Origin of the sequence: Roseateles agri (assembly GCF_034043675.1) — a bacterium.
Taxonomy (GTDB): Bacteria; Pseudomonadota; Gammaproteobacteria; order Burkholderiales; family Burkholderiaceae_C; genus KK5.
Genome location: NZ_JAXCLA010000002.1, coordinates 788,742 through 845,708 on the forward strand (window position 1 = coordinate 788,742; position 56,967 = coordinate 845,708).

The 56,967-nt window shown below is 69.4% G+C and carries 47 protein-coding genes and 1 riboswitch (2 of these 48 running past the window's edge); of the genes, 26 read left to right on the top strand and 21 right to left on the bottom strand.

Annotation, left to right across the window (positions count from 1 at the left end):
- A protein-coding gene (locus SNE35_RS07735) for an efflux RND transporter periplasmic adaptor subunit (RefSeq protein ID WP_320422281.1) crosses the window boundary here: on the top strand, positions 1-762 show its 3' portion. 432 nt of this gene lie to the left of the window's left edge; 762 of the gene's 1,194 nt are visible here — the last part of the coding sequence; its start codon lies beyond the left edge, outside the window; it ends in the stop codon at positions 760-762.
- Positions 763-770: 8 nt separating this feature from the next.
- Complete coding sequence (locus SNE35_RS07740) at positions 771-2,729, top strand: MacB family efflux pump subunit (RefSeq protein WP_320422282.1); 1,959 nt, start codon at positions 771-773, stop codon at positions 2,727-2,729.
- Between the two features lie 4 nt (positions 2,730-2,733).
- Here SNE35_RS07740 and SNE35_RS07745 read toward each other — a convergent pair whose 3' ends face one another.
- Positions 2,734-3,843, bottom strand: coding sequence for a GGDEF domain-containing protein (locus tag SNE35_RS07745; RefSeq protein WP_320422283.1), 1,110 nt, complete (start codon positions 3,841-3,843; stop codon positions 2,734-2,736).
- A gap of 184 nt (positions 3,844-4,027) precedes the next feature.
- Between SNE35_RS07745 and SNE35_RS07750 the strand changes: the two genes are divergently transcribed.
- The 3 genes from SNE35_RS07750 to SNE35_RS07760 are packed head-to-tail and all read left to right on the top strand — an operon-like array spanning position 4,028 to position 8,452.
- The gene (locus SNE35_RS07750; protein WP_320422284.1) at positions 4,028-5,851 is read left to right on the top strand and encodes a hypothetical protein; all 1,824 of its coding nucleotides are present in this window, start codon (positions 4,028-4,030) and stop codon (positions 5,849-5,851) included.
- Between the two features lie 24 nt (positions 5,852-5,875).
- Positions 5,876-6,856, top strand: a complete 981-nt coding sequence (locus SNE35_RS07755) for a hypothetical protein (protein ID WP_320422285.1) — start codon at positions 5,876-5,878, stop codon at positions 6,854-6,856.
- 6 nt (positions 6,857-6,862) lie between these two features.
- A complete protein-coding gene (locus SNE35_RS07760; protein ID WP_320422286.1) occupies positions 6,863-8,452 on the top strand; it encodes a caspase family protein in 1,590 nt (529 codons plus the stop codon).
- 16 nt (positions 8,453-8,468) lie between these two features.
- Here SNE35_RS07760 and SNE35_RS07765 read toward each other — a convergent pair whose 3' ends face one another.
- From SNE35_RS07765 to SNE35_RS07795, 7 genes are all read right to left on the bottom strand, one after another.
- Positions 8,469-9,599, bottom strand: a complete 1,131-nt coding sequence (locus SNE35_RS07765; RefSeq protein ID WP_320422287.1) for an acyl-CoA dehydrogenase family protein — start codon at positions 9,597-9,599, stop codon at positions 8,469-8,471.
- 28 nt (positions 9,600-9,627) lie between these two features.
- On the bottom strand, positions 9,628-10,296 hold the full coding sequence (locus SNE35_RS07770) for an SDR family oxidoreductase (protein WP_320422288.1): 669 nt from the start codon (positions 10,294-10,296) through the stop codon (positions 9,628-9,630).
- A 15-nt stretch (positions 10,297-10,311) separates the two neighbouring features.
- The gene (locus SNE35_RS07775; protein ID WP_320422289.1) at positions 10,312-10,680 is read right to left on the bottom strand and encodes a type II toxin-antitoxin system VapC family toxin; all 369 of its coding nucleotides are present in this window, start codon (positions 10,678-10,680) and stop codon (positions 10,312-10,314) included.
- The gene (locus tag SNE35_RS07780) at positions 10,677-10,886 is read right to left on the bottom strand and encodes a type II toxin-antitoxin system VapB family antitoxin (RefSeq protein WP_320422290.1); all 210 of its coding nucleotides are present in this window, start codon (positions 10,884-10,886) and stop codon (positions 10,677-10,679) included. Before SNE35_RS07780 ends, SNE35_RS07775 begins: the two co-directional genes overlap by 4 nt.
- 78 nt (positions 10,887-10,964) lie before the next feature.
- Positions 10,965-12,146, bottom strand: a complete 1,182-nt coding sequence (locus tag SNE35_RS07785) for an acetyl-CoA C-acyltransferase (protein WP_320422291.1) — start codon at positions 12,144-12,146, stop codon at positions 10,965-10,967.
- 37 nt (positions 12,147-12,183) lie between these two features.
- Positions 12,184-12,840 carry a carbonate dehydratase gene (can, locus tag SNE35_RS07790; RefSeq protein ID WP_320422292.1) on the bottom strand — a complete coding sequence of 219 codons (657 nt, stop codon included), beginning with the start codon at positions 12,838-12,840 and terminating at the stop codon, positions 12,184-12,186.
- Between the two features lie 35 nt (positions 12,841-12,875).
- Positions 12,876-14,060 carry an isovaleryl-CoA dehydrogenase gene (locus SNE35_RS07795; RefSeq protein ID WP_320422293.1) on the bottom strand — a complete coding sequence of 395 codons (1,185 nt, stop codon included), beginning with the start codon at positions 14,058-14,060 and terminating at the stop codon, positions 12,876-12,878.
- Positions 14,061-14,161: 101 nt separating this feature from the next.
- Here SNE35_RS07795 and SNE35_RS07800 point away from each other — a divergent pair, with 101 nt between their 5' ends.
- The 5 genes from SNE35_RS07800 (at position 14,162) to SNE35_RS07820 (ending at position 21,019) form a co-directional block, all read left to right on the top strand.
- A complete protein-coding gene (locus tag SNE35_RS07800) occupies positions 14,162-15,532 on the top strand; it encodes a DUF2868 domain-containing protein (protein ID WP_320422294.1) in 1,371 nt (456 codons plus the stop codon).
- Positions 15,529-16,893, top strand: coding sequence for a GTPase/DUF3482 domain-containing protein (locus tag SNE35_RS07805; RefSeq protein WP_320422295.1), 1,365 nt, complete (start codon positions 15,529-15,531; stop codon positions 16,891-16,893). The genes SNE35_RS07800 and SNE35_RS07805 overlap by 4 nt, the downstream gene beginning before the upstream one ends.
- 115 nt (positions 16,894-17,008) lie before the next feature.
- Positions 17,009-18,313, top strand: a complete 1,305-nt coding sequence (locus tag SNE35_RS07810) for a hypothetical protein (RefSeq protein WP_320422296.1) — start codon at positions 17,009-17,011, stop codon at positions 18,311-18,313.
- A gap of 67 nt (positions 18,314-18,380) precedes the next feature.
- The gene (locus SNE35_RS07815) at positions 18,381-20,597 is read left to right on the top strand and encodes a hypothetical protein (RefSeq protein WP_320422297.1); all 2,217 of its coding nucleotides are present in this window, start codon (positions 18,381-18,383) and stop codon (positions 20,595-20,597) included.
- A gap of 107 nt (positions 20,598-20,704) precedes the next feature.
- The gene (locus SNE35_RS07820) at positions 20,705-21,019 is read left to right on the top strand and encodes a hypothetical protein (RefSeq protein WP_320422298.1); all 315 of its coding nucleotides are present in this window, start codon (positions 20,705-20,707) and stop codon (positions 21,017-21,019) included.
- A 12-nt stretch (positions 21,020-21,031) separates the two neighbouring features.
- Here the strand turns inward: SNE35_RS07820 and SNE35_RS07825 are convergent, their stop codons facing one another.
- On the bottom strand, positions 21,032-21,502 hold the full coding sequence (locus tag SNE35_RS07825; RefSeq protein ID WP_320422299.1) for a cyanophycin metabolism-associated DUF1854 family protein: 471 nt from the start codon (positions 21,500-21,502) through the stop codon (positions 21,032-21,034).
- 3 nt (positions 21,503-21,505) lie between these two features.
- Positions 21,506-23,803, bottom strand: a complete 2,298-nt coding sequence (locus SNE35_RS07830) for a cyanophycin metabolism-associated ABC transporter (RefSeq protein WP_320422300.1) — start codon at positions 23,801-23,803, stop codon at positions 21,506-21,508.
- A gap of 144 nt (positions 23,804-23,947) precedes the next feature.
- On the opposite strand from SNE35_RS07830, the gene SNE35_RS07835 reads away from it, so the two are divergent.
- Both SNE35_RS07835 and cphA read left to right on the top strand, forming a co-directional pair.
- Entirely contained in the window at positions 23,948-26,164 is a 2,217-nt protein-coding gene (locus SNE35_RS07835) for a cyanophycin synthetase (protein WP_320422301.1), read from the top strand.
- 31 nt (positions 26,165-26,195) lie between these two features.
- Positions 26,196-28,763 carry a cyanophycin synthetase gene (cphA, locus tag SNE35_RS07840; RefSeq protein WP_320422302.1) on the top strand — a complete coding sequence of 856 codons (2,568 nt, stop codon included), beginning with the start codon at positions 26,196-26,198 and terminating at the stop codon, positions 28,761-28,763.
- Positions 28,764-28,826: 63 nt separating this feature from the next.
- Here the strand turns inward: cphA and SNE35_RS07845 are convergent, their stop codons facing one another.
- Positions 28,827-29,660, bottom strand: a complete 834-nt coding sequence (locus SNE35_RS07845) for an HDOD domain-containing protein (protein WP_320422303.1) — start codon at positions 29,658-29,660, stop codon at positions 28,827-28,829.
- Between the two features lie 160 nt (positions 29,661-29,820).
- Positions 29,821-29,988: riboswitch (FMN riboswitch) on the top strand.
- A gap of 71 nt (positions 29,989-30,059) precedes the next feature.
- On the opposite strand from SNE35_RS07845, the gene SNE35_RS07850 reads away from it, so the two are divergent.
- The 6 genes from SNE35_RS07850 to SNE35_RS07875 all read left to right on the top strand — a co-directional run bounded on the left by SNE35_RS07850 (position 30,060) and on the right by SNE35_RS07875 (position 35,189).
- Positions 30,060-30,563 carry a 6,7-dimethyl-8-ribityllumazine synthase gene (locus tag SNE35_RS07850; RefSeq protein ID WP_431312718.1) on the top strand — a complete coding sequence of 168 codons (504 nt, stop codon included), beginning with the start codon at positions 30,060-30,062 and terminating at the stop codon, positions 30,561-30,563.
- A gap of 27 nt (positions 30,564-30,590) precedes the next feature.
- Positions 30,591-32,249: an FAD-dependent oxidoreductase gene (locus tag SNE35_RS07855; RefSeq protein ID WP_320422305.1), complete on the top strand. Its 1,659-nt coding sequence runs from the start codon at positions 30,591-30,593 to the stop codon at positions 32,247-32,249.
- Positions 32,250-32,353: 104 nt separating this feature from the next.
- Positions 32,354-33,424 (top strand): bifunctional DNA-binding transcriptional regulator/O6-methylguanine-DNA methyltransferase Ada, encoded by a 1,071-nt coding sequence (gene ada / locus SNE35_RS07860; RefSeq protein WP_320422306.1) that lies wholly within the window; start codon positions 32,354-32,356, stop codon positions 33,422-33,424.
- Positions 33,421-34,104, top strand: coding sequence for a 2OG-Fe(II) oxygenase (locus tag SNE35_RS07865; RefSeq protein ID WP_320422307.1), 684 nt, complete (start codon positions 33,421-33,423; stop codon positions 34,102-34,104). Before ada ends, SNE35_RS07865 begins: the two co-directional genes overlap by 4 nt.
- Positions 34,105-34,114: 10 nt before the next feature.
- Positions 34,115-34,756 carry a DNA oxidative demethylase AlkB gene (gene alkB / locus SNE35_RS07870; protein ID WP_431312724.1) on the top strand — a complete coding sequence of 214 codons (642 nt, stop codon included), beginning with the start codon at positions 34,115-34,117 and terminating at the stop codon, positions 34,754-34,756.
- A gap of 10 nt (positions 34,757-34,766) precedes the next feature.
- Positions 34,767-35,189 carry a GFA family protein gene (locus SNE35_RS07875; protein ID WP_320422309.1) on the top strand — a complete coding sequence of 141 codons (423 nt, stop codon included), beginning with the start codon at positions 34,767-34,769 and terminating at the stop codon, positions 35,187-35,189.
- Here SNE35_RS07875 and SNE35_RS07880 read toward each other — a convergent pair.
- Positions 35,176-38,097: an FAD-binding and (Fe-S)-binding domain-containing protein gene (locus tag SNE35_RS07880; protein WP_320422310.1), complete on the bottom strand. Its 2,922-nt coding sequence runs from the start codon at positions 38,095-38,097 to the stop codon at positions 35,176-35,178. The two genes, SNE35_RS07875 and SNE35_RS07880, sit on opposite strands and share 14 nt — an antisense overlap.
- Positions 38,098-38,183: 86 nt before the next feature.
- On the opposite strand from SNE35_RS07880, the gene SNE35_RS07885 reads away from it, so the two are divergent.
- Positions 38,184-39,410 carry an MFS transporter gene (locus SNE35_RS07885; RefSeq protein WP_320422311.1) on the top strand — a complete coding sequence of 409 codons (1,227 nt, stop codon included), beginning with the start codon at positions 38,184-38,186 and terminating at the stop codon, positions 39,408-39,410.
- A gap of 1 nt (position 39,411) precedes the next feature.
- Here SNE35_RS07885 and SNE35_RS07890 read toward each other — a convergent pair whose 3' ends face one another.
- Positions 39,412-41,469: a hypothetical protein gene (locus SNE35_RS07890; RefSeq protein ID WP_320422312.1), complete on the bottom strand. Its 2,058-nt coding sequence runs from the start codon at positions 41,467-41,469 to the stop codon at positions 39,412-39,414.
- A gap of 96 nt (positions 41,470-41,565) precedes the next feature.
- Between SNE35_RS07890 and SNE35_RS07895 the strand changes: the two genes are divergently transcribed.
- Both SNE35_RS07895 and SNE35_RS07900 read left to right on the top strand, forming a co-directional pair.
- On the top strand, positions 41,566-42,597 hold the full coding sequence (locus SNE35_RS07895; RefSeq protein ID WP_320422313.1) for an MBL fold metallo-hydrolase: 1,032 nt from the start codon (positions 41,566-41,568) through the stop codon (positions 42,595-42,597).
- Positions 42,594-43,403, top strand: a complete 810-nt coding sequence (locus SNE35_RS07900; RefSeq protein ID WP_320422314.1) for an alpha/beta hydrolase — start codon at positions 42,594-42,596, stop codon at positions 43,401-43,403. The genes SNE35_RS07895 and SNE35_RS07900 overlap by 4 nt, the downstream gene beginning before the upstream one ends.
- On the opposite strand, the gene SNE35_RS07905 is transcribed toward SNE35_RS07900, so the two are convergent.
- The gene (locus SNE35_RS07905; RefSeq protein ID WP_320422315.1) at positions 43,400-44,287 is read right to left on the bottom strand and encodes a DMT family transporter; all 888 of its coding nucleotides are present in this window, start codon (positions 44,285-44,287) and stop codon (positions 43,400-43,402) included. The two genes, SNE35_RS07900 and SNE35_RS07905, sit on opposite strands and share 4 nt — an antisense overlap.
- A 227-nt stretch (positions 44,288-44,514) precedes the next feature.
- On the opposite strand from SNE35_RS07905, the gene pepA reads away from it, so the two are divergent.
- On the top strand, positions 44,515-45,306 hold the full coding sequence (pepA, locus tag SNE35_RS07910; RefSeq protein ID WP_320422316.1) for a flocculation-associated PEP-CTERM protein PepA: 792 nt from the start codon (positions 44,515-44,517) through the stop codon (positions 45,304-45,306).
- A 52-nt stretch (positions 45,307-45,358) separates the two neighbouring features.
- Here the strand turns inward: pepA and SNE35_RS07915 are convergent, their stop codons facing one another.
- Positions 45,359-46,972 carry a sensor histidine kinase gene (locus SNE35_RS07915; protein WP_320422317.1) on the bottom strand — a complete coding sequence of 538 codons (1,614 nt, stop codon included), beginning with the start codon at positions 46,970-46,972 and terminating at the stop codon, positions 45,359-45,361.
- Between the two features lie 135 nt (positions 46,973-47,107).
- Between SNE35_RS07915 and SNE35_RS07920 the strand changes: the two genes are divergently transcribed.
- The 3 genes from SNE35_RS07920 to SNE35_RS07930 are packed head-to-tail and all read left to right on the top strand — an operon-like array spanning position 47,108 to position 50,273.
- Complete coding sequence (locus SNE35_RS07920; RefSeq protein WP_320422318.1) at positions 47,108-48,970, top strand: sensor domain-containing diguanylate cyclase; 1,863 nt, start codon at positions 47,108-47,110, stop codon at positions 48,968-48,970.
- 26 nt (positions 48,971-48,996) lie between these two features.
- Positions 48,997-49,431 carry a response regulator gene (locus SNE35_RS07925; RefSeq protein ID WP_320422319.1) on the top strand — a complete coding sequence of 145 codons (435 nt, stop codon included), beginning with the start codon at positions 48,997-48,999 and terminating at the stop codon, positions 49,429-49,431.
- A gap of 17 nt (positions 49,432-49,448) precedes the next feature.
- Positions 49,449-50,273: an enoyl-CoA hydratase/isomerase family protein gene (locus SNE35_RS07930; protein WP_320422320.1), complete on the top strand. Its 825-nt coding sequence runs from the start codon at positions 49,449-49,451 to the stop codon at positions 50,271-50,273.
- Here SNE35_RS07930 and SNE35_RS07935 read toward each other — a convergent pair whose 3' ends face one another.
- Genes SNE35_RS07935 through phnC form a run of 4 tightly spaced genes read right to left on the bottom strand, consistent with a single transcriptional unit; the run spans position 50,274 to position 54,030 of the window.
- Positions 50,274-51,386: a TIGR03364 family FAD-dependent oxidoreductase gene (locus SNE35_RS07935; RefSeq protein ID WP_320422321.1), complete on the bottom strand. Its 1,113-nt coding sequence runs from the start codon at positions 51,384-51,386 to the stop codon at positions 50,274-50,276.
- A 1-nt stretch (position 51,387) separates the two neighbouring features.
- A complete protein-coding gene (gene phnE, locus SNE35_RS07940; RefSeq protein WP_320422385.1) occupies positions 51,388-52,173 on the bottom strand; it encodes a phosphonate ABC transporter, permease protein PhnE in 786 nt (261 codons plus the stop codon).
- Between the two features lie 38 nt (positions 52,174-52,211).
- Positions 52,212-53,156 (bottom strand): phosphonate ABC transporter substrate-binding protein, encoded by a 945-nt coding sequence (gene phnD / locus SNE35_RS07945; protein ID WP_320422322.1) that lies wholly within the window; start codon positions 53,154-53,156, stop codon positions 52,212-52,214.
- A 19-nt stretch (positions 53,157-53,175) separates the two neighbouring features.
- Entirely contained in the window at positions 53,176-54,030 is an 855-nt protein-coding gene (gene phnC, locus SNE35_RS07950; protein ID WP_320422323.1) for a phosphonate ABC transporter ATP-binding protein, read from the bottom strand.
- An 85-nt stretch (positions 54,031-54,115) separates the two neighbouring features.
- On the opposite strand from phnC, the gene SNE35_RS07955 reads away from it, so the two are divergent.
- Positions 54,116-54,679 (top strand): HD domain-containing protein, encoded by a 564-nt coding sequence (locus tag SNE35_RS07955; protein ID WP_320422324.1) that lies wholly within the window; start codon positions 54,116-54,118, stop codon positions 54,677-54,679.
- Positions 54,680-54,696: 17 nt separating this feature from the next.
- Here SNE35_RS07955 and phnY read toward each other — a convergent pair whose 3' ends face one another.
- Both phnY and psrA read right to left on the bottom strand, forming a co-directional pair.
- Positions 54,697-56,136 carry a phosphonoacetaldehyde dehydrogenase gene (phnY, locus tag SNE35_RS07960; RefSeq protein ID WP_320422325.1) on the bottom strand — a complete coding sequence of 480 codons (1,440 nt, stop codon included), beginning with the start codon at positions 56,134-56,136 and terminating at the stop codon, positions 54,697-54,699.
- A protein-coding gene (gene psrA, locus SNE35_RS07965) for an iron-containing alcohol dehydrogenase PsrA (protein ID WP_320422326.1) crosses the window boundary here: on the bottom strand, positions 56,133-56,967 show its 3' portion. It continues 251 nt past the right edge of the window; only the last 835 of its 1,086 coding nucleotides appear in the window; its start codon lies beyond the right edge, outside the window; it ends in the stop codon at positions 56,133-56,135. The genes phnY and psrA overlap by 4 nt, the downstream gene beginning before the upstream one ends.

The following is a 56,967-nucleotide window of genomic DNA, read 5'->3' on the forward strand; positions in this document are numbered from 1 at the left end:
CGCGCCGATCTCGAAGCTGCCGAGGCCACCTTGACGACCAGCCGCGCCGACATCGCCGCGCAGAAGGCGCTGATCGTCCAGCAGCAGATGGCCGCCGACACGGCCAAGGTCAACCTCGGCTACACGCGGGTGACGGCGCCGATGGACGGTACCGTCGTCGCCGTCGTCACCGAGCAGGGCCAGACGGTCAATGCCAACCAGTCGGCGCCGACGATCATCAAGCTGGCCAAGCTCGACGTGATGACGGTCAAGGCGCAGATCTCCGAGGCCGACGTGCCCCGCGTCAAGCCCGGTATGCCGGTGTGGTTCAACCTGCTCGGCGAGCCGGACAAGCGCTACGAGGTAAAGCTGCGCGCCGTGGAGCCCGGCCCGACGACGATCGCCACCGACACGACGACCACGACCACCACGACGACCACAAGCGCCATCTACTACAACGGCATCTTCGACGTGCCCAACCCCGACGGCAAGCTGCGCATCAACATGACCGCGCAGGCCAGCATCGTGCTGGCGCGCGCCGCGAAGGCGCTGACGCTGCCGAGCGCCGCGCTGAGCGCCCGCGAGCCCGATGGCCGCTACCGCGTGCGGGTGCTGGAGAACGGCCGACCGGCCGACCGGCTGATCCGCGTCGGCCTGAACAACCGGGTGCGCGCCCAGGTGCTGGAGGGCCTGAACGCCGGCGAGCAGGTCGTCACCAGCGAAGCCGCGCCGGCCGGCGCCGGCAACGCCAACGGCCAGCGCCGCGGCCCGCCGCCGTTCTGATCCGCGCGATGGCATTGCTCGAAATCCGCGGCCTGGTCCGCGAGTTCCCCGCCGGCGAGGGCGTGGTCGCCGTGCTGCGCGACGTCGACCTGGCGATCGAGGCCGGCGAGATGGTCGCGATCATGGGGCCGTCCGGCTCCGGCAAGTCCACGCTGATGAACATCCTCGGCTGCCTGGACCGGCCGACCCGCGGCAGCTACCGCGTCGCCGGCCAGGAGACCGGGGCGATGGAGCCCGACGCGCTGGCGCGCCTGCGCCGCGAGCACTTCGGCTTCATCTTCCAGCGCTACCAGCTGCTCGGCGACCTGGACGCCGTCGGCAACGTCGAGATCCCCGCCATCTACGCCGGCGCCGCCGCCGATGCGCGGCACGAACGCGCGCACCGGCTGCTCGACCGGCTGGGCCTGGCCGAGCGCACGCACCACCGGCCCGGCCAGCTCTCAGGCGGCCAGCAGCAGCGCGTCTCGATCGCGCGGGCGCTGATGAACGGCGGCGACGTCATCCTGGCCGACGAGCCGACCGGCGCGCTCGACCAGGCCAGCGGCCGCGAGGTGATGAAGATCCTCGAGGAGCTGCATGCGGATGGCCACACGATCATCCTCGTCACGCACGACGCGCAGGTGGCCGCGCACGCGCAGCGCGTGATCGAGATCAGCGACGGCTGCATCGTGGCCGACCGCCGCAAGCCCGACGCGCCCGTGCCGGCACGGCTGCAGAAGCCCTCGCCGCCGCGCGCGGGCCGCGCCATCGCCGCGCTGGCCGCGCGCATCGGCGAAGCGACGCGGATGGCCTGGCGCGCGATGGTCAGCCACCGGCTGCGCACGCTGCTGACGATGCTGGGCATCATCATCGGCATCGCCTCGGTGGTCTCGGTCGTCGCGCTGGGCCAGGGCTCGCGCCAGAAGATCCTGTCGGACATCAGCGCGATGGGCACCAACACGATCAACGTGATGCCCGGCAGCGGCTTCGGCGACCGCCGCGCCGCCGCCGTGCGCACCCTGCGCGCCGGCGATGCCGATGCGCTGGCCCAGCTCGACTACGTGGACAGCGTGACGCCGACGGTCTCCGTCAGCGCCGGCCTGCGCTGGCGCAGCCTCGACGTGACGGCCGGCGTCAGCGGCGTGGGCGAGCAGTTCTTCCGCGTGCGCGGCTACAGCTTCGCCGCCGGCCAGGGCTTCGACACCGAGGGCGTGCGCCTGCGCGCGCAGGAAGCGGTGATCGACGACAACGCGCTGAAGACGCTGTTCCCCAACGGCGAGCCGGCCGAGCATGCGCTGGGCGAGGTGATCCTGCTGGGCACGCTGCCGGTGCGCATCATCGGCGTGACGGCGAAGAAGAGCAGCGCCTTCGGCAACGACGACTCGATCAACATCTGGATCCCGTACACGACGGCGATGAACCGCGTCAACGGCCAGGACTACCTGCAGAGCGTCACCGTGCGGGTCAGCGATGCGGTGGAGAGCGCGGTGGCCGAGGCCGGCGTGCGCAAGCTGCTGACGCAGCGCCACGGCAAGGAAGACTTCTTCCTGATGAACACCGACAGCATCCGCCAGACGATCGAGCAGACGACGGCGACGATCACCTTGCTGATCTCCTCGATCGCGCTGATCTCGCTGCTGGTGGGTGGCATCGGCGTGATGAACATCATGCTGGTCTCGGTGACCGAGCGCACCGGCGAGATCGGCGTGCGCATGGCCGTCGGCGCTCGGCAGAGCGACATCCTGCGGCAGTTCCTGATCGAGGCAGTGCTGGTCTGCCTGATCGGCGGCGGGCTCGGCGTGAGCCTCGCGCTGGGCGGCTGCCTGGTCTTCAACCAGCTGGCGGGCGACAAGTTCCAGATGAGCCTGTCGCTGTTCAGCATCGTCGGCGCCTTCGCGGTGTCGACCTTGATCGGCGTCATCTTCGGCTACCTGCCGGCGCGCAACGCCGCGCGACTCGATCCGGTGGAAGCGCTGGCGCGGCCGTGAACGTTCAGGCCGCGACCTCGACCCGGTTGCGGCCGCCGTTCTTGGCCTGGTAGAGCGCCTTGTCCGCCGTAGCGACCAGCGCTTCGGCGAGGCGCGCCAGGTCCTTGCCGGCGAGGTCGTGCGGCAGCATCGCCAGGCCGATCGAGATGGTCACCCGGAGCGTCTGGCCGCCGCCGCTGGGCAGCGGTGCCGCGGCGATGGCAGCGCGGATGCGCTCGGCGATCTCGCCGGCGTGTTGCAGCGAGGTCTGCGGCAGCAGCGCGACGAACTCCTCGCCGCCGTAGCGGGCGATCGTGTCGCCGGCGCGCAGCTGGCCGTGGATCAGCTGGCCGACGCCGCGCAGCACCTCGTCGCCGCTCTGGTGGCCGTGCGTGTCGTTGATGCGCTTGAAGCCGTCGATGTCCAGGAACATGCAGGCCAGCGCGTGGCCATAGCGCCGCGCCTGCGCGATCTCGACCTGGCAGCGGTGCTCGAAGTAGCGGCGGTTGTGCACGCCGGTGAGGCCGTCGGTCAGGCCGGCGAGCTTGAGCCGCTCCTGGTTCAGCGCGCTCTCCAGGCAGACGGCCGCGATCGCGCAGAGCCGCTCCAGGAAATGCGTGCCCGAATCAGCGTCGTAGCGCTCGGCGCTGGCGCTGCCGAAGTGCAGGCTGCCGATCAGCACGCCGTGGCGCACCAGCGGCAGCAAGGCCACCGAGCCGATGGCGCTGCTGCCGCCGAACAGCGCGGCATGTGCCGGTGCGTCGTAGGCGCCCAGCCAGGGATGCAGGCGCGTGCCGTACAGCGCCTGCAGCGCGGCCGGCGATTGCGCCAGGGTCAGGCCCTGCAGGGTGGCGTCGACTCGCAGGTCGGCGTCCAGCATCCGCGTCACCTCCAGCTCGCGATCGACCAGGGTCAGGCTGACCTGCTCGATGCCGAAGGCGAGGCGGTACTCGATCAGCAGCAGGCGCAGCAGCTCGACGATCGAGCGCGCGCCGACCAGCCGGTGCTCCAGCTGGTCGAAGCGGCGCATCTTGTCTTCGTTGCTGCGGGCTTCGCGCAGCAAGGCGTCGAGCTGCTGGCGCAGGGCCTGGTTCTGGGCCTCGAGGGGCGGAAGGGAGGGGCTGCCGGGATGCATGGGTGCGCTAGCTTAGCCGAGCCTTCGTGACGGCTGCGCGCCGTGCGAACTGCGAACTGCGAACTGCGAGTGGTGTTATCCCGATCCACAAGGCGATTGAAAGACTCGCCATCCCCGGGTCCACCCGCAACCCGCGCGCGAGGTGCCTGTTCTACATTGCTTCACAACGTAGAAAGAAGTGGACATGCATTACAAGACTCGAGTGGCCGCGGGCATCGTGGCCCTGCTGGCCGGCGGCTGCGCACAAGGCCCCAGCAGCAGCAGCACCAACACCGGCACGGCCGCCGCGCCGGCACAGCAGTCGCCCGGCGTCGTCAGTGCCGGCGCCGACATGCTGCAAAGCGGCGTCAAGGCCGTCAGCGGCGCCTTCGACAAGATCACCGCCAAGACGCCGCTGCAGGCCACCGAAGTCCCCATCGTCGGCACCGGCGATGTGCGCATCGCGCAGCTGTTCCAGAAGCACGTGGTCAGCGGCAAGGACCTGCTGCCGGATCTGGTGCAGATCCGCACCGGCGCGAGCGCCCGCGGCGGCTACAAGCGAGAGCTGCTGGGTCCGCCGGGCAGCTACCCGGCGCCGCGCCAGGACACGGCTGTGGCCGCGCTGAAGCAGGCCGCCGCCGATGCCGGCCTGGACCTGCTGGAGCAGTTGCTGAACCGCACGCTGAGCAGCGGCGGCACCGAGGGGCTAACGAGTTACCTGAGCGGAATCGAATCCTCGACGCTGCTGCGCACGGAAGCGGTGGAGCTGCCGCAGCCAGGCGGGCTGACGATCCAGCAGAAGCGCCGCATCGTCTCGATGGCGGCGATGCTGGTGGCGATCCGGGTCAGCAACCAGCAGCTGGCCAAGGCGCGCGAGGACTTCGCCGGCGTCGAGGCCGACTACGCCAGGATGATCGAGCGCCGCGAGACCGCCGCGCAGTTGCTCTACGAGTTCCTGCAGCAGGGCGGCAGCGGCCGCGCCGGCGACATCGGCGCCGAGGACATGGCCTGGCTGCGCGCGCGCCGCAATGCGCTGACGATCCAGCAGTTCGCCACCGACATGGAGGCGCAGAATCTGGCGCTGCGCTACCTGCGCCAGAAGGATCCGGCCGCCTGGCAGGACTACCGCAACACCGCCGAGCGGGCCAGCAAGCGCACCACCGCCTACGTGCGCACGATGCTGGGCGGCGTCGCCTTCAGCGTGCTGGCGCGCAACTTCGGCCGCGACGTGCTGAAGATCTACAAGGGCCGCCAGCCGGAGGAGCTGCTGGTCACCGCGCCGCTGGTGCTGGACTTCGGCGTGCAGCTGAAGACGACGATGCAGACCGCCTGGGACCTCAGCACCAACGGCCTGTTCGCCGATCTCGGCAAGGCCTTCAATCCCTCGCTGTACCGCTGGGACGAGGAAGGCAAGGTGCGCGAGCTGGGCACGGCCAAGCAGGTCTTCGAATCGCTGGACACGGTGCCGACGGCCAGCCGCGAGTTCCGCAACGCGCTGGTCCGCGACGGTTCGGTGGGCCTGATCTACCGCGTCTACCTGTGCGACAAGGGCATGGCCGGCCGGCTCGTCGATGCCGCCGTGCCGGCGGCGCGGCGCGACGAGCTGATGCGCAACTACCTGCAGCAGCCGGAGCTGAACGGCTACAGCTTCGCCGCCGCCTTCGAGGCGCCGGCCGAGCGCGAGAAGGATCTCGCCGCGGCGCTGCTGAGCGGCGACCAGCGCCGCCTTACCTCCGACCGGACCGGCGCGCTGGCGGAGCTGCAGCGCAGCCTCGGCGACGGCTATGCGCAGTGGAACAACGACCACCTGCTGCGCCTGATCTTCGCCAACCGCGAGGGTGCTGCCTCGCACGCCGCGCTGCAGGTGGACAGGGTCTGGATCCGCGCCGTGCCCTCGATGCAGTCGATCTATGCCTATGAGGCGCAGGTGGAGGGCTGCAAGGCACCGGTGGCAACCAGCCCGGCGAAGTCGCCCACACAGTCGACCCCCAAGCCGCCCGCCGCTCCCGCCTCGGCCCCGCGCCGCTGACCGCCCATCCGCAAGAAGGCCGCCATGACCCATAACGACACACTTCGACTGACCGCGACGCTCTGCCTGGCCGCGCTGCTCGCCTCCTGCGCCACCGACAAACCGGTGCTGAACCCGCATGCGCCGGAGAAGGTCCAGCAGACCCAGGGCGCGATCCGCATGCCCTCGGGCGTCTACCTGGGCGGCCTGCGCACGATCGACAGCGCGCAGCGCACCAAGCTCTACGTGCAGATGGAATACATCGGCGATCCGGGCAAAGACAAGCTGATGTTCTCGCCCGCGGTGGCGCGCAGCCTCGACCTGACGCCGCGCCAGATGAACCGCGTGCTGATGGACACGATCCTCGCCTCGCGGCGCTTCGACGTGCTGTCGATGGACAACACGGTGACGGCCGAGCAGTCGAGCTTCCAGATCACCGCGCTGGTCACCGATGCCTACCAGAAGCTGGAGCCGACCGAGGGCGGCCGCCGCGTCGCGGTGAGCCGCGTGAAGCTGTCGCTGCAGATCAAGGATCTCTACACCGGCGAGCTGCTGCAGGACCGCGCGATCGCGGTCGAAGGCCAGAGCGGCCTCTCCAGCGGTGACCGCACGGTGCTGGGCCCGAAGGACGATCCGAACAGCCCCGCCGTGCAGCAAAGCCTGGCGGCAGACTACAAGAACGCGCTGCACCGGGCGTTCAAGGAAGCGGCGATCCGCGTGGGCGAGATCTTCCGGCCGCTCGGCAAGGTCGTCTCGATCGATGCCGACAGCGTCGGCCTGCTGGGCGGCATCCGCCAGGGCTTCCAGGGCCGCGACGAGCTGGTGCTGTTCCGCGTGCGCACGCAGCCGATCGCCGGCAAGGAAGAGATCGTCAGCACCGTGCCGCTGGCGGTCGTGCGCTGCGACGGCGTCGGCAGCAACACGAGCCAGTGCGAGCTGATCCGCAAGCATTCCTCGCTGAAGCTGGAGGTGGGGGACTACGCGATCCTCAGCGACGTCTCGATGGGCAATGCACGGCTGGACTGAAGCAGTATGACGACGATGAAGAACGCACCGAACAATCCTTCGCGCCGCCGTGCACTGGCCGGGGCCGGCGCGCTGGGTCTGCAGGCCGTGCTGCAGCGCATCGCCTTCGCGCAGGGCGGCCGCCCGCGCACCGACGTGGTCACCGTGCTGTATCGCCGCGAGCAGGACAGCGCGCCGCCGCGGCTCGACCCGGTGGTGCAGAGCGCGACCTTGGCGCTGGAGGACGAGTTCCTGCAGCAGGGCCTGCGCGTGGTCCAGCCGACCGCCGAGACCTACAAGGTGATGGACGCCGGGCCCGGCGTGATCGTCACCTTCGCATCGGACGCCGGCTTCTCGGTCGTCTTCCAGGCCTACCGCAACCTGCGCCCGGTGCCGGGCCAGGAGGCCGGCATCGCCGAAGTGCGGCTGCAGGCGCGCGTGTTCGTCGGCCGCAACATCCTGGTCGCCGCCGAGGGCCGCGGCCAGATGTTCACGCAACTGCAGGAGGGCCAGCGGGAGTTCGGCGAGCGCCGCGCGCTGGACTTGGCCGCTAAGAAGGCTGCAAAGGAGTTCGTCGCCCAGGCGACCGGCAAGCTGCGCAGCCTGACGGCCGAGCAGTTGCAGGAGATGCTGGCGCCGCCGCAGCTGGTGTCCGGCAGCGCCGCGCTGCCGACCAGCACGATCCTGGCGCCGAGCCCGCCGCCGCCGGTGGCAGCTCCTGCCCCAACCCCGGCGCAGGCACCCGCGCCGACATCCACACAGGCCCCCGCGCCCGCCGCCCCGGTCGCCGTGGCGGGCGGGGCCCTGCCCGCGCTGGAGGCGCCGACGCAGCGCTGGGCGCTGATCATCGGCGTGGTGGACTACGCTCCGGTGCGCCAACGCACGGGCTCCGAATGCTCGGACCTGCCCGGGGTGGCGAACGACCTGCAGCAGTACGAGCAGATGATGCTGGACGCCGGCACGCCGCGCTCCAACATCCTGGTGCTGAAGAACGAGAAGGCGACGACCAGCGACATCACGCTGGCGCTCAAGCAGCTCGTCGCCAAGGTCGGGCCCAACGATATGGTCGGCGTGTTCCTGTCCGGCCACGGCGCGGGCGGCAGCCTGGAGTTCTCGCCGTCCGGCTACGGGATGCCGATCCTCTCCGACTTCAACTGGAAGACGCCGGCGCTGCTGGACTTCTGGCAGCTGCAGGCCCTGTGCATGGCCCTGCCCTGCCAACAGGTGCTGTGGGTGATCGACACCTGCCACTCGGGCAATGCGGTGCGCAACCTGGTGACGGTGGAGGTCGGCGCGGGCAAGGTGCAGGCGCAGGCCAATGTGGCCGGGCCCGATGCCGTGCGCGTCTCGCAGGCGGTGCGTGACCAGAAGCACTTCGCCGTGGTCACCGCCTCGTCGAGCAAGGAGGTGTCCTACGACGGCGTGTTCACCTCGCGCTTCACCAATGCGCTGCGCGCGTCGAAGGGCAAGCAGCCGGTCGAGGAGATCCTGCGCGCCAAGGTCGGCCCGGATGTCGTGCAGTACTCGCGCCAGATCTGCAGCAAGCGCAAGTGCGAGGAGCCGCAGCAGACGCCGACCTTCGGCTACTCCGGCCAGGGCAACCTGATCCGGCTCTGAGCGGCCGGGGCCGCGCTCAGACGAGCGCGCGGCCGATCAGGATCTTCTGCACCTCGGACGTGCCTTCGTAGATCTGGCAGACGCGAACGTCGCGATAGATCCGCTCGACCGGGAAATCGCTGACGTAGCCGTAGCCGCCGTGCACCTGGATCGCCGCGGAGCAGACGCGCTCGGCCATCTCGGTGGCGAAGAGCTTGGCCATCGCGGCCTCCTTCAGGCAGGGCAGACCGGCGTCCTTCAGCGCGGCGGCATGCCAGATCAGCTGGCGCGCGGCCTCGATCTGGGTGGCCATCTCGGCCAGCTTGTGGCCGATCACCTGGTGCTCGAAGATCGGCTGGCCGAAGGTTACGCGTTCCTTGCTGTACTTCAGCGCCGCCTCGAAGGCCGCGCGCGCCATGCCCACCGCCTGCGAGGCGATGCCGATGCGGCCGCCCTCCAGGCCCGACAGCGCGATCTTCAGGCCCTGGCCTTCCTGGCCCAGCAGGTTGGCGGAGGGCACGCGGCAGTTCTCGAACAGGATCTGCGCGGTGTCGCTGGCGTGCTGGCCCATCTTGTCCTCGATGCGCGCCACCGTGTAGCCGGGCGTGTCGGTCGGGACGAGGAAGGCGCTGATGCCCTTCTTGCCGGCGGCCTTGTCGGTGACGGCCATCACGATGGCCACGTCGCCGTTCTTGCCGCTGGTGATGAACTGCTTGACGCCGTTCAGCACGTAGTCGTCGCCGTCCCGCACGGCCATGGTCCGCAGGCCGCCGGCCTCGGAGCCGACGTGCGGCTCGGTCAGGCAGAAGGCGCCGAGCATGTCGCCGCGGGCCAGCGGCTTCAGGAAGCGCTGCTTCTGGTCCTCGTTGCCGAAGCCCATCAGGATCGAGCAGACCGGGCAGTTGTTGACGCTGACCACCGTGGAAGTCGCGCCGTCGCCCGCGCCGATCTCCTCCAGGATGATGGACAGCGCCAGGTAGTCCAGCCCCGCGCCGTCGTACTCGGTGGGCACGGCGACGCCGTAGCAGCCGAGCTCGGCCAGGCCCTGCAACTCGCTGGCCGGGAAGTGGTGGGACTTGTCCCACTCGGCCGCCTTGGGCGCGATCTCGGCCTGCACGTAGGCGCGCACGGCGTCCTGCACGGCGCGGTGGTCTTCGCTGAGGATCATGCTTGTGGTCTCGTTACCAGGCCATTCATTACCAGGAGATCGGCTGGCCGTCGTAGTTGCGGAAGGAGCCGTTGTCTTCCGGCTCGGCGGCGGCCAGCGCACGACGCATGCCGGACACGCTGTCCGCCACGTCGATGTCGGCGCCGCTGCCGCCCATGTCGGTGCGCACCCAGCCCGGATGGAAGCTCAGGCAGGTGGCCTTGCCGGCCAGCAGCAGAGAAGCGTCCTTCAGTACCGAGTTGGCGGCGGCCTTCGAGGCGCGGTAGAGCCAGCCGGCAGCAGACGTGCGCTCGCCGATCGAACCCATGCGCGAGGAGATGATCGCCAGCTTCGCGCCCGGCGCGAGGTAGTCGGGCAGCTGCGGCAGCACGCGCATCGGGCCGAGCACGTTGGTGTGCATCACGTCGTCGAATTCGCTGGCCGTGGGGCTCTGCAGGCCGGTGTGACGCGGACCGTAGACGCCGGCGACGATGAACACCGTGTCGAACTGGCGGCCGTCGATCTGCCAGGCCAGGCCGGAGGCGCTGGCCGTGTCCGCGACGTCGAGCTTCAGCGCCGTGGCGCCCAGCTCGCGCAGCGCGGCCAGGCCCTCGTCGCTGCGCGCGGTGGCGACGACCTGGGCGCCGTCGGCGCGGTACTGGCGAACCAGTTCCAGGCCGATGCCGCGGGAGGCGCCGATGATGAGGATTTGGGTCATGGGTGATTTCCTTGTCTACGGATGTGCCACGCCGAAGCCTTGGGCCAGGCCGGCGAGGCGCTTGTCCAAGGTCCAGAGTTTGGCGCCGGGTGTCATCAGCGTGGAGGCCAGCAGGGCCACGTCCACCAGGCCGCAACCCAGGCCATAAAGCCGCTCTCGCTCAACGAACTCCTGAACCTCGCCGAGGGTCGCCTGACGGGCAGCGCGCAAGAGGCCGATATCGCCCAGGGTCTGGGCGCGCGGCGCTGGCGGCGTTCCGCAGGCCAACTCGACGATGACCATCGGATGGGTCAAGGCCTGATCCTGCTGGATCAAGTCCACCAGCGCGGCATTGCGCTTGCGGAAATGATCCACCCAGACCGAGGTATCGACCAATACGCTCATCGCGAGCGCGCTGTCCCTGAGCTTCGGCGCGGCACGTCCTGCATGTCCGGCATCGTGCCGCCCAAGGCCGCGAGCCGCTTGGCGGCTTGGACTCGAACGAAGGTCTTGATGGCCTCACGAAAAATCTCGGACTTGTCCAAGTCGGGATCCGCCATCTCGAGCGCCTTGGCGTAGAGCTCGTCGTCGATCGTCACCGTGGTTCGCATCGCAGCCTCGCTACAGATCGGCATCTAGATTGATGCCGAATTGAATCAATTCAAGCATCTTATCAAGACCCGTCCGACTCAGATCAGCTCCACGCCCACCGCCGTCGCCTCGCCACCGCCGATGCACAGCGCCGCCACGCCGCGCTTCAGGCCGCGGTGCTTCAGCGCGCCGAGCAGCGTGACGACGATGCGCGCGCCGGAGGCGCCGATCGGGTGGCCCAGGGCGCAGGCGCCGCCGTTGACGTTGACGATCTCGTGGGGCAGCTTGAACTCGGCCATCGCGGCCATCGTGACGGCGGCGAAGGCTTCGTTGACTTCCCACAGGTCGACGCTCTTGGCGTCCCAGCCGTTCTTCTTCAGCAGCTTGTCGATGGCGCCGACCGGGGCGGTGGTGAACCACTCGGGGGCATTGGCGTGAACGGCGGTGCCGACGATGCGGGCGACCGGGGCCAGGCCCAGCTTGGCGGCGGTGGATTCGCGCATCAGCACCAGCGCGGCGGCGCCGTCGCTGATCGACGAGGACGTGGCGGCGGTGATCGTGCCGTCCTTCTTGAAGGCGGGCTTCAGGCCGGGGATCTTGTCGAGCTTGGCCTTGAAGGGCTGCTCGTCCTTGCCGATCACCGTGTCGCCGCCGCGGCCGGCGACCGTCACCGGGGCGATTTCCCAGGCGAAGCTGCCGTCGGTGTTGGCGCGGATCGCGCGCTCGGTGGACGAAACAGCGAAGGCGTCCTGCGCTTCACGCGTGAAGCTGTACTTGCCCACGCACTGCTCGGCGAACACGCCCATGGCCTTGCCGCGCTCGTAGGCGTCTTCCAGGCCGTCCAGCGCCATGTGGTCGTACATCTGCGCGGCGCCGTACTTGACGCCCTTGCGGGCGAACATCAGGTGCGGCGCATTGGTCATGCTTTCCATGCCGCCGGCGATCAGGATGTCGGCGCTTTCGGCCTTCAGCGTGTCGTGGGCGAACATCGTGGCGCGCATGCCGGCGCCGCACATCTTGGACAGGGTCACCGCGCCGACCGACTGCGGCAGGCCGGCCTTCAGCACGGCCTGGCGCGCCGGGGCCTGGCCCTGGCCGGCCATCAGGCAGTTGCCGATGAAGGCTTCCTCGATCGAATCGCCTGGGATCCCGGCGCGCTCGACCGCGGCCTTGATCGCAACGGCGCCCAGCTCCCAGGCGGCGAGCGAGGAGAAATCGCCGAGCAGGCCGCCGATCGGCGTGCGTGCGGCGGAAACGATGACGATGGAATCGGTAGCCATGGTGCTTGCTCCTACGGGTAAGTCTCTTGAATCGATGTCAGGCGTAGCGCTTCTTCACAGCGGCCAACGCCTTGTGGAATGCGGGCACCACGTCGTCGTGGGTGCCCACGGTCATCTGCAGGTCCTCCAGCAGGCCGTTGTGCAGGCCGTAGACCCAGCCGTGCACGACGACCGACTGGCCGCGCGCCCAGGCGTCCTGCACCACGGTCGTCTGGCAGGCGTTGCGGGCCTGCTCCAGCACGTTCAGCTCGCACAGCGCGCCCCAGCGCTGGTCCTCGCGCAGGCTGTCCAGCCATTCCTGATGATGGTTGCGCACGTCCTGCACGTGGCGGATCCAGTTGTCGGCAACGCCGACGCGCTGGTCCAGCAGCGCCGCCTTGACGCCGCCGCAGCCCGAGTGGCCGACGATGATGATGTGCTGCACCTTCAGCGCATCCACCGCGAACTGCATCACCGAGAGGCAGTTCAGGTCCGAGTGGACGACGACGTTGGCGACGTTGCGGTGGACGAACAGCTCGCCCGGCAGCAGGTTCACCAGATCGTTCGCCGGCACGCGGCTGTCGGCGCAGCCGATCCACAGATACTGTGGCGTCTGCTGGTTCAGCAGCTTCGAGAAGAAGCCCGGTTCCCGCGCCTCGGTGGCCGCGGCCCATTGCTTGTTCGAATCAAGCAGTTCGGTCAGGTCAGTACTCATGGGCTCATTCTCGCTGCGGCGCAACAACCCTTTGATTACATGGTCTCGGCGAACAGCTCGCGGCCGATCAGCATGCGGCGGATCTCCGAGGTGCCGGCGCCGATCTCGTACAGCTTCGCGTCGCGCCACAGGCGGCCCAGCGGGTACTCGTTGATGTAGCCGTTGCCGCCGAAGATCTGCACGCCCTCGCCGGCCATCCAGGTGGCCTTCTCGGCCGTCCACAGGATCACCGAGGCGCAGTCCTTGCGGACCTGGCGCACGTGCTCGCTGCCCAGCATGTCGAGGTTCTTGGCCACCGTGTAGGCGAAGCTGCGGCCGGCCTGCAGCACGGTGTACATGTCCGCCACCTTGCCCTGGATCAGCTGGAACTCGCCGATGCTCTGGCCGAACTGCTTGCGGTCGTGGATGTAGGGCACGACGTTGTCCATCACGCTCTGCATGATGCCCAGCGGGCCGCCGGTCAGCACGGCGCGCTCGTAGTCGAGGCCGCTCATCAGCACCTTGGCGCCGGCGTTCACCGTGCCCAGCACGTTCTCGGCCGGCACCTCGACGTTCTGGAACACCAGCTCGCCGGTGTGCGAGCCGCGCATGCCCAGCTTGTCGAGCTTCTGCGCGATGCTGAAACCCTTCATGCCCTTCTCGATCAGGAAGGCCGTGACGCCGCGCGCGCCCAGCTCGGGCTCGGTCTTGGCGTAGACGACCAGGGTGTCGGCGTCGGGACCGTTGGTGATCCACATCTTGTTGCCGCTGAGGACGTAGTAGCCGCCCTTGTCTTCCGCGCGCAGCTTCATGCTGATGACGTCGGACCCGGCGCCGGGCTCGCTCATCGCCAGCGCGCCGACGTGCTCGCCGCTGATCAGCTTGGGCAGGTACTTGGCCTTCTGCGCGGCATTGCCGTTGCGGTTGATCTGGTTGACGCACAGGTTGGAGTGGGCACCGTAGCTGAGGCCGACCGAGGCCGAGGCCCGGCTGACCTCCTCCATCGCCACCATGTGCGCGAGGTAGCCCATGTCGGCACCGCCGTATTCCTCGGACACCGTCACGCCCAGGATGCCCAGTTCGCCCATCTTGCGCCACAGGTCCATCGGGAACTGGTCGTCGTGGTCAATCTGCGCGGCGCGCGGCGCGATCTCGGCCTGGGCAAAGGCGTGGACGGCGTCGCGCAGTGCGTCGATGTCCTCGCCGAGCTGGAAATTGAGGCCGGGCAGGGTGCTGGTCATTCGATGTCTCCTGGAATGCGGTCGCGCAGTTTACGTTTACGTAAACGTCAATTCAAGCGGGGCGACCCGAAATCACGGTAAGCCGATGGCAGACTGCACCCATGACCGCACCGCCGCCCTCTCCCTCGCCCCTGGCCGCGGCCGCCACCTGGCGCGCCGTGGAACTGATCGAGGAAGACGGCCCGCTGGACGACACGGCCGCGCTGCGCCAGGCCATTGCCACCCATCCCGACGACCGCGGCCGCCTGCTGGAACGCGCCCGGCTGCTCGGCCAGCGGCTCGGGCTGGACCGCGAATGGACACGCTGGCAACGCCTGGATGGCTGGGTGCTGCTAGGCCTGGCGCTGGCCGTGGCCGCCGCGTCCTGGCTGCTGGCGCAGGGCCTGCTCGGCGGCGGCCGGCAGATCAACGCAGTAGCCGCCCTCTTCTCGCTGCTGGGCCTGCACGCGCTGAGCTGGCTGCTGTGGTTCTGCAGCCTGTTCGTCCGCTGGGGCGGCAACAGCGGCGGCGGCGCCCTGCTGGGGCGGCTGGCGCTGCGGCTGACGGCGCGCCTGCCGCTGGACCGCGGCCCGCATGCGTTGCAGCTTGCCCGTGCCACCAGCGATGTGCTGGTGCGCGCCCGCCTCGCGCCCTGGGTGTTCGGCGGTATCAGCCACCTGGCTTGGTCGCTCTCCTTCACGGTGCTGCTGATCGGCCTGCTGGCGGGCTTCGCCTTGCGCGCCTACACGCTGGGTTGGGAGACGACGATCCTGGCGCCGGACACCCTCGCCGGCTTTGTCCACGCCAGCGGCTGGCTGCCGGCGTTGCTGGGCTTCCCGGTGCCTGACGCTCACGCCCTGCAAACGGCCGGAATGAACGGTGCCGACCCGCGCGCCTGGGCCTGGTGGCTGATCGGCTCGGTGCTCGTCTACGGCCTCGGCCTGCGCCTGCTCAGCGCGGCCTGCTGCGTGCTGGCCTGGCGCAAGGGCATGCGCCGCTTGCCGCCGGACCTGGCCACGCCCTATGCGCGCCGACTGCTGGCGCGGATCGCGGCACTGGCACCCGTGCAGGTGCTGGACGAGGAACGGCCGCACACCGAAACACAGACCGTGCCGTACGCGGCCTCCTCGCCCGCCGAGGGTGTGCGCTCGATCGGCTTCGAACTGCCGCCCGAGCTCGACTGGCCGGGCCCGGCCATCGCCGGCAGCCAGGCCGAGCGCGAGAGCTTCCTGCAATCGCTGGCCGCCGCACCGCCGCGGCGACTGCTGATCGCCTGCCACGCCCCCTCCACGCCCGACCGCGGCACCGCCCGCTTCCTGCGCGAAGCCGCCGCGCTGGCCGGCGAGACGGCGCTGCTGCCGCTCGGCCCTGCCGCCGACGCGCAGCGCTGGCGCACTTGGCTCGCCGCCTCCGGCTTGGCGAGCATCGCCATCCACGACGACACCGCCAGCGCCCAGGCCTGGCTGGAAGCGGTAGGAGCTACCGCGCCATGACGCCGATGAAGATCGCCGTCGTCGGCCACACGAACGCCGGCAAGACCTCGCTGCTGCGCACGCTGACGCGCCGCCGCGATTTCGGCGAGGTGTCGGCGCGCCCTGGCACCACGCGCCATGTCGAGGCGATCGAGCTGCGCGCCGGCGAGGCTGGCGACCTCCGCTTCCTCGACACGCCGGGCCTGGAGGACTCGGTCGCGCTGTGGCACCACCTGCAGCACGCCGTCACCGGCGACGACCGGCCCTCGCGCGTGCGCGCCTTCCTGGCCGGCCCCGAGGCCCGCGCCGCCTTCGAGCAGGAGGCCAAGGTGCTGCGCCAGATGCTGGATGCCGACGCCGCCTTCTACGTGATCGACAGCCGCGAGCCGGTGCTGCCCAAGCACCGCGCCGAGATCGAGATCCTGAACGGCTGCGCGCGGCCGTTGATGCCGGTGCTGAACTTCGTGCGCGATCCGGCCAGCCGCGCCGACGCCTGGCACGAGGCCCTAGCCGCCGCCGGCCTGCATGCGCAGACGCGCTTCGACGCCGTCGCCCCCTTCGTCGGCGCCGAGCAGCAGCTCTACCAGGACTTGGCCACCTTGCTGCCGGCCCGCCGCGCGCAGTTGCAAGCGGTGGGCGCCTTCCTCGAACAGGAGCGCGGCCAGCGCCGCGAGGCCGATGCCCGCCTGATCGCCGAGACCCTCGTGCGCCTGGCCGCGCTGCGCCGCGAACTGCCCGAAGGCGCCGACCCGGCCGCCGCCGAGCGGGAGCTGCAGCAGCTGGCGCTGACGCGCGTGCGTGACGCCGCCGATGCCCTGCTGGACATCCACGGCTTCCGCTACGAAGACCTGCTGCTGAAGCAGCTGCCCTGGCAGGACGGCCGCTGGGACCGCGACCTCTTCCACCCCGAGGCCTTGCTGGCGGCCGGCCGCCGCCTGGGCCTGGGCGCGGCGATCGGCGCCTCGCTGGGCGTCGTCGCGGATCTCGCCGTCGGCGGCCTGTCGCTGGGGGCCGGCGCGGCCCTGGGCGGCGCGCTGGGCAGCTTGGCCTCGCAGGGCTGGCGCCAAATCGGCACCAAGATCGCCAACCAGCTCAAGGGCGTGCGCGAGCTGACCTTGGGCAACCCGCTGCTGTTCCTCGCCGCGGCCCAGCTGACGGGCCTGGCCCGCTCGCTGGAGCTGCGCGGCCACGCGGCGCTGGAGACGCTGGTGCAGGACGCCGACACGGCCCACGACGCCGCCTTGAATCGGGCCGTCCAGGCGATCCAGCCCGCGCGTAGCCGGCCCGAATGGGAGAAGCGATCGGGCGAGGACGAACGCTGCCGCGAACTCGCCGCCGCCACGGCCCCGCTGCTGGAGCCGGCGCTGCGGGTCGATCGGTAGAGATCGATACCCTCGCGAGCTCGACTCTGCGCGGATGTCCCAGGTACGAGCGACATCAACCGGCCCCACAATTTCGCCCGACTCACCGTGCATCAACGCCCCGCAAGAGGACACCATGACCGACAAGTACCTGAGTGAGCTGGAGTGGAAGAAGTTCGCCAAGGGCAAGGGCCTGAAGGACGCTGCCCTCATCAAGGCTTTCGCGGCGCTGGAAAGCGCCAAGGCACCCGCGCAACAGCTCGAAGCGCTCGCCGAGATCGAGAAACAGGCCGACATCCTGCGCAAGGCCGACAAGAGCAACAAGGAATTGCAGACCTGGCTGGGCAGCCTCGACAAGGACCTGGACAAGCAGCGCAAGCTCAGCCAGTTCGAGGCGAAGAAGGCCGAGGCCACAGCCGAGGAAGAAGACTCACCGGCTGCCCTGACCACGCAGATGGTCCCGCTGCTGCGCCAGGTCGCCAAGGGCGGCGAGTTCCCGGTCGTACTGGCCTCCACCGGCGCCAAGGTCGCCGTGCTCGTTGCCAAGCGCAGCATCGCGCCGTCCCGCCGCAAGCTGCTGACGGACTACCTGGGCGTCACCGGCGGCGTCAAGTTCATCGCTGGCCACTGCCTGTTCGAGCAGAACGCTCACACCTTCGTACTGGCGACCCAGGCTGCCGGCATGGCCAAGAAGATCAAGGCCGCCCTGCTGGAGCAGACCAACCTGCGCTTCAAGGTTCGCGTGCGCGGCGAGGATCCGGCGGACATCGACGATGACGGCGACGAACCCGGGGCTGAACACGAAGGCGAGGAGACCGCGCCAGACGAGCAGGGGCACTTCAACAAGCGCCTGGCCACGCCGATCGCCGCGTTCAAGGAGGCCACGGCCAAGGGCCTGGCCGCGGCGCCCGCGCTCAAGCTCAAGCTGGCCGAGGCCGGCGCACTGGCGCAGAAGAAGCAGTTCGATGCCGCGAACGCGCAGCTCGACGAGGCCGAGGCGCTGCTGAAGTCTCCGTCCACGCCCAGATCGCTGGTCCAGATGCAGGCCAGCCGCCTCGCCTGGGACAGCCTGCGCAAGAACGTGCAGGCGCAGTTGCAGAAACTGGAGGCGTCGGTGCTGGAAGCCGTGCGCAAGCACAACGCCGACGAATCCGCCGAGGACGAGTACGACGAGACCGGTGTGGCCACCAGCGTCAAGAGCCTCTACGCGATGCTCGACACGCTCGACACCCGCCTGATCGACAAGCTCGACGAGGCGCTCAATGCCGAAGGCGCCGAGCGCGACCGGCTCAATGCCGAGGCCGCCGGCATCGCCCGGGAGTACCAGGCCTTCGTGGACAGCGATCCGCTGATCCAGGAGATCGACGCCAACGGCTTCGTGCCGACGAACATCCGCGCCGAGCTGCAACGCACGCTGGGCCAGCTGCACGCCCAGCTGTGAGCGGATACACCCTCGTCCTGCAACGCCTTCCGTCTTCACCTTCCTGCCTGCGCAAGGAGCGCTCATCGTGAACGAACAGCAAAAGGCCTTCGTGGCCCGATTCCTCGGACGCGGCCTGTTGTCGAAAAAGAAGAACAAGAAGATCACCGCCGCCTACGAGGACTACCTCGGCCATGAGGCCCGCTTCAAGACGCTGGCCACCGAGATCCCGAAGGAGGTCCCGGCCATGCAGTCGCTGATCCGACGCCTGCCGGCCGTGCTGGAGCACAAGAACAAGGGCGACTTCGCAGCCGCCTCGCTGGCCATGGCCGAACTGGTCAAGGAGGCCGAGACCCTCAAGGTCCAGGTGAAGTACGAGCAGGACTTGGCCGGCATCCAGGGCGAGCTGGACGCCGCCGGACTGCTCGCCACCGACGGGCAGCCGGCGCTGGAGACCGCCCGCCAGTTGCTCGAGCAGCGCCGCCAGGCCATGCAGCAACGCGCGCTCGCCGGTGACCACGCCGGTGCCAGTGCCCTGGTCCCCGGCGTCGGCGAAGCCGCCCGCGCCTTCGTCGCCCTCGAGGCCAAGTACCAGCGCTACAAGCTGGCGCTGACCGGCATCCAGGGCGATCTCGATGCGGCGGAACAGATCGCACCCGATGGCCAGGTCGCCCTGGTCGCGGCCCAGAAGCAGGCCCGCACCAAGCGCGAGGCGATGCAGAAGCTGGCCACCGAGGGCGATTTCGACGGCGCGCTCGGTGCCGTCCAAGGGGCTGGCGAGGCCGCTCTCGCCCTGGTCGCGCTCGAAGCCAAGTACCGGCCCTACAAGCTCGCGCTGGCGGGCATCCAGGGCGACATCGACGCTGCTCGCCTGATCGTTCCCGACGGCCAGGCCGCACTGACCCAGGCCAAGCAATCCTTCGACCAGAAGCGCCTGGCCATGCTGCAACTGGCGCAGACGGGCGACTACGACGGTGCGCTTGGCGCGGTCACCGGCGTGGGTACGGCGGCCAAGTCCGCCGTCACGCTGGAGACCCAGTACAAGAGCTACAAGTCCGAGTTGGCCAAGATACAGGCAGGCATCGACGAGGCGATGAACCTGTCCACCGAGGACATGCTCCCGCTGGAGACGGCCAAGGCCACTTTCCAGCAGAAGCACGACGCACTGGCGCCCTTGCTGCTGAAGGGCGACTACCTCGGCGCGCAAGCCTTGCTGCAAGGCGTGAAGGACAGCGCGAAGGCCGCATCCGACCTGCGAGCCAAGTACGACCACTGCATCACCGCCGTGCTGGTCACCGGTGGCCCCGACTTCGCCTACCTGCAGAAGCTGGCCAACGACGCGCCCCCGTCCGGCGCCATCAAGGATGCGCTGTTCGGCTACAAGGACATGATGCGCAAGCTCTACCAGGGCGACTACGCCGGCTGCGAAAAGGACTTCAAGACGCTGCAGGGCCAGATTGCCGCCGTGAAACTGGCGCTGACGGAATCGGACAAGACCGCCAAGCCCAAGGCGCTGCTGGCGGCCAAGAAGGTCGAGGATCTGGCCGGCGGCAAGAAGCTGTCCACGCTGAGCGATCAGGAGAAGGCGGCGCTGGTGCTGGAACTGAAGAAGCTGCCATTGAAGGACCAGACCGACATCCTGGCCGACCTGCACGGCTCAAGTGAACCGGTAGACGCCGAGGGCCGGCTGATCCAGATCGCGCTCTACCAGGCCATGAAGCTGGACGAGAACTTCGAGAAGGAAGACGCGAAGAAACGCAAGGCGTACAGCGAAGAACTGGCGGCCGACACCGAGATCCAGGACACCGTCGAGGACTGGAATGCCGTCAAGGATGGCAAGCCCGTGGTCTCGGTCGCCCAGCAGCAGGCCGTGCTGGAGAAGATCCTGAAGGCCCAGTCCAAGGTCTACAACATCCCGGTGCCGGTCATCCGCTGGTACGACGGCGACGCGGGCGACTTTGGCGGTTTCAACACCACCTCCGGCATCATCTCCTTGAACAACCGCTACCTCTCGGATCCGCAGGAGATGATCAACACGGTGCTGCACGAGAACACGCACAACTACCAGGATCAACTGGTGAAGCGCTTCTTCAACGGAGAAATCCCGGAAAGCGATCCGCTCTACCTGCAGGCGAAGACCTTCGCCGTCAGCCACCACATGGACGCCTACGTGAAGGGTTCCGAGGATGGGCCCGCCTACAAGGGCCAGCCCGAGGAAATGCACGCCTGGGGCGCCGGCGATACCGAGGCACCCAAGCTGCTGGCCGCGCTGCGCCAGGCCAAGCAGGACCGTGAGACCACGTGATGATCGGAAAAGCCGCCCTCGTCGGCACGCTCGGCGCCCTTGCGCTGGCGTGCCAGGCCGGGGCACCGACCACACCCCAAGCCCCCCAGATTCAGGAGAAGAAAGCCATGTCCGCCACCATCTACGAAGCCCTGCAGGTCAATGCCGACGACAGCACCCAGCCCCTGGGCACGATTGCCATCGAAGCTGGCCGGCTCTCCATCGTCAACCTGGCCGACGAATCCCGGCGTGCCCGCGTGCAGAAGTCGCTGGACGACCTGAACAACCGCCCGTTTCTGGTCCAAAAGGCGCCACCTGCCAATGACGAACGCTACAGCATCGGCGCGATCGAGCTGAACCGCGGCGAGCCGGGTTTCGACGAGGTGCTGATCGCCAAGCTGGAGTCCGGCCACGGCATCCGGCTGGTTCAGGCCGGGCACTGAGCGGCGCGGCGATCAGTAGAGGAAGCGCTCCAGCATCTTCTTCGACGCCCGGTCCAACGCGAAGCGGTCCGGCACCAGGAACTGGATGCCGTGGCTGCTGGTGATCAGCAGGCGTCCTTCCGCGAGGCGGCGGATGTCCTCCTCGGACTTCAGGATGAACTGCGCTTCGCCGCGCTCGGTCTCGACGGTCCACTGGCTGGGCGTCGAGAAGGTCGAGACCTTGGCGATGCGCAGCAGGGTCGGCACGAATTCGCGCTGGGCGAACTCCGATTCCAGCAGTTCGCGCTCGGCCGCCGGCAGCGCTGAGAGGCGCTCGATCCAGGCGAGCTCGTGGCCGTCGGTGCCCACCAGCGAGACGCCTTCGTCGGGCGCCGAGATCGGATGCGCCCGCACCGGGTTCACGCCCACGTGCTCGACGCCGGCCGCGTCCGTCAGCACCAGCTTGCCGAAGGCATTGCGCTTGATTTGGTAGTTAGCACTCATCGCTCAGGCCTGCACCGTCGTGTGCGCATTGGGGTTGGGTAGCGGATCGGGCATTTCGTCCTCGGCATCGACGCGCCGGGCCTGAGCTTCGTAGAGCCGCCAGTAGTGGCCCTGGCGCGCCATCAACTCCTCGTGCGGCCCGACCTCGACGACGCGGCCGCGGTCCATCACCACCAGACGGTCGGCCTTGCGCAGCGTTGACAGGCGGTGGGCGATGGCGATCGTCGTGCGGCCCTTGACCAGGTTGTCCAGCGCCTTCTGGATTTCCTTCTCGGTCTCGGTGTCCACCGACGAAGTGGCCTCGTCGAGGATCAGCAGGCGCGGGTTGATCAGCAGCGCGCGGGCGATCGAGATGCGCTGGCGCTCGCCGCCGGAGAGGCCCTGGCCGCGCTCGCCGACCAGCGAGTCGTAGCCCTGCGCCAGCCGCAGGATGAACTCGTGCGCATGCGCGGCACGGGCGGCGGCGACGATCTCGTCGCGCGTCGCGTCGGGCTTGCCGTAGGCGATGTTCTCGGCGATGGTGCCGAAGAACAGGAAGGGCTCCTGCAGCACCAGGCCGATGTGGCGGCGGAAGTCCGCCACGCCGATGCGGCGCAGGTCGACGCCGTCGACCTTGATCGAGCCCTCGGTCACGTCGTAGAAACGGCAGATCAGGTTCACCAGCGTGCTCTTGCCGGAGCCGCTGTGGCCCACCAGGCCGATCATCTCGCCCGGCTTGATGTCCAGGCTCAGGCCGCGGATCACCGCACGGTTGCCGTAGCGGAAACCGATCTCCTCGATCTGGATGCCGCCCTCGACCTTGGGCATCGGCACCGGGTTGACCGGCTCGGGCACGTTGGAACGGTGGTCGAGGATGTCGAAGATGCGCTTGGCGCCGGCGGCGGCCTTCTGCGTTACCGAGACGATGCGGCTCATCGAATCCATGCGGCCGTAGAAGCGGCCGATGTAGGCCAGGAAGGCGGTCAGGGTACCGACGGTGATGTTCTGGTGCGCGACGAGGTAGATGCCGAAGGCCCAGACCACCAGCAGGCCGATGTCGGTGAGCATGGTCACCGTCGGGCCGAACAGGCTCCAGGTCTTGTTCAGCTTGTCGTTGAGCATCAGGTTGTGCTTGTTGGCCGCGCGGAAGCGCTGGGCCTCGCGCCGCTCCTGGGCGAAGGCCTTGACAACACGGATGCCGGGGATCGTGTCGGCCAGCACCGAGGTGACCTCACCCCAGACGCGGTCGATCTTCTCGAAGCCGGTGCGCAGCCGGTCGCGCACCAGGTGGATCATCCAGGCGATGAAGGGCAGCGGCACTAGGGTGGCCAGCGCCAGCCAGGGGTTGATCGAGAACAGGATCGTCGCCGTCATCAGGAGCATCAGCACGTCGGTGATGAAGTCCAGCGCGTGCAGCGACAGGAAGACGCTGATCCGGTCGGTCTCGGAGCCGATGCGGCTCATCAGGTCGCCGGTGCGCTTGCTGCCGAAATACTCCAGCGAGAGGCCCAGCAGATGCTCGAAGGTGGCCGTGCGCAGGTCGGCCGCGATACGTTCTGATACCAGCGCCAGGATGTAGGTCTTGCCCCAGCCCAGCACCCAGGACACCAGCGCCGCGGCCAGCAGCCCGCCCATATAAAGCGTGACCTTGCCGGGCTCGATCTGGTGGCCCTGCTGGAAGGGGATCAGCACCTCGTCCATCAGCGGCATGGTCAGGTAGGGCGCCACCAGGGTCGAGGCCATGGCGCCCAGCATCAGCGCGAAGCCCGTCAGCAGCTTGCCCTGGTACGGCCGGGCGAAGCGCCAAAGGCGCAGCAGCACCCAGGTGGACGGCGGCGTGTGCAGTTCGCGCTCGCAGGTGGGGCATTCCTCGCTGTCCGGCGGCAAGGGGGCCTTGCAACTCGGGCAATAACTCACATCTTCAGCGTCTTCGGCGGGGGGCTCGTCGCGTTTCTCGACGGCCTCCTGGAAGCGCTGCGCCTGCAGGTTGACCTGCAGCGTGAAGCGCCACTGCGCCAGGCGTTGGCGGCTGTCCACCAGTTCCAGGCAGCCGACGCCGGCGTGGTCGTGGATCTTCAGGTGCAGGTCGGGCGCCAGGGGCCAGTCTGCCCAGGTGCCGGACGGTCCCGTGGCCGGATCCCAGGCCAAAAGACGCTGGTTGGTGAGGACCAGCAGGCCACGGGCGAAGTGCATCCGCGAGTCCAGGTCAACCTCCAGCGAGGCCGCGACGTTCTCACCGGTACGCAGCTGGCTTTGCAAGGCGGGCCACTGCGGATGATCCAAGGACTTGGTTGTTGTTTCTGCGGAATGTTGATGCTGCATCGTGTTGTAGATTTTGTCTCAAGCCCGTCGAGCGCCCCTCAAGCACCCGGCGATTCCGCGAATTCCCGCCCTTCCGCCGGCCATTGCCGTCATTGATCTGAGCGCACAATTGCGCCCTGCCTGCATTCCCCCTGCCTGCAATCCATGAGCAAAAAAGAAGACATCAAGCTGCTGCGCATCAACTATCTGCGCGGCCCCAATATGTGGACCTACCGTCCCGTCTTGGAGGTCTGGCTGGATCTCGGCGAGCTTGAAGACTTCCCGAGCAACAAGCTGGACGGCTTCACCGCCCGCCTGACCACCGCCCTGCCCGCGCTGATCGAGCACCACTGCGGCGTCGGCGAGCGCGGCGGCTTCCTGCAGCGCCTGGAAGAAGGCACCTGGATGGGCCATGTGCTGGAGCACGTGGTGATCGAGCTGCTGAACCTGTCGGGCATGCCCACCGGCTTCGGCCAGACCCGCTCGACCTCCCAGCACGGCGTCTACCGCATGGTCTTCCGTGCCCGCGACGAGCAGGTCGCCCGCCAGGCGCTGGCCGAGGGCCATGCGCTGCTGATGGCCACGATCAACAGCGAAGCCTTCGACGTGCCCGCCGCGGTGACCCGCGTGCGCGACAAGCTGGACGACTGCTACCTGGGCCCGTCGACGGCGGCCATCGTCGCTGCCGCCACCGACCGCCGCATTCCGCACATCCGCCTGAACGACGGCAATCTGGTGCAGTTGGGCCACGGCGCACGCCAGCGCCGCATCTGGACCGCCGAGACCGACAACACCAGCGCCATCGCCGAAGGCATCGCCCGCGACAAGGACCTGACCAAGTCGCTGCTGAAATCGGTCGGCGTGCCGGTGCCCGAAGGCTCCGTCGCGAAGAATGCCGAGCACGCCTGGGACTGCGCGGAAGACATCGGCCTGCCGGTCGTCGTCAAGCCGTCCGACGGCAACCATGGCCGCGGCGTGACGCTGGACCTGCGCAAGAAGGAAGACGTGATCGCCGCCTTCAAGGTGGCCGACGCGCACGGCTCCGAGGTGCTGGTGGAGAGCTACATCCCCGGCCTGGAACACCGCCTGCTGGTCGTCGGCGGCCAGGTCGTCGCGGCCGCCCGCGGCGAGGAAGCCCGGGTCGTCGGCGATGGCAAGTCCACCGTGCAGCAGCTGGTCGACACGCAGATCAACACCGATCCGCGCCGCGGCACCACCGAAGAATTCCCGTTGAACCGCCTGACGCTGGCCGAGGACGAGGTGATCCTGCTCGACCTGGAGCGCCAGGGCCTGGCCATCGACGCCGTGCCCGAGGCCGATCGCCGCGTGCTGATCCAGCGCAACGGCAACGTCTCCAACGACTGCACGGCCGATATCCACCCCGAGGTCGCCCACGCGGTCTCGCTGGCCGCCCGCGTGATCGGCCTGGACATCGCCGGCGTCGACCTGGTCACGACCGACATCTCCAAGCCGCTGTCCGAAACGGGCGGCGCGATCGTCGAGGTCAACGCCGGCCCGGGCCTGCTGATGCACTTGAAGCCCGCCGCCGGCGCGCCCCAGCCGGTGGGCCAGGCCATCATCGACCACCTGTTCGCCGACGACGACAACGGCCGCATCCCGGTCGTCGGCGTGGCCGGCTCGCGCGGCACGCACACCGTCTCGCGCCTGGTGGCCTGGCTGCTGCACCTGAACGGCCGCCACGTCGGCCTCGCCTGCCGCGTCGGCCTGTTCCTGGGCACGCGCCGCGTCGAGAGCCGCGACAGCGCGAACTGGGACGCCGCGCACCGCCTGCTGATGAACCGCGGCGTCGATGCCACCGTCATAGAGAACAGCGCCGCCTCGATCCTGAAGGACGGCCTGGCCTACGACCGCTGCCAGGTCGGCGTCGTCACCGACATGGACGGCAGCCTGAGCGGCCTGCCCGGCCTCGCGCACTACGACGTGCAGGACGAAGCGCAGCTCTACAAGGTGATGCGCACGCAGATCGACGTCGTGCTGAGCGAGGGCGTGGCCGTGCTGCATGCTGCCGTTCCGGCGCTGGTCGAGATGGCCGAGCTGAGCGATGGCGAAGTGGTGCTCTACGCGCTGGACGGCACGCTGCCGGCCATCCATGAGCACCGCGCCAAGGGCGGGCGCGCCGTGTTCCTGCAGGGCGGTGCCGCCGTGCTGGCGCAGGGTCAGTCGGAGACCTCCGGCGCCAACGTCGAATCGCTGCTGAAGCGCTTCGCTGCCGCGGGCAGCGGCGCTGCGGCCGAGGTCGATGCCGCCATCGTGCTGGCCGCCGTGGCCGCCGCCTGGGCCATGAACATCTCGCCGGAACTGATCTCGGCCGGCATGGACACCTTCGTGCCTGATGCTGCACCGGCCGTGGCCGCCGCCTGATCGAATCCACAGAAAACGAAAGACCGAAACGATGGAAGTCTCCCGCACCCGCGCGCTGCGCGGCCCGAACATGTGGAGCCGTCACACGGCGATCGAGGCCGTGGTCCATTGCGCCGAGGCCGAGCTCTCGCTGGCCCGCCTGCCCGGCTTCGAGCCGCGCCTGCGCGCGCTGTTCCCGGCCATCGGCGCGCTGCGCGCCGACGCCTCGCTCGCCCGCGTGCTGGAGCAGGCGGCGCTGGCGCTGCAGGCCCAGGCCGGCTGTCCGGTCACCTACAGCCAGACCCACGTCACGAACGAGGCCGGCACCTTCCAGGTGGTTGTCGAATACAGCGAGGAAGACGTCGGCCGCCAGGCCTTCGACGCCGCGATCCAGCTGATCGAAGCCGCCCGCGGCGACAGCGACAAGACCTTCGACGCCGACGCCACGCTGAAGGCGCTGCGCGAGCTGGATGAAGACGTGCGCCTCGGCCCCTCGACCGGTTCGATCGTCGACGCCGCCGTCGCCCGCGGCGTGCCCTTCCGCCGGCTCACCCAGGGCAGCCTGGTGCAGTTCGGCTGGGGTGCCAAGCAGCGCCGCATCTGGGCCGCCGAGGTCGATGCGACCAGCGCGGTCAGCGAATCGATCGCCCAGGACAAGGACCTGTCCAAGCGCCTGCTGCAGGCCGCCGGCGTGCCGGTGCCGATCGGCCGCCCCTGCACCTCGCCGGACGATGCCTGGGAAGCCGCGCTCGAAGTCGGCCTGCCGGTCGTCGTCAAGCCGCTGGACGGCAACCAGGGCAAGGGCGTCACCGTCAACGTCGCCACCCGCGAGCACATGGACAGCGCCTACAAGGCCGCGGACGAGATCGGCCAGGTGATGGTCGAGAAGTTCCTGCCTGGCAGCGACTTCCGGCTGCTGGTCGTCGGCGACAAGCTGGTCGCCGCCGCCCGCCGCGATCCGCCGCACGTGATCGGCGATGGCGTGCTCACCGTGAAGCAGCTGGTCGACAAGGTCAACAGCGACCCGCGCCGCGGCGACGGTCACGCCACCAGCCTCACCAAGATCCGCTTCGACGACATCGCCGTCGCGCGACTGGCGCTGCAAGACCTGACCCCCGAATCCGTGCCCGAGAAGGGTCACCGCGTGATCCTGCGCAACAACGCCAACCTGTCCACCGGCGGCACCGCCACCGACGTGACCGACGACGTGCACCCCGAGGTCGCCGCCCGCGCGGTCGCCGCGGCGCAGATCGTCGGCCTGCACGTCTGCGGCGTCGACGTGGTGGCCGAGAGCGTGCTGCGTCCGCTGGAGGAGCAGAGCGGCGGCGTCGTCGAGGTCAATGCCGCGCCGGGCCTGCGCATGCACCTGAGCCCCAGCTACGGCAAGGGCCGCAACGTCGGCGAGGCGATCATTTCGCACCTCTACGGCAGCGGCCAGAAGAGCGAGGACGGCCGCATCCCGGTCGTCGCCGTCACCGGCACCAACGGCAAGACGACGACCTCGCGCCTGATCGCCCACATGTTCGCGACGATGGGCCTGAAGGTCGGCATGACCAACACCGACGGCGTCTACATCGACGGCCGCCAGACCGACAGCGGCGACTGCTCCGGCCCCAAGAGCGCCCGCAACGTGCTGATGCACCCGGACGTGGAAGCCGCCGTGTTCGAGACCGCCCGCGGCGGCGTGCTGCGCGAGGGCCTGGGCTTCGACCGCTGCCAGGTCGCCGTGGTCACCAACCTCGGCGCCGGCGACCACCTGGGCATGAACTTCCTCAACACGGTCGAGGAACTCGCGCTGGTCAAGCGGGTGATCGTGCAGAACGTGGCGCCCACCGGCTACGCGGTGCTGAACGCCGCCGACCCGGTCGTCGCCAACATGGCCTCCACCTGCCCCGGCCAGATCATCTTCTTCGCCCGCGACCGCCACCACGCACTGATGGCCACGCACCGCGCCCAGGGCAAGCGCTGCGTCTATGTGGACGGCGAGATGCTGGTCGCCGCGCAGGGCTCATGGCGCGAGCAGATCCCGCTGCGCGACATCCCGATCACCCGCAACGGCGCCATCGGCTTCCAGGTCGAGAACGCCATGGCCTCGGTGGCCGCCGCCTGGGGCGTGGGCATCGACTGGGACACGATCCGCCGCGGCGTCGCCAGCTTCGCCAACGACGCCGACAACGCGCCCGGCCGCTTCAACGTGATGGACTTCCGCGGCGCCACCGTGATCGCCGACTACGGCCACAACGGCGATGCGATGAACGCGCTGGTCTCCGCCGTCGAGGCGCTGCCGGCCAAGCGCCGCAGCGTCGTCATCAGCGGCGCCGGCGACCGCCGCGACGAGGACATCCGCGTGCAGACGCAGATCCTCGGCAAGGCCTTCGACGACGTGATCCTGTACGAAGACGCCTGCCAGCGCGGCCGCCAGGAGGGTGAAGTGATGGCCCTGCTGCGCACCGGCCTGCAGGGCGCCACGCGCACCCAGAAGATCGACGAGATCCACGGCGAGTTCATCGCCATCGACACCGCGCTGGATCGCCTGCAGCCGGGCGACCTGTGCCTGGTGCTGGTCGACCAGGTCGAGGAAGCGCTGGCGCACCTGGCCCAGCGGATCAAGGCCGGCTGAGCGCAAGGGCATCCGCAAAGAAAAACGCCACCCTCGGGTGGCGTTTTCATCGGCGCTGCGGTCTCAATGCAGCAGCGCTTCGACCTCGCAGCCCACGTCGCCCGCCGCGACGATCTTCTCCTCGAGCCAGGCCAGGTCCAGATGCAGATGCTCGACCAGCTCCGGCTCCACCAGCTTCAAGGCCTCGGTTGGGCCTTCGTGATGCTCGACCGCATCGGCCAGCACCTCCGCCAGGTGCAGCACCGCGCCCATGCGATTGAACGGCTTGGCCGCCAGCGGCGCGCCGGCGTGGCGGAAGGCCTCCACCAAGGTGTCCGGGAAGTGCCAGCGCGCTGCCAGCGCTGCGGTCACATCGGCATGGGTGCAGTCGAAGCGCGCCTGCTCCACCTCGAAACGGCTGCCCGGCCTGGCCGTGTGCGTCTCCGCCTCGGCCACCTCCTGCGGCTGCTGCATGGCCATCAGCAGTTCGCCGGTGCGCAGCATCAGGCCGGCAAGGTAGGCGGTGTCGGCGTCGAGCTGCAGCTGGCGGCTGATCATGTTCGCGTAGGTCGCCGTGGCGAGGCTGTGGCGCCAGAAGCGGCTGCGGTCCAGGCCCGCGACGACCGGGAAGGTGCTGCACAGGCTGGCCGCCAGGCTCAGGTTGCGCAGGGTGTCCATGCCCAGCGCGGCGGCGGCATCGGGCAGGTGCTCGATCTTGTGCGAAGGGCTGTAGCGCGCCGAGTTGGCCAGGCGCAGCACCTTGGCCGTCAGGGTCGAATCCTTGCCGATCAGCGCGGCCAGCGCGCCCAGGCTGATGTTGTCGTCGTCGAAGCTGCGGATCAGCTTCGTCGCCACTTCGGGCATGGTCGGCAGGGCGGCGTTCTGGGCCAGGAAACGTTCGGCAGCAGCAGCATTCACGGCGGGGACCTTCCGATGGAATTGGGCGTTAGAGCTCGATGCGATCGAGTGTAGGAAGCGTAACGCCGGCAACGCCAGCGGGCGATTGCCGGGGCGCCACAGGGAAATGCGAACAAATGCGCGGCTCGATAGAATCCGCGCGCCCGCCCTCGATGGCGGGCAGCGTTCTCAGGGCGGGGCGGAATTCCCCACCGGCGGTATGTAGCCGCTCGAAAGAGCAGTTATGAGCCCGCGAGCGCCCTTGTCGGACCCAGTCCCGGCGAGGGGTCAGCAGACCTGGTGCGATGCCAGGGCCGACGGTCACAGTCCGGATGAAAGAGAAACGCGTGGTCTCGGCTGCCGCATGCGCGCAAAGCGCAGGCGGACGCCGCGCTTGCGTTTGCGCGCCCTGATTCATCAATGCCTCCCTTCTGGAGAAACCTCATGAATCAGTCCCTTCCCCTTCCTATCGCCATCGTCTCGGCCACCTGGCACCGCGACATCGTCGGCCAGGCGGTCGACGCCGCCGCGGCCGAACTCCATCGGCACGAACTGCCCACCCAGCGCTTCGAGGTACCCGGCGTGTTCGAGATCCCCCTGCATGCGCAGCGCCTGGCGCAAAGCGGCCGCTACGCGGCGGTGATCGCCTGCGGCCTGGTCGTCAACGGCGGCATCTACCGGCACGAGTTCGTCTCCAGCGCCGTCATCGACGGCCTGATGCGCGTGCAGCTGGACACCGGCGTGCCGGTGTTCTCCGCCGTGCTGACGCCGCGCGATTTCCATGAGCACGAGGAGCATCACGCGTTCTTCCACGCGCACTTCGTCAAGAAGGGCGTCGAGGTGGCGAACGCCTGCCGCGCGACCTTGGCAAGCCTGCGCGCACTGGATGCGCACGGCAGCGCGGATCGGGCAACAATCGCCTGACCGCAAACCCCACACCCGGAGCCCCTAATGCCCGACGACATCGTCGCCAGCCGCAGCCACCAGATGTTCCCGCTCCTGAGCGCGGGGGACATCGCCCGGCTGCAGCGCTTCGCGAGCCCGGTGGGCTTCCCCAAGGGCGCACGGCTGTTCGCCGCCGGCGAGCGCGGCGCGGGCATGTACGTGATCCTGTCCGGCTCGGTCGCGATCACGCAGCGCGACGGCATGGGCCACGTGGTGCCCGTCGTCACCCACGGGCCCGGCCAGTTCATGGCCGAGGTGGGCCAGCTCTCGGGCCGGCCGGCGCTGGTGGACGGCCACGCGCTGGAGAACGTCGAGGCGCTGCTGATCCCGCCGGAGCAGCTGCGGGCGCTAATCATTGCCGAGGCGGACCTGGGTGAGCGCATCACCCGCGCGCTGATCCTGCGCCGCGTGGCGCTGATCGAGTCCGGCACCGCCGGACCGGTGCTGATCGGCGAGCCCGACGCGCCCGACCTGCTGCGCCTGCAGCAGTTCCTGCGCCGCAACGGCCACCCGCACCACGTCATCAACGCCGCGGACGACCCCGAGGCCGCCGATCTGCTCGCCCAGCACGGCGCCGCGCCCTGCGAGCCGCTGGTCGTCTGCAACGACGGAGCGGTGCTGCTGAACCCCACCGAAGACGTGCTGGCCCGCTGCATTGGCATGGTCGACGTGGGCGAGCGCGACGAGCTGTTCGACCTGCTGATCGTCGGTGCCGGCCCGGCGGGCCTCGCGGCCGCGGTCTATGCCGCATCCGAAGGGCTGAAGGTGGCCGTACTGGACTGCCGCCACTTCGGCGGCCAGGCCGGCGCCAGCGCCCGCATCGAGAACTACCTGGGCTTTCCGACCGGCATCTCCGGCATGGCGCTGGCCGGCCGCGCCTATGTGCAGGCGCAGAAATTCGGCGCCGAGGTGATGATCCCGGCCGAAGCCGCATCGCTGGACTGCAGCCAGGCCGGCCGCGAGCTGCAGGTGCGGCTCAAGGACGGCCGGCGCCTGCGCAGCCGCAGCGTCATCATCGCCAGCGGCGCACGCTACCGCCGGCCGGACGTGCCGCGCCTGAGCGAGTTCGAAGGCCGCGGCATCGTCTACTGGGCCTCGGCGATCGAGGCCCAGCTCTGCAGCGACTGCGAGGTCGTGCTGGTCGGCGGCGGCAACTCGGCCGGCCAGGCCGCCGTGTTCCTCGCCCAGCACGCGGCTCACGTCCACATGCTGGTGCGCGGGCCGAGCCTGGCCGCCAGCATGTCGCAGTACCTGATCGACCGCATCGCCGCGCAGCCCAATATCGAGCTGCGCACCCGTACGGCGCTGACAAGGCTCGACGGCGACCCACGCATGGGTCTCAGCGCCCTCGCCTGGCGCTCGCGCAGCGGCGGCGAGGCCTTCGAGGAGACGCGCGACATCCGCCACCTGTTCCTCTTCGTCGGCGCCGACCCGGAAACCGCCTGGCTGCAAGGCTGCGGCGTCATGCTGGACCGCAACGGCTTCGTGATGACCGGCGCCGATGTGACCACGCTGACGCACCGCCCCGCCGCGCTGGAGGCCAGCGTGCCGGGCGTGTTCGCCGTTGGCGACGTGCGGGCGGGCTCGGTCAAGCGCGTCGGCGGCGCGATCGGCGAGGGCGCGCAGGCCGTGGCGATGGTCCACCAGTACCTGGCCAAGATCTGAACGCCGAATTCAATCGCAAGCGCCGGAGTGCGGCACCGGACCCCGTTGAATAAATTCCCTTCATCGCGTTTTGACGCACCATTCCCGAAAGGACTGCGATGAAGATGGACAAGAAAGAACTGCTGGCCGCCGCCACCGTTGCCGATCCGCGCTGGGCCGCCGTGCAGGCGCGCGATGCCAGCGCCGACGGCCGCTTCTTCTACTCGGTGAAGACGACCGGCGTCTACTGCCGCCCCTCCTGCGGCGCACGGCCGGCGCGGCCGGAGAACGTCGCCTTCCACGGCACGACGGCCGAGGCCGAGGCGGCGGGTTTTCGCCCCTGCCAGCGCTGCAAGCCCGACCAGCCGCCGCTGGCGCAACGCCACCAGCAGTTGGTCGACAGCCTCTGCCGGCTGATCGACAGCTCAGAGCAGGCGCCGGATCTCGACACCCTGGCCGCCGAGGCGGGCCTCAGCCCGCATCACCTGCACCGCATCTTCAAGGCGACGACGGGCCTGACGCCGCGCGACTACGCATCCGCCCGCCGCGCCGAGCGGATGCGCACGCAGCTCGGCAACGCATCGACCATCACCGAGGCGATCTTCGACGCCGGCTACAACGCCAGCAGCCGCTTCTACGAAAGCGCCGATGCCCTGCTGGGCATGACGCCCAGCCAGTACCGCGCCGGCGGTGCCGATACCGAGATCCGCTTCGCCATCGGCCAATGCTCGCTGGGCGCCATCCTGGTGGCGCGCAGCCCGCGCGGCATCTGCGCCATCTCGCTGGGCGACGATGCGGAGGCGCTGCTGCGGGAACTGCAGGACCGTTTCCCGAAGGCGCGGCTGATCGGCGGCGACGCCACCTTCGAACGCGAGGTGGCGCTGATCGTCGGCCTGGTCGAAGCGCCAGGCATCGGCCTGGACCTGCCGCTGGACGTGCGCGGCACCGCCTTCCAGCAGCGCGTTTGGCAGGCGCTGCGCGAGATCCCGGCGGGGCAGACCGCCAGCTATGCCGAGGTGGCCGAACGCATCGGCGCGCCGCGCTCGGTACGCGCGGTGGCGCAGGCCTGCGCGGCGAACACGCTGGCCGTCGCGATCCCCTGCCACCGCGTCGTGCGGCAGGACGGTGCGCTGTCCGGATACCGCTGGGGCGTCGAGCGCAAGAAGACGCTGATCGAGCGGGAGGCGCAGGCGTGAACCTGTCCGACCGTCTTGAAGCTGAGCTGAACGAACAGGGCTGCGCGTTGCTGCCGGGCCTGCTCGATGCTGGCGACTGCACCGCCATCGCCGCGCTCTATGCCCGCGAGGAAGGTTTCCGCAGCCGCGTCCTCATGCAGCGCCACGGCTTCGGCCGCGGCGAGTACCGCTACTTCGCCTATCCGCTGCCCGATCCGGTGGCCGGTCTGCGCGAGCGCTTCTATCCCGTGCTCGCGCCGATCGCCAACCGCTGGCACCAGGCGATGGGCTTGGAGCCGCGCTTTCCCGCCACGCACGGCGAATTCCTGCAGCGTTGCCATGCCGCCGGCCAGACCCGCCCGACGCCGCTGCTGCTGCAGTACGACGCGGGCGACTACAACTGCCTGCACCAGGACCTCTACGGCGAGCACGTCTTCCCGCTGCAGATCGCCGTGCTGCTGAGCGAGCCGGGCCGCGATTTCGAGGGGGGAGAGTTCGTGCTGACAGAGCAGCGCCCGCACATGCAATCGCGTGCCGAGGTCGTGCCGCTGCGCCAGGGCGACGCGGTGGTGTTCGCGGTCAATCATCGACCGGTGACCGGTTCGCGCGGCGTCTACCGGGTGGCGATGCGGCATGGCGTCAGCCGCCTGCGCTCGGGCCGGCGGCACACGCTGGGCGTGATCTTCCACGACGCGGCTTGAGATGACGATGATGAACCTGGATCTGTTCGGCGACGAGGCCGGTACGCAAGACCTGGCCCCGGGCGCGCGGCTGCTGCGCGGCTTCGCGCTCGATGCGGCGCCCGCCCTGCTGGACGATGTGGCGGCCGTCCAGGCCCAGGCACCGCTGCGCCGCATGGTGACGCCGGGCGGGCTGACGATGAACGTCGCGATGACCAACTGCGGCGGCCTCGGCTGGGTGTCGGATGCGCGCGGCTATCGCTATCAAGCCACCGACCCGCTCAGCGGCGAACACTGGCCCGCCCTGCCCGGAACCTTCGCCGCGCTGGCGCACGACGCCGCTGAAGCTGCCGGTTATACCGGTTTCGCGCCCGACGCCTGCCTCGTCAACCGCTACGAGCCAGGCACCAAGCTGAGCCTGCATCAGGACCGCGACGAGCAGGACTACGGCCAGCCCATCGTCAGCGTCTCGCTGGGCCTGCCGGCCGTGTTCCAGTTCGGTGGCCTCAAGCGCAGCGACCGGCCGGCGCGCGTGCCGCTGGTGCATGGCGACGTCGTCGTCTGGGGCGGCCCGGCGCGGCTGCGCTTCCACGGCGTGCTGCCGCTGGCCGAGGGCACGCATCCGCTGCTGGGCCGGCAGCGGATCAACCTGACCTTCCGCAAGGCCGGGTAAATTCCGCCGGATGAACACGACCCGAACAGGCGGCTGCCTCTGCGGCCAGGTGCGCTACACGCTGAACGCGGAGCCGGTGATCTCGCGGATCTGCTGGTGCCGCGACTGCCAACACCTGTCCTCGAACGGCACCGTCAACGTGATCTTCCCCAGCGAGGCGATCGAGATCACCGGCACGCCGGCCAGCTACACGAGCACGGCGGAAAGCGGCAACCAGGTCAGCCGCCGCTTCTGCCCGCGCTGCGGCAGCCACCTGTTCGCCGACTCGACCGGCCGGCCGGGGCTCACGGTCGTGCGCGTGGGCACGCTGGACGATCCCTCGTCGGTGAAGCCCGCCGCGAACATCTGGAGCGCCAGCGCGCCGGCCTGGGCTTGCCTGGACGAGACGCTCGACCGGGTCGACCGGCAGCCGGGGCCGATCAAGCCGCGATAAGCCGTTCCAGCAGCCGCGCCACGTGCAGCGCCTCGCGCTGCGCACCATGGACGATCTGCTGGCGGCAGCTGCTGCCGTCGGCCACGACGATGGCCTCGGGCCGTGCGCGCAGCGCCGGCAGCAGGCGGTCCTCGGCCATGCGCATCGAGGTTTCGTAGTGCTCGGCCTCGTGCCCGAAGCCGCCGGCCATGCCGCAGCAGGCGGTGTCGACCAGCTCGGGCGCGGCATCGGGGATCAGGCGCAGCACGTCCAGCACCGGCGGTAGCGCGCCGGCCGCCTTGGTGTGGCAGTGGCCGTGCAGCAGCAGCGGCGCGCCGGCGGGGCGCAGCGCCAGCCGGAAGCGGCCCTCGCGCGCCTCGCGGGCGACGAATTCCTCGAACAGCAAGGCCTGGGCGGCGACGGCTGAAGCCGGTTCGCCGAGGCCCAGCGCCGGCGCCTCCTCGCGCAGGGTCAGCAGGCAGGCCGGCTCCAGACCGACGATGGCCACGCCCGCCTGCGCCGCCGGCTGCAGCGCGGCCAGCAACGCCGTGAGCCGTTCGCGCGCCTGCGCCACCTGGCCCACGGCCAGGGCCGTGCGGCCGCAGCAATGGTGGCCACCATCCTTGCGCGCGACGTGCAAGGTGTAGCCGGCCGCCTTCAGCACGCGTGCGGCGGCCAGCGCGTTCTCGGTCTCGAAGCTGCCGTTGAAGGTGTCGACGAAGAGCACGGCCGCCATCGGCGCGGCGGCGAGCGTCGCCTCCAGGCTGTCGAAGGGGCCGGCCGCGCTGTGCCAGAAGCTGTCCTTGCGCCAGTTCGGTAGCGGGCGGCGCGCCGTCAATCCAAGGTGCTTCTCGCCCAGGCGGGCCAGCAGCGGCGAGCGTTCCCGCAGCCGGGCGAGCCAGCCGCGCAGGCCGGAGTGCACGGCCTCGGGCAGCGCGGCGAACAGCGCATCGCGCCGCGAGGGCTGGGCCTGCGCGGCGGCGCGCTGGGCGAGCGCCTCGGTCTTCAGCCGTGCGACGTCCACGCCGTTGGGGCATTCGCTGCGGCAGGCGCGGCAGCCGACGCACAGGTCCAGCGCCTCGTGCACGGCCGCGCCGGCCAGGCCGCCATCGAGCTGGCCCGACTGCGCCAGCCGCAGCGTGTTGGCCCGGCCGCGCACGCCGTGCTGCTCGTTCAGCGTAAGGCGGTAGCTGGGGCAGCGCGCCTCGGCCACGCTGCTGCAGGTGCCGTTGCCGTCGCAGGCTTCGATCGCGCTGGCAAGACCTGTCCCCGTGGACTCGGGCCCCTGCTCCCAGGCCGACCAGTCCAGCGCCGGCTTCAGCTCGATCACCTTGTAGGCCCGCGGCGCGCCGCGCGGCGGGTAGCGCAGCAGCGCCGGGTCGTCCATCTTGGACGGCAGGACGATCTTGCCGGGGTTGAACAGGAACAGCGGGTCAAGCTCGTTCTTGACCGCGCGGAACGCGTCCTTCAGCCGCGGGCCGAACTGCCATTCGATCCACTCGTTGCGCGCCAGGCCGTCGCCACCCTCGCCGCTGAACGAGCCGCCGAACTTGCGCACCAGCGCCGAGACCTCCTCGGCCAGCTTGCGCATCAGCGCGGCGCCGCCCTTGGAGCCGGGCTTGCGCATGTCCAGCAGCGGCCGCACGCGCAGCATGCCCAGCGACACATGGCCGTGCCAGGCCGGCTTGCCCAGCCCGTGCCGCTCCAGCACCTTGCCGAGCGCCTCCGCATAGGCGGGCAGCGCCGACAGTGGCACCGAGCAGTCGTCGATGAAGGCGGTCGGGCGGGCCGTGCCCTGGGTGCGTTCCAAGGTGCGCAGTGCCCCGCGGCGGCGCGCCCATACGGCCGCCTTGGCCGCGTCGTCGATCACCGGCGTCAGGCACTTGTGGTGGTTCATCTCGCCGAGCAGCACCTCCAGCTCGGCCAGTTGCGACTTCAGCGCCACCCGGTCCTCGCCGCTGAGCTCGACCAGTAGCGTGTGCAGCGCCGTGGGCTCCTCCACCATCGAGCGGTCCAGTAGCTCGATCGCCGTCGGCGCGAAGTTGGCGGCGATGGGCTGCACCATCTCCAGCGCGCCGGCCAGGGTCTTGAACGCGATGAGGCCCAGCACCCGCGCCGCCGGCAGCGGCTGCACGCGCAGGGTCAGCGTGCGCAGGAAGGCCAAGGTGCCCTCGGAGCCGACCAGCAGGTGGGCGAGGTTGGGCTGGCGATCGGGCGAATAGGGCCGCGGGTTGCGGCAGTCAAACAGGTCCAGGTTGTAGCCGCCGCGGCGCGGCAGCTTCGGCCAGTGGGCGGCGATGTCGGCCTCGTGGGCCTGGACCAGCGCGCGCAGGCGGGCAACGATCTCCGCGCCACGACTGCCCTCAGCAAGACTAGGCACCGGGCCGAAGTCCACCAGCTCGCCGCTGGACAACCAGGCGCTGGCGGACAGCACCTGGTGGACCATCGAGCCGTAGCCGATCGTGCGCGCGCCGCCGGCGTCGTTGCCGGCCATGCCGCCCAGCGTGGCCTGCGCGGACGAGTCGATGTCCACCGGCAGCCACAGGCCGTGGGGCCGTAAATGGGCGTTGAGGGTGTCGAGCAACACGCCGGGCTGCACGGTCACCGTGCGAGCTGCAGCGTCCAGCGCGAGGATCTGGTTCAGATGCTTGCTGCCGTCGATCACCAGCGCCGCGGCCAGCGCTTGGCCGGCCTCGCTGGTGCCGGCGCCGCGCGGGGCGATGGGCACCTTCAGATCGCGGCAGATGGCGATCGCCGCGGCCACGTCGTCCTCATTGCGCGGCACGAAGACGCCCAGCGGCATCAGCTGGTAGGCCGAGGCATCGGTGGCATAACGGCCACGTCCGGCGGCATCGAAAAAGGCCTCGCCCCCGGTTTCGGCGAGCAGTCGGCGGCGGAGCTCTTCGCTGGCGTCGGGCGTGGCTGGCATGCGCTGACTTTAGCGGTTATGCGTGACGCCACCGACATGCGGTGACACATGCGGCGACACTTGCGCACTTCCGTCCGTCGATTTCCATGTCCAGCAGTCCTTCGTTCCAAGACCTCCTCCGACAACGCGAATACATCCGTTTCTGGTGTGCCCGGACGGGCTGGACGCTGGGCAGCCAGATGCTGATGGTGGCCATCGGCTGGCAGATGTACGACCTGACTTCCAGCGCCTGGGACCTGGGCCTCGTCGGCCTGTTCCAGTTCGCGCCGGCGCTGCTGCTGACGCTGGTGGCCGGCCACGTGGCCGACGTGTTCCACCGCGGCCGCATCGTCGGCCTGTGCCTGCTGCTGCAGACCATAGCCGCCGCGCTGCTGGTGTCCGCCATCGTCGAGCACTGGGCCTCGCGCGAGCTGCTGCTGGCGGTGTCGGTGCTGCTGGGCATGGCGCGCGCGTTCCAGCAGCCGGCCGCCCAGGCGCTGACGCCGATGCTGCTGCCGCCGGCGCTGATTCCGCAGGGCATGGCCTTCGCGACCGCGGGCAGCCAGGTGGTGACGATCGCCGGGCCGGCGCTGGGCGGCCTGCTCTACGTGGCCGGTGCCACGGCCGTATACCTGGTCTGCGCGCTGATCTTCGGCGCGGCTGCGGCGCTGATGCTACGCGTGCGCTACGAGCGGGTGGCGCGGACGGCCGAGCCGGTCTCGCTGAAGACGATCTTCGCCGGCGTGGCCTTCGTCTGGCAGCGCAAGATGATCCTGGGCGCGGTGTCGCTGGACCTGTTCGCCGTGCTGCTGGGCGGCGCCACCGCGCTGCTGCCGATCTTCGCGAAGGACATCCTGCACACAGGCCCCTGGGGCCTGGGCCTCTTGCGCGGCGCGCCAGCGGTGGGCGCGCTGGCGATGTCGGTGGCGCTGACGCGGCGGCCGCTGCGCCGCCACGCCGGCCGCAAGCTGCTGGGCGCGGTGGCGCTGTTCGGCGTGGCGACGATCGTGTTCGGCCTGTCCAGCAGCTTCTGGATCTCTCTGGTCGCGCTGGCGGTGTCGGGCGCGGCGGACACGGTCAGCGTGGTGATCCGCCAGACCCTGGTGCAGCTGGAGACGCCGGACGCGATGCGCGGCCGCGTCAGCGCCGTCACGTCCATCTTCATCGGCGCCAGCAACCAGCTGGGCGAGTTCGAATCGGGTGCCACGGCGGCGCTGTTCGGGCCGGTGGGCTCGGTGGTGCTGGGCGGCATCGGCACCATCGTCGTGGCGGGCACCTGGGCCTGGCGCTTCCGCGAGATGGCGCAGCGGGACCAACTGGTGCGCGCTGCCTAACTCATCGCAACCAGAACATGCTGGTCATGGTTCGGCCAGAGTTGTTGCCAATGACTAGAGCCCGGTCGTCCCATAGCAGGACAAACGCTGGCAGGCCGAACTGATCGATATTCGTTAGGGTGCCGCTTACGGATGCCAAGGCTGTGGCCGAGGCTGCCGCCGTCGCCAGAGGTCGCGAACCGGGCTGCACGAAGGCGGTGAGGATGAAATCGCTCGGACCGTTCAGCTGCGGAGCCTCACGCTGGTAAGCGAAGCTGCTCAGCACCAGCCGATCGCCAAGCGCGCGCACGATGAACGGCGACGCGAGGAATGGTGTGCTGTCACCGCTCCACGAAGCCGGCAGCAGTTCGTCGTCAAGGTTGTCTGCAGTGCTGCGCAATGGATTCCAGTTCGCGTCCAAAGTCACACCACGCGGCAGCACGTCCGGCAACGGACCGCTCCCGGTAAAGCTGAAAAGGGGGCCATTCCATTGCAAGGCCGCGATGCCGGTGCCCAGCACCGGTACGACAGCTTGCTGCAGGCTAGAGAAGCGCGGTACGGCACCGAGTGTTCGTACATCGGCCGCGCCAGTGCTGCCCTGAACCAACGCGTAACGGTAGCTGGTCGTGCTCCCTTCGGCATGAGTCCAGCTGATCAACAGACGGCCGGATACCGCGCTCATGCCGATACCGCTGATTTGGCCGCCGAGGCTCGGCGCATCCAGCAGTTGTGCCGAGGCAAGCGGTTGCCCGTCCAGGCCGAACGGCTGCAGCATCAGCTTGTTGGAGTCGGCGACTTGGCTACCCGTACGGAGCCAAGCGACCCATAGCGCTTGGCCGTCCCAGGCCACGGGCTGGTTGATATTGAAGGTCGGCACGCTCACCGTGCTGGCGCTGCCCTGCAGCGCGCCGCTTGCATCTACACGCTGCAAGCGCAACGTGCCAGTACCTACCGGCATCACCAATAGCGCGGTGCTTGCATCGATGCTGAACAGTTTCGGAGCGCCGAACGTGTCTCCAGCGTCGCCAAGACTAGCCACCTGGTTGTACGACTGGAGGACGCCGCGATTGTCGAAGACACCAAAGGTCCACGCGCCCGGGTCGGTCGGCTGCAGACTGCGGGTGAGCACCAACGCGCGGTCACCCAGTGTCGTCGCGGCCAGTGAGTCGGGCAGCAAAATGAAGCTCGAGGAATTCGGCAGTGCGGCCGCCGTCGGCCCAAGGGCACCGAGCCCCTGGGTGACGCCGTCCCAGCTGAACAGCAGCTCGTCGTAGCCCAGCGCCCCGGTGCTGCCGGTCGTCGAAACCTCGCTAAGGCTGCGTCGCACGACGCCGACACCGGCGACGTACCACTGTGTCTGCACCAGCATACTGACCGGCAGCGATGTGCCATTCGACGACTTCTTGATGCGCACAAGCGCCGTCATCTCGACCTTCACCGCGGTTACTGTGCGGGCCAACTCCGGCAGATTGACGTCCTCGTTGCCGATCACGCGCGAGTAGATGGCCACATCGGCCACATCTGCCTTGCCGTCACCATCGACATCTGTGTTCGTCGGCAAGTCGCTGCGCTCGTAGACCGTGTACTGGTCGTTAACCCGCACGGGGGAACGCAGTTCCGTCATAGAGACGACTTCGCTGCTTCCTACGCCCAGCGGATCTTTGACCTGGGCGATGACGCTGCCGCCGCTCAGCGCGATCGTCGTACTGTCACCGCTATCCAGGAAGACCTGGCTTTCCGTCTCCTGCATATTGCCGCCCACGGACTTGTGAGTGACAGACGCGATGTAGCGAGTCTGCACGCTACCGTCAGTTGCCATCCGCACGCCACGGTACTGCCAGCGGGCACCGTCGACCAAAGGGCGCAGGTCAGCCGCATTCGCGTAGAGCGTCGCACCAGGTGCCGGAGCCGCAGGAACCAGCCCGGTACTGGTCGGACCCGGACCAGGGCCACCGCCAGTGCCCGGATCGGTCGACGTTCCGCCACCACCGCCACCGCAGGCAGACACGACGGCAGCAAACAGGATGCAGATCAGGCGAAAGCGAAACATGGTCGAAGAAACCTTGTCGTATGTGAACAAGTGATAAGGATAAGTTAAGCCACCGACATTCAGGCACGCCTAGGTCTAGGTCCTATTGGCACGCTCTTCCCGGCATGGCGGCTATGCTGGGCCGCCATGCAATCCTCCAACAAGCCACCCCACCACCGCGCCGGCTTCTTCCAGAACAACTACCTCGAGTTCAAGCCGCGCAGCCTGGCCGAAGTGCTGCGCTGGCGGCGCGAGGCCGCGCGCGCTGGCAGGCCCAAGCCGCCGAGCACGCCGATCCCGGCCGTGGCGCCCGACCTGCCCTTCATCCAGGCCAATGCGCATGCCGAAGGACAGCAGCCGGCGGTGACCTGGATCGGCCATTCGACGGTGCTCGCGCAGATGGGCGGGCTCAATGTGCTGACCGACCCGATCTTCTCGGAGCGCGCCTCGCCGGTGCAGTTCATGGGCCCGAAGCGGCACCAGCCCCCCGGCCTCACGCTGGCGCAGTTGCCGACGATCGACCTGGTGATGGTCTCGCACAACCATTACGACCATCTCGACGAGGCCTCGATCACCGCGCTGGCGAAGCAGCCGCGCGGCGGCCCCTGGTTCGCCGTGCCGCTGGGCCTGGGCGACTGGCTGCGCCGCCGCGGCATCGAGAAGATCATCGAACTGGACTGGTGGGACTGCCACACGATGCAGACGGCGCGTGGCGCCGTCGAGCTGATGCTGCTGCCGGCGCAGCACTGGTCGGCACGGGGCATCAACGACCGGATGAAGACGCTGTGGGGCGGCTTCGCGCTGCTGGCGCCGGACTGTCACCTGTTCTATGCCGGCGACACCGGCTACTCGCGCGACTTCGTCGACATCCGCGAGCGGCTCGCCGGGCGCCAGCTGGCCGGCGGCGGCTTCGACATCGCGCTGATCCCGATCGGGGCCTACGAGCCGCGCTGGTTCATGACCGAGCAGCACGTCAACGTCGAGGAGGCACTGAAGATCCACCGCGACCTCGGCGCCAAGCGCTCGCTGGGCGTGCACTGGGGCACTTTCGAGCTGACCGACGAGCCGCTGGACGAGCCACCGGCGCAACTGGCGGCGCAGCGCCGGGCGCTCGGCCTGCCAGACGAAGAATTCTTCACCCTGGCCATCGGCCAGACGCAAGTCCTGGCCCCGCGATGACGACGCTGGTTCAAATGCTGCTGGGCCTGCTCGCGGCGGCCGGCTTCGGTGCGCTGCTGGCCCTGGCCTGGCTCTACTTCCACCAGGAACGCTCGCTGTTCGAGGGCGAGCCGCTGCCGGCCGGGCATCGTTTCTCGATGCAGGGGCCTGATGTCGAGGAAGTGAGCGTTCCAGTGCCCGGCGCCACGCTGTCGGCGCTGCACCTGAAGCTGCCGCAGCCGAAGGGTCTGGTCTTCTACCTGCACGGCAATGCCGGCAACCTGGAGCGCTGGTTCGCCAACGTCGACTTCTATCGCGAGGCCGGCTGGGACCTGTTCATGGTCGACTACCGCGGCTACGGCAAGAGCACGAGCCGCATCCGCAGCGAGGCGGAACTGCGCGGCGACGTGCGCGCCTGCTGGGACTTCATCGCGCCGCGCTATGCGAGCCTGCCGCGGGTGATTGCCGGCCGCTCGCTCGGCACGGGTCTCGCCACCGGCCTGGCCGCCGTCGTGCAGCCGGCGCTGACGATCCTGATCTCCCCCTACCGCAGCATGCGCGCCGTCGTCGCCGGCCACTTCCCCTACGTGCCCCAGCGGCTGCTGCGCTATCCGCTGCTCAGCGAGGCGGACCTGCCGCGCATCGACGGCCCGGTGCTGCTGCTGCACGGCACGCTCGACGAGCTGATCCCGCACAGCCACAGCGAGGCGCTGCTGCCGAAGGCGCGGCGCGGCCGGCTGGAACTGATCGACGGCGCCGCACACAACGATCTGCAGGAGCACGAGCCCTACCTGGCCGCGCTGCGATCGGCGCTGGACGGTGTCTAGGCCTTCGAGGGCTTCAGCACCAGCCACAGCGCCAGCGCGATCATCCCGCCGCCCAGCAGGTGCGCGAGGCTGGCCTGCTCACCGAGGAACAGGCAGCCCCACAGCACGCCGAAAGCCGGGATCAGGAAGGTCACCGACAGCGCCTTCAGCGGGCCCAGGTCGGCGATCAGCTTGAAGTACAGGATGTAGGCGATCGAGGTGCACAGCAGCCCCAGCGCCAGCATCGCCAGCCAGACCGGCGCCGACGCGTGCTGCCAGGCGGGCGGCTCGGTGGCGAGGTTCCAGGCCGCGAAGGGCAGCAGCGACAGGACCGCGCCGAGCTGGCTGCCCAGCGCGGTGATGCGGCTGTCCAGGCCGCCGCGCTCGCTGATCCAGCGGCGCGTCAGGTAGGTGGCGAGGCCGTAGCAGGCGGTGGCGATCAGGCACAGCGCCACGCCGCCGAACAGCGCGGCGCTCGGCGCCACCGGCCCGGCCTGTGCCAGCACCGCCACGCCCAGCAGGCCGATCAGCACGCTGGCGGCCTTGGCCACCGTGGCCTGCTCGCGAAAACCCAGCACGCCGATGAGGACGCCCATCAGCGGTGCCGTCGCATTCAGGATCGCGCTGTAGCCGGCCGGCAGCACCCGTGCCGCCATCGCGAACATCAGGAAGGGAATGCCGGAATTCACGGCGCCGAGCACCAACGTAGCCCTGAACTTGCCGCCGAAGGACAGGGGCACCCGCATCAGCCCGATCAGCGCGAACAGCCCGGCACTGCTCAGCAGCACACGGCCGAAGGCGGTCGGTACGGCACCGAGCACCGGCACGGCGATGCGCATGAACAGAAAACTGCCGCCCCAGATGGCGGCCAGCGAGAGAAGACGAAGAAGACTAGGGAGGCTCATCCGGGCCATTGTGCGGGGAGCGCCCCGCCGTTTTCGGACTTGTCCCCCGGCCCCGTCAGTTCGAGCGAATGAGCTAAGGGATTCCACCGAATCACCCCCTCAACCGAGGGGGTCGACGGGACCCGGATTGTGGTGACATCGAGTTGTCACCACAATCCGCATACTTCAAGGCTGCGGCGAAGTCGGTATTCCTTGTCAGCCGCACCCTAACGTTGGAGTCCAAGCCCATGACATCGTTCTCTTCCTTCCGGACCATTGCCGCTGTCGTGGCTATGGGTGCCGTCGGCGCCGCCGCACAGGCCGCCACGCTGCCCAGCTTCACGATCGACCCGAGCGCCATCCCTGGCGTCTCCAGCCCGGCATTCACCGCCAACAACCTGATCGTGTCGGACTACGCAGCGGTCACCTTTAACGGCGGCACGTTCAGCGACGTTGGCTTCCTGAGCATCCAATCCGCTCAAAGCGCCACTGGCCCCGTCGCGACCAGCGGCCTGAACAGCGCCTACGGCTTCTACATCCAGTTCACCGGTAGCGGCCCGACGCCTGCCGGCGATCCGACGACCGACTTCACGAAGGCCACCTTCAGCCAGCTGAGCTACACGATCTACGGCTACCAAGGCACAGCCAGCTTCGGCTTCAGTGGCACCACGCCGACGACGACCGCCACTAACGTGGTCGCACTGGCCAGCGGCTCGCTGATCAGCGGCAGCGCTGTGACGATTCCGAACGGCGATGGCACCTTCACGCCCTCCGGCAGTGCCAAGCTGACGCTGAGCCTGACCCCGGCCGGCGAAGCCTTCTTCACCTCGCCGGACACGTTCTACAACCTGGCCAGCACCGCGTTCTCGAACACCAGCTCGCAGGTCGAGACCTTCAGCAACGGCTTCCTGATCCGCCAAGGCGGCGGCTCGGTGAACTTCGCTTCGGCCGTGCCGGAGCCGGGCACCTACGCGCTGCTGATGGCCGGCGTCGGTGTGATCGGCTTCGTGGCACGCCGCAAGTCGGCCCCGCGCCGCTAAGCGAACCCGCGGAAAGAACCAAGGCCGCAGCGCGAAAGCGCTGCGGCTTTTTTCATGCCTCGGCGCCGGCCGGTTCTTGCGCGAACGCCATGCGCCGGCCGAAATCCGGCAGCGCGCAGGCATCCGGCGCCTCGCGGGGCAGTTCCAGCGTGAAGGTCGTGCCCTGGCCGGGCGAGCTGTGCAGGCCGATCCGGCCGCCCAGCATCGCGACAACGATGTTCCGCACGATCGACAGGCCCAGCCCGCTGCCGCCCTGCCCCAGCCGCGTACTGAAGAAGGGCTCGAACGCGCGCTCCTGGACCGCGAGGCTCATGCCCATGCCGTCGTCGATGACGGCCAGCCTCAGCGGGTTTGCGTCCTCGGCCGACTCCAGCACGATGCGCACGCGTCCGTTGCGCCGGTTCAGTCCGTGCACCACCGCGTTGATGACCAGGTTGCTCAGCACCTGGCCCAGCGCGCCCGGATAGCCACCCATCATCAGCCGCGGCGGCACCTCGTTGATCAGTTCCACACCATTGCGGCCATAGGCCGGGCGCAGCGAGACCAGCACCTCGCCGACCATCGCCCCCAGGTCGAAACGACGACGCTGCATGCCGGTGCGGTCCACCGCCACCTGCTTGAAGCTGCGCATCAGCTCGGCGGCTCGCATCATGTTGCTCTCGATCAGCGTCGCGCCCTCGGCGACGGCGGCCACGTAGCCGTCGAGCTGCGAGCGGCGCATCGGGCCGGCAGCAAGGTCGGCGGTGAAGCGCCGGCTCTTGTCGCGCAGGCTGCTGGCGAGCGACACGGCCACGCCCAGCGGCGTGTTCAGTTCGTGCGCCACCCCGGCCACCAGCCCGCCCAGCGAGGCCAGTTTCTCGGCTTCGATCAGGTCCGCCTGGGCACTGCGCAGCAGGCGCGAGGCCTCCTGTTCCTCGGCCAGCAGCCGCGCGCGCTCCACCAGCAGCGCCTGCAGCCGGTGCAGCTGTTCACCAACCGCGCCGAACTCGCCCTGCAACCGCGCCGTGTCCACCGGCAGCTCGGTGCGGCCATCGGCCAGTGCGGCGATGGCGCGGGCGCTGTCGCGGATCGGGATCACGATGCGCACCGACACCAGGTAGACCACCAGGCCGATCAGCGCCAGCCCCAGTGCGGCGATCAGCAATCCGCAAGCCCAGGCCCAACGGTTGGCCGTGCGGGCCTCCAGCAAGGCAGTCTCGCCGGTGCGCAGCTTCAGGTCGCTCAGCGCGTTGAGGCTCGCATTCAGCGGCACCACCGTCTGCCGGTAGGTCTCCAGACCCTGCGCGCCGCGCTGGTCAAGGGTCTGCCGGCGCAGCTCCGCCAGCTGCTGGCTCGCCTTGCGCGCAATCGCCGTCTCTTCCGGCGCCAGGAAGGTGCCGAGGTAGCCTTGCCAGACCTGATCGATCTCGCGCCAGCCGGCGGCGACACCGGCCGGGTCGCCATCCAGCGCCAGCGGCTGCGCAACATTGAGCAGATAGCCCACGCGCTGCAGGCTGTGCAGCGGGACCACGCGATCACCATGCACGGTGTCCAGGCGTTCGCCCAGGTACTGCGAGCCGGCCAGCAGCAGGAACACGGCCAGCAGGATCAACGAAGACAGCCCGGCCAGCGCCAGCCGCAGCGTCAGCTGCACCGACCTGTCCAGACTCCTTTGCAACGATTGCATGCCACACCCTCCTCGACGCTTCCCCCTCCAGGGAGGCGGAACAATAGCATCGGCAGGCGACCGCCGCGTGATCGATCGAGAACAAATGACCCGGCGCTACGATGCCGCGCACGGAGACGGAGACAAGCAGACGACATGGACCCCAGCGCACACGCATCAAATCCTGGCCGGCCCAGCCGAGTCGCGCGCTGGATCGTGCTGGGCAATCTGCTGGTCGCCGCCGTGCTGGTGCTGGCCACCCTGATCAACCTGCACGGCAGCCGCGAAGAAGAACTGGACCGCGTCCGCGAGACGGCCGACAACCTCGCCAAGGGCCTCAGCATCGAACTGGCCGCCGAGATCCGCCTGGTCGACAACGCGCTGACGACGATCAGCTCCCGCTACGCCGCCGAGGCGGGCGATGCGGCCGGGCACGAGCAGACCTTGCTGCAATCGATGCGCGAGCAGAACCAGCTGCTGCCCTTCGCCGGCGCGATGCGGGCCGCGGGCGCCGACGGTCGGGTGACCATCGGCCTGGCACCCGCCGAGCAGGTCTTCTCCATCGCGGACCGCGACTACTTCCAGCGGGCGCGGCAGGGCCACGCCACCGTCATCTCCGAGCCGATCTTCAGCCGGCCGCTGCAGGACTGGTGCATCATCGTCGCGCGCCCGCTGCGCACCGACGCCGGCGAGTTCCGCGGCATCGTCTACGTCGTGCTCGCCAGCGCGCACTTCCACCAGCTGTTCGCGCGCCTGTCGCTCGGCGAACATGGCGCGATCGCGCTGCGCGACGATTCGATGCGCCTGGTGGCGCGCTACGCCTCGTCGGAGCCACGCTCCACCCAGGGCCTGGGCGGCGTCGACGTGTCCGCGGAGATGCGGCGCTACCTCGTCGCCAGCCCCGACCACGGCAGCTACATCATCACCGCACCGATCGACGGCGTGGAGCGCATGACCGCCTACCGGCGCGTGCCCGGCTATCCGCTGACGGTGCTGACCGGCCTGAGCACCCGCACCTACCTCGCCCGCTGGCGGGAGGACGAGCACCGCCAGTGGTTCTTCACCGGCTCGGTGATCCTGCTGGTGGTCAGCGGCTTCGCCTACGTGCTGCTTCAGCACCGGCGCCTGTTCCGGACCAACCTCTACGCCACCCGCATCGCTCACGAGCAGGCCCTGGTGCTGGACAACGACCTCATCGGCATGATCCGCGTGCGCGAACGGAAAGTCGTCTGGGCCAACCGGGCGATCCACCGGATCCTCGGCCACGCCATCGTCGGCCAGTCCACCCGCGCGATCTATCCGGACGAGGCCAGCTTCGAGATGGTCGGCCGGCTCGGCTACGAGGCGCTCGCGCGCGACGGCCGCTTCCGCACGCAGGTGAAGATGCGCCGCAAGGACGGCAGCGACATCTGGGTCGACCTCAGCGGCGCGGCGCTGGGCGACAGCGAATCGATCTGGATGGTGCTCGACATCGACCAGCTGAAGAACAGCGAGGAGCGGGCACGCTACATGGCGCTGCACGATCCGCTGACCGGCCTGGCCAACCGCCGGCTGTTCGAGGAGCTGCTGCGCCACGGCCTGGCTCTGGCGCGCCGCCAGAAGGACGGCCTGGGCGTCTGCTACATGGACCTGGACGGCTTCAAGCCGATCAACGATACGCACGGCCACGACGCCGGCGACGAGGTACTGCGCGAGATCGGCGAGCGGCTGAAGCACGAGCTGCGCAGCAATGATTCGGTCTCGCGCCTGGGCGGTGACGAGTTCGCCTGGCTGCTCTCGGGCGTGCATGCCGAGGCCGACGCGGTCGCGGCGCTGGAACGCTGCCTGCAGCAGATCCAGAAGCCGATTGCGCTCGGCGCGGGCGTGACGGTGAACGTCAACGCCAGCATCGGCCTGGTGCTGAGCTGGGATCACCAGCGCAGTGCGGACGAACTGCTGGCCGAGGCCGACGAGACCATGTACCGCGCCAAGCGCACGGGCCGCGGGCACGTCGAGGTGAGCATCGCCAGCGGGCCCTAAGATCCCAACCTCACGGGAGTCCACAGATGGTCACAAGGATCAAGCGCGAAGATTTCACATTCCTGGTGGTCGACGATTTCTCGACGATGCGGCGCATCATCTCGGGCCTGGTGCGCGAGCTGGGCTTCCGCAAGATCCAGGAGGCCGAGAACGGCCAGCTCGCGCTGCGCGCGCTGGAGATCGCGTCCGAGTCCGGCGAGCCGGTGCACTTCGTGCTCAGCGACGTCAACATGCCGGTGATGAACGGCTTCCAGCTGCTCGAAGCGCTGCGCGCCAAGCCCGAGACCGATCCGCTGCGCAAGGTGCCGGTGCTGCTGGTCACCGCGGAAGGCCGCAAGGAAGACATCGTCCGCGCGGCCCAGCTTGGCGCCAGCGGCTACATCGTCAAGCCTTTCAACAAGGACACGATCGGCGACAAGATCCACCTGACGCTGAAGAACCGCGGCATCCTGGTGGAATGAACAACTGAAGGAACAAGATGACGACGGAGACCCTCACGCTGCGCGACACAAAGCTCGTCCTCGACGACGGCATCGCCACGCTCAGCCACGAACGGCCGGCGGCCCGCAACGCGCTGTCCATGGACATGCGCCAGGACTACCGTGAGGCGCTGGACCGCATCGAGGCGGACCGCTCGATCCGCGCGCTGGTGATCACCGGCAGCGGCGGCAGCTTCTGCGCCGGCGGCGACCTGAAGTCGCTGAAGCAGCGCCTGGCCGACCCCGCCGAGCAGGCGCCCGACTCGATGCGTCGCCGCATCGCCGGCGGCCACGCCTGGCTGTTCAAGCGCCTGCAGGGCCTGGAGATCCCGGTGATCGCGGCCGTGGACGGCCCAGCCTACGGTGCCGGCTTCTCGCTGGCGCTGACGGCGGACTTCGTGCTGGCCTCGAGCCGCGCGGCCTTCTGCATGTCCTTCGCCAAGGTCGGGCTGGTGCCCGATATGGGCGCCTTCTACCTGCTGCCGCGCGCGGTGGGGCTGCCGATGGCGAAGGAACTGGCCTTCACCGCACGCCGCGTCGGCGTCGAGGAAGCCAAGACGCTGGGCATCGTCCACAGCATCCATGCGCCCGAAGCCCTGCCCGAGGCAGCCGCCGCGTTCGCGCGCCGCTTCATCGATGCCCCGCGCGAGGCCATCGCGCTGAGCAAGCAGCTGTTCAACCGCAGCTACGAGAGCGACTACGACACGATGGCCGCGATGGAAAGCCAGGCCCAGGCGATCGCCGCGGCAGCGCCGTACCACGGCGAGGCGGTGGCGGCTTTCCTGTCCGGCCAGCCGGCCAAGTTCGACTGGGACCGCGGCTGATCACCAGCCGCTGACGACTTCCTCGGCGATGCCGAAGGCCGTGCTCGCGCCGGTGCCGCTGGTGACGAGCACGACCCGCAGGCCCGGCGCCGGCGCCTCGATCAGCGCATCGGCCGAGTGCCCGGTCGGGTAGACGCCGGTCCAGCGCTCGACCACGCGGCACGGCGGCAGGTGCAGCGCCTCGTGCAGGTGCTGCACGATCAGCTCGTCCACACGCTCGCTGGCGAAGGGATCCGGGCTGGCGTCCTCGTGGTGCGAATCGCCGACGACGAGACTGCCATCGGCGCTCTGCACGGCAATCAGGTGGATGCCGTTCGCCAGGCTTTCGCCGCACTCCTGCTGCAGCTGCGCCAGCAGCGGCCGCGACTCGGGCAGCGCCGCGTAGCCGGTGTAGCGCACCAGGCTCAGGTCGGCCATCACCGGTGCCGGCAAGCGCACCGGCGTCTCCGGCATCAGGCGCAGCATCTGCAGCTTGCTGAGGCGCAGCGAGGACGGCAGCCACCACTGCGCCGGCCCGGTCAGGTCGGTGCCCGGGCACAACACGACACGCTCGGCCTCGAAGTCATGCGAAGCGGTGCTGACTCGACCCGGCTCGGCATGCAGCACCGCCTCGCCGTTGAAGAACTGCACGCCATGCGCCTCCGCCAGCCAGGCCGCCAGCCGCGGGATCGCCTCGCGCGATTCGACGCGCAGTTCGTGCGGCGAGTACAGCGCCGCCGCATCGGCACGCAGCATCGGCGCACGCTCGGCCGCCGCCTGCGGGCCGAGCAGCTCGCAGCGCTCACCCATCTCGGTCGCGCGGAAGGCCTCCAGCACCGCTGCAGCCGCCGGCCGCTTCGCAGCGACCCACAGCCCGCGCTGCAGCACCGCGATGCCCGCAGCCGGCGCCACCTCGGCCCACACCTGCGCCGAGCGGAACGCCCGACGCCAGGTGTCTCCGGCGCCCTGCCCCGTCACCGTGATGAAGCCGAAGTTGCGGATCGACGCGCCGACGCAGCGCCGATCACGCTCCACCACCGCCACCCGCCAGCCCCGCCGCGCACCCATCAGCGCATGGGCCAGGCCGACGATTCCCGCACCCACGACGACCAAGTCGAACTTCTCGTCGCTCATTTCAGATGAAGCGCTTGCGCAAGGCGGCGGAGCCCATGTCGATCGCCGTCACCGTGACGATCAGGATGATCAGCACCGCGCAGGTCTGGCCGTACTGGAAGCCGCGGATCACCTCGAAGAGCACGACGCCGATGCCACCGGCGCCGACCATGCCGACGACCGAGGCCGAGCGCACGTTCGATTCGAAGCGGTAGAGCGTGAAGCTCAGCCACAGCGGCAGCACCTGCGGGATCACGCCGTACAGCAGTTCCACCAGCTTGTGCGCGCCGGTGGCGCGAATGCCCTCGACCGGCCGCGGGTCGATCGCCTCGACCGCTTCGGAGAACAGCTTGGCCAGCGTTCCGGTTGTATGGATGAACAGCGCCAGCACACCGGCGAAGGGCCCGAGGCCCACGGCCACGATGAACAGCATCGCGAACACCATCTCGTTGATCGCACGGCAGGCGTCCATCAACCGGCGCACCGGCTGGTAGACCCAGGCCGGCGCGATGTTCGACGCGCACAGCAGGCCCATCGGCACCGCCGCCACCAGCGCCAGCAGCGTGCCCCAGATCGCGATGTGGACGGTGACGACCATCTCGCGGGTGTAGATGCGCCAGTCACGGAAGTCGGGCGGGAAGAAGTCCTTCGCGTAAGTGCCGATATTGGCCGAGTCGCGCAGCAGGTCCAGCGGCCGGATCTCGGCGCCCTGCCAGGCCCAGGCGAGCACGGCGAGGGCCACGGCCCAGCCGAGATAGTGCAGCCAGCCCGGTCGCTCGGCGGCGGCGCGCGCTTGCAGCCGGGCCAGGCTCGCCGCACTCGGTGCGGCGCCGGAATGGATCGCGCTCACGACTTCAGCGCCGCGATCTTCGCGTCGATCTCGGCCAGCGCCTTGCTCTTGCTGTCGGCGGCCATGTTCTCGTCGGCTTCCAGTTTCATCCGCTCCTTCGCCAGCTCCAGGGTGCGGATCGGGATCAGCTGCGCGTTGCTGGACTCGCGGAAGCCGCCGTAGTTGTAGATGTTCTTCAGCACGGCCTTCTCTTCATCGGTCTTGCCGTAGTTGACGACGAAGCTCTTGATCTTGGCCTTCACCGCCGGGTCCAGGTCCTTGCGCATCACGAAGGGGTCACTGGGGATCAGCGGGCTCTTCCACAGCACGCGGATCTGGCTGGCCAGTTCGGGCTTGGTGGTCTCCAGCTTGGTCATGTCCTCGGTGTTGTTCGTCGCCACGTCCACCTGCCGCGCCAGCACCGCCTGGATGTTGGCGCCGTGGCTGGCGTTGCGCACCGTCTTGAAGGCGCTGCGCGCGTCGATCCGGTTCTGTGCGAACAGGTAGTAGCTGGGCACCAGGAAGCCCGAGGTCGAGTTCGGGTCGCCGATGCCGAAGTTGATCGTCTTGCTGTTCTTGAACACGTCGTCCAGCGTCTTGTAGGGGCTGTCCTTGTGCGTGATCAAGAGGCCGTTGTAGCCGTAGCTGCCGTCGGCATACATCACCTGCGCGAACACCTCGCCATTGGCGCGGTCCACCGCCTCGATCGCCGACTTGTTGCCGTACCAGGCGACTTGGATCTTGTTGAAGCGCATCGCCTCGATCACGCCGGCATAGTCGGGCGCGTAGAAGCTCTTGACCGTCAGGCCGGTCTTCTTCTCCATGTCGCGGAAGAAGGGCTCCCAGCGTTCGCGCTGCGTGGAGGCGGAGTCGGTGGCGATGATGCCGAAGTTGATGTCCTGGGCATGGGCGGACAGGGCGGCCGCGGCCAGCAGGCCGGCGAGGATGAAGTTCTTCGTCATGGAGGGGCTCCTGTGGGGGTCAGGCGGCCAGCGGCGTCGTCTCGAGCCGGGCCGGTTGCGGGATTTGGGAAATGGAGATGGGCAGTTCGTCGGACTCGAGCTCGTCGGCCGCGCTGCCGTACAGCTCGCGCAGGAACTCGGGCGTCAGCGCGCTGCTGGGGCCGTCGTAGACCAGCTCGCCGCGGCGCAGCGCGATCACGCGCGGGCAGTAGCGCCGCGCCAGCGCCACGTGGTGCAGGCTGACGATCAAGGTCATGCCCGCATCGCGGTTCAGCGCGGCCAGCTGGTCCATCACGCGGCGCGTCGATTCCGGGTCCAGCGAGGCGACCGGCTCGTCGGCCAGCAGCAGCCGGGCGCCCTGCACCAGCACGCGGGCGATCGCCGCGCGCTGCTGCTGGCCGCCGGACAGCGTCGAGGCGCGCTGGAAGGCCTGCGGCGCGAGGCCGATGGCGTCCAGCGCATCGAGCGCCCGGGCGCGCTGCGCCAGGGTGAAGCGGCCGCTCATGCTGCGCCACAGCGGCATCTCGATCGCCAGGCCGGTCAGCACATTGGTCATCACCGGCAGCCGGCCGACCAGGTTGAACTGCTGGAAGATCACGCCGATCGAGCGGCGCAGGCGGCGGATATTGCGGCCGATGCGGCCCTGCGCCTGCAAGGTCTGGCCGAACACGCGCACGCTGCCGGCCTCGGCCGTCTCCAGCCCGCAGATGCAGCGGATCAGCGTGGACTTGCCAGAGCCGGAGGCGCCCAGCAGCGCGACGCGCTCGCCGGCGGCGATCTTCAGCGTGATGCCCTTCAGTGCGGGCTCGCCGGCGCCGAAGGTCTTGCTCAGCGCCTCGACCTCGACGGCCGCGGATTCAGTGTTTTGCAGCATGACGATCAGCGTAGAAAGGATTGGTGAAGCGGTAGTGACACACACCCGTCATCAAGCCGGAACGGCCTGTGGTTAGCGTGGTGGCATGAAGCACTGGCAGGACCTGATCAGGCTCTTCGAGCGGCACGGCCACGTCGAATACGCGGGTGAAGGCGTCACGCAGTGGCAGCACGCCTGGCAGTGCGGCCAGCTCGCGCGCAATGCCTATGCCGTCGCCCCGCTGCAGCTCGCCGCGTGGCTGCACGACATCGGCCACCTGTTGGACGGCGAGGCCGACACGCCGACGCTGCACGGCCACGACGACCGCCACGAAGCCCGCGCCGCCGCGCTGCTGGCACCGCTGTTCGGCGACGCCGTGGCGCGGCCCGTGGCGCTGCACGTGGAGGCCAAGCGCTATCTCGTCACCCGCCAGCCCGACTACGCGGCCCGGCTCAGTGCCGACTCGGTGCGCAGCCTGGCGCTGCAGGGCGGCCCGATGGGCGCCGACGAAGCCGAGCGCTGGCGCGCCCAGCCCCATGCCGACGATGCGCTGCGGCTGCGAGCCTGGGACGACCAGGCGAAGAGCCCGGCGCGCTGGCCACCGAGCCGCGAGCAGGCGCTCGAACAGCTCGCGGCGCTGATGGCGCACTGCGCGGGTGTCCGCCGTTAGGAGCCTGTCCATCGTCGTCACCACGGCAAGGTGAAGGTCTTCAGCTGCGTGTAGGCCTTGATCGCCTCCTGCACGCCTTCCTTGTGGCCCAGGCCCGAGTCCTTGATGCCGCCGAAGGGCGTCAGCTCGGTGCGGTAGCCGGGCACCTCCCAGACGTTGACCGTGCCGACCTGCAGTTGCTGCGCAAAGCGCGTCGCCCAGTCGAGCCGGTTCGTGCAGACGCCGGACGAGAGGCCGAAGCGGCTGGCGTTGACCAGCGCGATCGCCTCGTCCACCGTCTCGAAGGTGATCACCGGCGAGATCGGGCCGAAGCTCTCCTCCAGCACCACTTCCATCTCCGGCCGCACACGGTCCAGCACGGTCGGCGCCAGCATCGCGCCATCGCGTTGGCCGCCGCAGCGCAGACGAGCACCTGCCGCCTGGGCATCGTTCACGCGCCGTTCGAGCAGGCGGGCGGCGACTTCGTCGATCACCGTGCCCATCGCGTTGCGCTCGTCCAGCGGGTCGCCGAAGGTCCAGGCCTCGGTGGCGGCGACCAGGCGCTCGGTGAAGCGCTCGGCAATCGAAGACTGCACCAGGATGCGCTTGACCGCCGTGCAGCGCTGGCCGGAGTTGCGGTACGAGCCCTGCGCGGCCAGTTGCACGGCGCGGTCCAGCTCGGCGCCTTCCCCGATGTCGCTGCAGACGATCAGCGGATCGTTGCCGCCCAGCTCCAGCACCGTGCGCCGGTAGCCGGCCACCCGCGCGATGCGCTTGCCGATCTCGACGCCGCCGGTGAAGGTCACCAGTTCGACGGCCGGGTGCGTGATCAGCGCCTCGCCGATCTCGGCCGGGTCGCCGGTCAGCACCTGGAACATCGCCGGCGGCAGGCCGGCCTCGTACAGCAGGTCGGCGAACCACAGCGCCGACAGCGGCACTTTCTCCGAAGGCTTCAGCACCAGCCGGTTGTTGCTGGCGATGCTGGGCACGACCTTGTGCGCCACCTGGTTGATCGGATGGTTGAACGGCGTGATCGCGACGATGACGCCCAGCAGCGGCTCGCGCATCGACACGACCTTGCGCTGGCGGCCGTGCGCGGTCAGGTCGCAGGCGAAGACCTGGCCGTCGTCGCGCAGCGCCTCGTTGGCGCCGAAGACCAGCACATCGGACACGCGGCCGATCTCGTAGCGGCTGTCCTGCAGCGACAGGCCCGATTCGGCGGTGATCAGGCGAGCCCCTTCGTCGGCGCGCGCCGCCAGCAGCGCGGCAGCACGGCGCAGGATCTCTGAGCGCTCGAAGCGGCTGAGCGTGCTGCGGAACTGCTTCGCGTACAGCAGCGCCTGCTCGACCTGCGCGCGGCTCGCCTTCGCGGCGCTGCCGACGGCCTCGCCGTCGAATGGATTGATGACCTCGAAGCGACCGCTCTCGCCGGCCACGCGCTCGCCGCGCAGGCGCAGCAGTTCTTCCCGATAGCTCATGCCGCCACCCCGATGAAATTGCGGCCACGATCGCCACGCAGCGCCTCGTCGAACATCGCGGCGGCTTCGCTGTCGCCGATGCCGTAGTCGGAGAAATTCGTCTTCACGCCGAGGTCCCGCAGGAAGGCTTCGAGCCGCGTCGGCGCGTCGTGCAGCGGGCCCAGCGCCTGCGCCAGCACCGCGTCGCGCGCGGCATCGCGGCCGATCGCCAGCCGCGCCACCTGCGGCAAGGTGAAGGAGCAGGCGATGCCGTGCGGCAGTCCCAGGCGCAAGGTCATCGGGTAGGACAGGGAATGCGCCAGCGCCGTGCGGGTGTTGCTGAAGGCCAGGCCCGCCTTCAGCGCCGCCAGCGCCATCGCCTCGCGCAGCTGCAGGTCTTGCGGCTGGCGATGCAGCGCCGGCAGGGTCGCGAGGATTTCGCGCGCGGCGGCCACGGCGAGCGCGTCGGACACCGCATTGGCATTGCGGTTCCAGATCGCCTCCAGCGCGTGGGACAGCGCATCCAGCCCGCTCTGCAAGGTGACGGCCTGCGGCAGCTGCTGCATGGTCTTCGGGTCGACAACGGCGGCTTCGGGCCAGGTGATCGCCGGCAGGTGCAACGAATGCTTGCGCTGCAGCTCGCGGTCCCAGACGGTGGCCCAGGGCGTCACCTCGCTGCCGGTGCCGGCCGTCGTCGGCACGGCGATCAGCGTCTTGCGGCGCGGGAACTCGACGGCAGCGCCGTCGCGCAGCAGCGCGGCGATCTCGTCGAAGCGGCCGCTGGCCGTGCCGGGCAGCATCGCCTTGGCAGTGTCGATCACGCTGCCGCCGCCCAGCGCGATCAGCACCTCG

Bases quoted from the DNA above. Each gene is read 5' to 3' on its own strand.
- SNE35_RS07810 (WP_320422296.1), top strand. From the start codon at position 17,009: ATGACCGACAAGTACCTGAGTGAGCTGGAGTGGAAGAAGTTCGCCAAG.
- phnC (WP_320422323.1), bottom strand. From the start codon at position 54,030: ATGCTGCAAAACACTGAATCCGCGGCCGTCGAGGTCGAGGCGCTGAGC.
- SNE35_RS07795 (WP_320422293.1), bottom strand. From the start codon at position 14,060: ATGACCAGCACCCTGCCCGGCCTCAATTTCCAGCTCGGCGAGGACATC.
- SNE35_RS07780 (WP_320422290.1), bottom strand. From the start codon at position 10,886: ATGCGAACCACGGTGACGATCGACGACGAGCTCTACGCCAAGGCGCTC.
- can (WP_320422292.1), bottom strand. From the start codon at position 12,840: ATGAGTACTGACCTGACCGAACTGCTTGATTCGAACAAGCAATGGGCC.
- cphA (WP_320422302.1), top strand. From the start codon at position 26,196: ATGGAAGTCTCCCGCACCCGCGCGCTGCGCGGCCCGAACATGTGGAGC.
- SNE35_RS07920 (WP_320422318.1), top strand. From the start codon at position 47,108: ATGGACCCCAGCGCACACGCATCAAATCCTGGCCGGCCCAGCCGAGTC.
- SNE35_RS07765 (WP_320422287.1), bottom strand. From the start codon at position 9,599: ATGATCCTCAGCGAAGACCACCGCGCCGTGCAGGACGCCGTGCGCGCC.
- SNE35_RS07925 (WP_320422319.1), top strand. From the start codon at position 48,997: ATGGTCACAAGGATCAAGCGCGAAGATTTCACATTCCTGGTGGTCGAC.
- pepA (WP_320422316.1), top strand. From the start codon at position 44,515: ATGACATCGTTCTCTTCCTTCCGGACCATTGCCGCTGTCGTGGCTATG.
- SNE35_RS07770 (WP_320422288.1), bottom strand. From the start codon at position 10,296: ATGACCCAAATCCTCATCATCGGCGCCTCCCGCGGCATCGGCCTGGAA.
- SNE35_RS07855 (WP_320422305.1), top strand. From the start codon at position 30,591: ATGCCCGACGACATCGTCGCCAGCCGCAGCCACCAGATGTTCCCGCTC.
- SNE35_RS07850 (WP_431312718.1), top strand. From the start codon at position 30,060: ATGCCTCCCTTCTGGAGAAACCTCATGAATCAGTCCCTTCCCCTTCCT.
- SNE35_RS07885 (WP_320422311.1), top strand. From the start codon at position 38,184: ATGTCCAGCAGTCCTTCGTTCCAAGACCTCCTCCGACAACGCGAATAC.
- alkB (WP_431312724.1), top strand. From the start codon at position 34,115: ATGAACCTGGATCTGTTCGGCGACGAGGCCGGTACGCAAGACCTGGCC.
- SNE35_RS07835 (WP_320422301.1), top strand. From the start codon at position 23,948: ATGAGCAAAAAAGAAGACATCAAGCTGCTGCGCATCAACTATCTGCGC.
- SNE35_RS07915 (WP_320422317.1), bottom strand. From the start codon at position 46,972: ATGCAATCGTTGCAAAGGAGTCTGGACAGGTCGGTGCAGCTGACGCTG.
- SNE35_RS07740 (WP_320422282.1), top strand. From the start codon at position 771: ATGGCATTGCTCGAAATCCGCGGCCTGGTCCGCGAGTTCCCCGCCGGC.
- SNE35_RS07895 (WP_320422313.1), top strand. From the start codon at position 41,566: ATGCAATCCTCCAACAAGCCACCCCACCACCGCGCCGGCTTCTTCCAG.
- SNE35_RS07760 (WP_320422286.1), top strand. From the start codon at position 6,863: ATGACGACGATGAAGAACGCACCGAACAATCCTTCGCGCCGCCGTGCA.
- SNE35_RS07825 (WP_320422299.1), bottom strand. From the start codon at position 21,502: ATGAGTGCTAACTACCAAATCAAGCGCAATGCCTTCGGCAAGCTGGTG.
- SNE35_RS07800 (WP_320422294.1), top strand. From the start codon at position 14,162: ATGACCGCACCGCCGCCCTCTCCCTCGCCCCTGGCCGCGGCCGCCACC.
- SNE35_RS07955 (WP_320422324.1), top strand. From the start codon at position 54,116: ATGAAGCACTGGCAGGACCTGATCAGGCTCTTCGAGCGGCACGGCCAC.
- SNE35_RS07905 (WP_320422315.1), bottom strand. From the start codon at position 44,287: ATGAGCCTCCCTAGTCTTCTTCGTCTTCTCTCGCTGGCCGCCATCTGG.
- SNE35_RS07750 (WP_320422284.1), top strand. From the start codon at position 4,028: ATGCATTACAAGACTCGAGTGGCCGCGGGCATCGTGGCCCTGCTGGCC.
- phnY (WP_320422325.1), bottom strand. From the start codon at position 56,136: ATGAGCTATCGGGAAGAACTGCTGCGCCTGCGCGGCGAGCGCGTGGCC.
- SNE35_RS07820 (WP_320422298.1), top strand. From the start codon at position 20,705: ATGTCCGCCACCATCTACGAAGCCCTGCAGGTCAATGCCGACGACAGC.
- SNE35_RS07930 (WP_320422320.1), top strand. From the start codon at position 49,449: ATGACGACGGAGACCCTCACGCTGCGCGACACAAAGCTCGTCCTCGAC.
- SNE35_RS07805 (WP_320422295.1), top strand. From the start codon at position 15,529: ATGACGCCGATGAAGATCGCCGTCGTCGGCCACACGAACGCCGGCAAG.
- SNE35_RS07880 (WP_320422310.1), bottom strand. From the start codon at position 38,097: ATGCCAGCCACGCCCGACGCCAGCGAAGAGCTCCGCCGCCGACTGCTC.
- SNE35_RS07785 (WP_320422291.1), bottom strand. From the start codon at position 12,146: ATGGCTACCGATTCCATCGTCATCGTTTCCGCCGCACGCACGCCGATC.
- ada (WP_320422306.1), top strand. From the start codon at position 32,354: ATGGACAAGAAAGAACTGCTGGCCGCCGCCACCGTTGCCGATCCGCGC.
- phnD (WP_320422322.1), bottom strand. From the start codon at position 53,156: ATGACGAAGAACTTCATCCTCGCCGGCCTGCTGGCCGCGGCCGCCCTG.
- SNE35_RS07755 (WP_320422285.1), top strand. From the start codon at position 5,876: ATGACCCATAACGACACACTTCGACTGACCGCGACGCTCTGCCTGGCC.
- SNE35_RS07935 (WP_320422321.1), bottom strand. From the start codon at position 51,386: ATGAGCGACGAGAAGTTCGACTTGGTCGTCGTGGGTGCGGGAATCGTC.
- SNE35_RS07875 (WP_320422309.1), top strand. From the start codon at position 34,767: ATGAACACGACCCGAACAGGCGGCTGCCTCTGCGGCCAGGTGCGCTAC.
- SNE35_RS07745 (WP_320422283.1), bottom strand. From the start codon at position 3,843: ATGCATCCCGGCAGCCCCTCCCTTCCGCCCCTCGAGGCCCAGAACCAG.
- SNE35_RS07900 (WP_320422314.1), top strand. From the start codon at position 42,594: ATGACGACGCTGGTTCAAATGCTGCTGGGCCTGCTCGCGGCGGCCGGC.
- SNE35_RS07830 (WP_320422300.1), bottom strand. From the start codon at position 23,803: ATGCAGCATCAACATTCCGCAGAAACAACAACCAAGTCCTTGGATCAT.
- SNE35_RS07775 (WP_320422289.1), bottom strand. From the start codon at position 10,680: ATGAGCGTATTGGTCGATACCTCGGTCTGGGTGGATCATTTCCGCAAG.